Origin of the sequence: Buttiauxella agrestis, assembly GCF_900446255.1 — a bacterium.
GTDB lineage: Bacteria > Pseudomonadota > Gammaproteobacteria > Enterobacterales > Enterobacteriaceae > Buttiauxella > Buttiauxella agrestis.
Window position 1 is genome coordinate 115,343 of record NZ_UIGI01000002.1, and the last position, 57,671, is coordinate 173,013.

The window sequence follows — 57,671 nt, forward strand, 5'->3', positions numbered from 1 at the left end:
ACGTCACACCGGGATAGCTATCATCATCAATGCCTGACAAGGAAACGGTAAGAGTTGAAGGCGCCATGGAATACTTCAATCGTGAATTCATTTTCACTTCCGGGAATTTATATACCCACGATTTTACCGACGACTTACGGGTCCCTACGGTTTTCTCCTTGTTACCCGAAATCCAGGCGCTATATTCAAATGCCGCATAGCCCTGTTTATCAAGCATGTCTTCAGTCAGCGTAATAGTCAGTTTTTTACCAGATATTACCTGGCCGTCCGGTGTTTTCCATTCCTCTACCACAGCCGTGCCGCTGCCGAATTTCTCATTAGGGTTAACGTACACACCCTCTAAAGTTACTTTTTGGCCGACTTCAACTTTCTCGTTACCAGTCACTCTTACCGATATCCGTTTCGGTGTAGTCACACTCACTCTTGAGGAAGCATCTTTCCAGGAGTCTGCTTCGGCCAGCTCGTCAGCATCGTTGTAGCGCATTCGGGCATAAATCACTGACGGGATGGTCCCCGAGCCCTGGATGGTGTAGGTGGAACTGCCCTCTGTCCAGTTCTCATTATCTTCTGACCACATGATCTGAGCGGTTCCATCAGGAATGGCTTCTTCGTTATCAACAAGAGTCACTGGAATATCATTCCCTTCCAGCGTTGGTGTAACTTTAATACTGATCTTAGGTTCCTTATACGTCACTACGGTTAGCACATCCGTCAGGGACTCAATTTTTGAGAACTTATTCGTCAGCTTAGCCCGATACAGCCATTTACCCACCTCGGTCTTTTTAATGGTGACACTACGTTTACCTTCCATTTCACTGAGCGTTGTCCAGGTTTGACCATTATCAGCTGATGTTTGCCATTGTGTTGGCGCTAATGCATCTGAGTCAGCTGTGCTTTTGGTTTTAAACGAGACAATGGTGCTTAACGGAATTCGGCCGATGATCTGACTCTTAGACAGACCACCTTCAAGTGCTTCACCTTTGTAGACCCTGATACTGACGGTGCCACTCTCTCTCTTCATAACAAAATCATCGAATGGTGAACGGACCTGTGCCACGGCCACTAGACGTGTGTTACCTAAATCCATGCCTTCAATATCGATGTTCGTTGATACCTGACCAGCATCATCGACAGGCAGCGCTTTAGTTAGGGCTTTGCGTTCATAGGTGGTCTTGTAGCGGCCTGATACTGGATCAATCCCATAAATACTTTTCTGGGAGTATACCGTTACGTCCCAATCACCCATGATTTTGCGGTCGAATCTGCTTGCTCGAATGTCGTTGCTGTACCGGCCGACACTCACAACCAAAGGCATTTCAAGTCCAGTTGCCGTTTTCTTCTCATCAACTTTCATGGTGGCTTTGATGTTGAAGTCTGGCACGGTATAGACGTTCAAAGTGTCCAGGGTCGTTATCGATGGGTCCTTTGTATAGTTGGCTTCTATATTCAGCGTGTTCTTAGTCCAAAGCGCTGAAGCTGGCATTTTAATCCTCTGAACAAAAGTGGTCTGGTCATTGTTAGAGGATCGATTTTTATAGGTAGTTTTCACTGCATCACTACCATTCTGGGCAACAGAAATAGTAATGTCAGCAGGCACTACTTTGGCGAGAATGCGAGCAGCCTCTCCACCTGTTGTATAAACCAGGGCAGTGTTACTGTTGATACCTGCAATTGTTTTACTCTTTTTATAAGTAATAACAGGGTTGTAAGGTAACTGTGTTAACAGATTAAACCGGTTCCTGGCCGAAACTGCATGCGAGCCTTTGCCGTTGATCATGTGAACTTCATAGTCCAGAAGGTTTTCCCCTGAAATGTTGAAGAACCCACTCAACCCCGGAACTCGGCCTTTAAAGTAGAATTCCAATCCAGAGGGGACGTTATTCCATTGCGGATAACAGGCGATAACATTTGAGTTAATCCCGGTCCATTCAAGGTAGTCCTTAGCATTTTGCTCAGTCGTAAACAGGTTACATTTTTGCCCATCTGTTTGTGTAAGCAGGTCCGTATACTGGCGAACTCGGGAGTAGAGAGTTAACCCCTTCTCAAGAGTTTTTAGGGTGAATCCGGTAGGTTGGTAAAGGAATGACGTGGAGTAGCTGACGGCTTTTCCGTAAATATTTTCCGCCACCACAGTGATGTCATGATCTGCATTGAGTTTGAGGTCATCACCTTCAGGTAAATAGTAAATGCCTTTAATGTTTGTTGGTTTTAGGGTGACAACCTTATTGTCTATGGTCACAGATTTGATATCTGCAACACCAGCCTGACCCTGGAAAGCTGCGACTATGACTTCGTTGAGGAAATACACCGGTTCACGTTTGCCAAGCACCAGCCCGTCTTTAATCACCATCAAAGTCGGATTATCGGACAACATTAATTTTGATTCTGGCTCATCGTAAACTGAACTGTTTAGGCTTTTGTTCTCAAGCGTAAACTGGGCACTGTAGGAGCCATTAACGAGATCGGTAATATCAAAGATATACAAATAATCGCTACCAACTAACTGTGGGCCTGAAACGGGGCGCAGGGTCCTTTTTGTCGGCGTTGCCCATGACTGTTTAAAGTCGATCACCGTTCCGTCATCTAAAGTAACTTTCGTAACGGGCTTGAATACGCCATCCGGCGTCAATGTAAGGGTCATTTCTGTAGGTAGCCACCATTCACCTTCAGAACCAGCTTGCGGAGCCTTAACAGCAACGGCAACAGTTTTGGCACCAGTAAATACGTCCTGGCCTCCTACAGTGATTACTTTGGAGTCTTCGGTGAAATTCCAAAGAGTGTGGTCTACAACAGGCGGTCGATAATCCCAGTTCAACGTCAGATCATGAGTTTCCGGAGGAGAAAAGTAATTATTTTTCGAGTTGGCATTTACCGTGATTGCCCGAACACCCTGTGGCTCATCGTTATCACTTATTTTTACACTACCCACAGTGATCGTGCAGTTGTCAGCACCAACAGGCACTTCACAGGATGACCCGTTCCCGACAGAGATATACTGAAGATAGTTTCTTGCTTCGACAGTTACAGTAATGTCCCTGAGGGCTTCGTCCTTGATGTACGAATTAATAGAAAAGCCATCGAGCACCTGGCCGTTAATGGAGGATTTCATACCTGTTATAACGGGTTTTATCGGTGCAAGAGCCTGGACTTTATATTCGCCCGTTACCACCTCTACCTTTTGCCTTTCACTTCCTGAATAGTATGAGATCTTATAGGGGAGTTTTATTTCACCGACCTGAGACGGAATGCCGCTCGTAGTGAATCCGTTGGCAGCAAACCCAAACGAATTAGGTAGCCATTCGAAGAAGCAGACAAGATTGCCAACCGTGGAGGTGGCCCGGTCATCAACCGATATGTTACAGGCAGAGCCCTTCCCTGATGCTGTTATCGTGCTCGTATTAACAAAGGCCACAAGGTCCTGTTGGTCTTTGTTAAACGCCACCTCTGGCATATCTGCTTCTAGCTTCCCTGATATCATTATTGCCTCTGCATGAACTTTCGACAGAGGTGTAATTAATGAAAATAACAGAGCAAGCTTTACCCCGGATTTTCTCATGACGAATTCCTGTAGTTCAGCGCTGAATGCTGAATACTTTAACCTACGAGGATGAGATAAATTCTTGCTAAAGGGGTACAAAAAAGCCGCCCCCCTGACAGGAAAGCAGCGTTTAAACAGGATTTATTTGGCTTTAGATTCGGCTAGTCTTAAGGCCGTAATGATTGATTCGGTACTAACCAAAGGCATTTTCAGCGATACAAAGCCAAGGAGAAACAAACCGACCCGTACACAATCCATTTCCATGACAGGAATGTAATGAAGAAATTTTTCAATGGTATTTTTTTCTATCGGGACTATACCGAGTTTAAAAAGTAACCCACCTTTATTATTGGGTTCTACGCTAAGATTTTTATAAACGCTGTGACTGCGGTGACTTGTTTTTCGATTCTCAATTTTGAAGGTATTTTTTATTCTTAAGAAAACTGAAGCTAATGACATTACTTCCGTCATTGATAATTTCATAATGACACAGTTCTCAGTCGTCCATTCATATCCCCCACTACTACTGGAAGGGGCTACAAACAAATTTAAATAAAACTTATCAGACGGAGATGAATACTCGGAATTGTCAGAAGCTTTGGTATCTTCCTGGTTAATGACCAGTTCCAGAGCGCATGCAGTCCCAAAGACTTTTATGTTTTGTGAGCGCGTTCCGTTAACCACTAACTGGTCATTCATCATGATTTCTCGTTATATATCCAAATTCCGGAAAGTAATTCTCCAGTGAGATTATTTTGTAAATCTCCGATAAGGTAACCGTTTTCACTCTTAGCGATGATTAAACTATACACACCCGTTTCAATTTTCCTGGCTGACGTAACTTTCGGTACGGTGCATGGCTGATTTTGACTCAAACCATCAGCAGCTGCTAGAAAAGTTACTTTTGCTGGAACACCATTAAAACTGAGTTCGTTGTCAGAAATTATTTGGATATTAAGTGCCCCACCATCTTTTTCACATGATTTAAATGGCAATGCAGTATTAAATTTATTTGCTGTGAAACTCGTCAGGTCAGGCGATACCACCTGCGACCGTAAAAAGTAAAATGAACCTGCCGACAATAAAACCAGAGATACAACACCACATACTATCAATGACTTACGAATCATCCCCCACATCCTCATGAAGTAAGTGCAGAGCACTCAGTAACATTAAATGAAGCTGGTAAAGCATATTGTCCGGCGTAACTCCGCCAACAAAAGTAACGGTCCTGCGTATAGATGCACCAGCTGGTTCATAGAGAATGTAACCAACGCCAGAATCTCTGAGCAGACTGTCCTCTTCTTCGACCAGATCAGTATCAAGGGCCGGAACAATAACTTCTATCAGTATTGTATCAACAGGAGCCATATCCCAATCGTATTTAACTGATGAAAGTGGGGCTATAGAAATATGCAATTCATCAATATCAAAAAGCACTGGTCGTGCCCATTTCAATTCTTCAGGGGTGAACGAGTTGTCTTTATGAACTATTGGATAGTCTGATGCATTTAAAACCTCGATCAGCTCATTACGACGAAGACCGTGAATCAAGGAGTTGCGTGACAACATATGGATAACCTTTATTATAATATTATTCGCTTAATCAAACGGTTAGGTGATTAAACAAAAGTCTTAAACCTACCAAGCAAGGGAGAGCTGGTTATGATTTATTACTAATCTTAGCCAGATCTATCAACTCTAAAGCAAAATTGCGTCAACTGTGTATGGTACTAAAGTATGAGTTTTATAACTGCTTGGCTTCAATAGGTTTTCTACTCAGTTAATCCGAAATGTACAAAGGATACTCTGACATTTTACTATGAAATTCAATTAACTTACTTAACTAATAACTAAGGATTACTCTTAATTTTTCAAGTTTTCATTGATGATTTAGCTATCATTTAAATTAAAATGCCAGTTTTGTAAACTGGCATTTTTAGTAGGCGTCAGGCACCAAATGTTTTGATTCTGTTTTTTACCGACTGATTTCCACGATTTTTACTAGTAGTTGCTGGAATTTCCTGCAAGTTTTTATTGGTTAGACCAGATGGACTCGTTGCGTCTATTTTATCTGAAACTGCAAGATTAGCTTTTTTTTCCATCAGCGGCACTGATGAATGCTCTCCTCCCGTAGGTTCTAATAAATGTTTATCTGTTTTAGTTGTCAACGATTCTGAAAGAGTATCAGTTGTAATTTCAGATTTTGAGATTGGAACAGAATGAGTCGCTAATTCAACTTTGAGTGTTTGGATCAACTTCTCTACAGAACTATCAAAACGGGCTCCAATTTCTTTAACCAGATGGTCTGAATTTTGTGAAGCATGCGGATCATACGCATTACCCGGCCCGCTTAGCCCAGTGATGAAATCTCTTAATTGACTTAAGGTCAGTTGGTCTGCATGGGCATTAATCATGTGCATTAATCTTGGGTTAAGCGAGTTAATAATCAATCCCGCGATTAATGCATCTCGTATTAATTGGGTTTTCTCCCCACGGTGAGCCCCGTTAAGGGCCACCATTGTGTCATGCGCAAATTTACTTTGCTTCTCTGTAATCCAAAATGCATGAACCTGGGTTCTGAGGCCACCAGTTTCGCTGTTGGTGTCTTTTGACATGAATTATCCGCTACTAGTTAAAAAGCACTGATTCAGCGATTGAAGTAGCAAGTGCAAGCTGTGGATTATTAACCACCACTACCTTCGCATTTGGATAGTTCTCTTCAATTGCATCAGCAATCAAGAATGAACCGCCCCCCACAATAAAGATGTAATGTGGACGTTCTTCAATCTGCTTTACTGCTTTAACGACCATATCCTGCAATTTCTTAACCGCAGCATTCACAGCTTCGAATGTTTCAGTCCGCAGACTATCCGTAATTTTTAATGCATTAGCATCACTACGATTTCCGATTAGATGATCAATATATGCATCACTATCGTTGACGTTAACGGACTGGAGGTAACGTCTAATTTCATCATAAACGACAGAACAACCAATTCGGTCAAAACCCTTAACTTTTGAGATTTGTTCCAGCTGACCACTGATACTTGCGGCATCTAGTGTCGTACCACCAAGATCCAATACCAGGCTAACTTCGTATGATTCAATAGTAGATAGTTCCGAAGCCTGGGAAACCGCAGGTAATGATTCAGGGAATACGGAAATTCCTGCAACATTAAAAGATACTGTTTGACCATTTACATGGCGACCTACAGGTTTCAATAAGTTGTCTTTTTTACGCTGGATATTTTCAGTATTTAGCTCACCCATTGAATTATAGAACTGGCTTAACGGCAGTGTTACATGAAGGTGTACAGCTTGAGGTTCAATACCTGATGAGTGAAGCGCGTGATGGACATTCAGTCGGCTGATTTCATCATACTGATGTGCCACATCTGTTGTTTCCAAGGCTTCAGTCGCTTCTTTGTGATGAGAATAACGTTCATATTCGTCAACAAAGTAGTTGTATGGATTGGTGCCTGTATGGGCTACTCGGAAGTTTGGAACGAATGAATTAGCCGAAAGATGAGTCTTCAGCTCGCCACGCTCATCCAAGAAAACTACTTTTGCGGCTTTGCTACCATCATCAATAACAATTTTCAGCACGTTACTCCCATCCACACCAGTTTGGACTTCTTCCAGCTGTTTGTTTTGTACTTCTGACATATCTCTCATCCTCGGAATTGGTTATTAAGATCACCGCTATATTGAGATTGATGATAGGTTACCTGTTAGTAATACACAACAGATTTAACAACTAAATATTGTTTAAATACATGAAATTACAGAACCCGTCCTAAGTTATAACCCACAAAACTATAAACCCCGTACCCGTAAACTAACACAACCAATTCACACAGCACATTTGGTTCCTTAAACTAACATATGGTTCTGCAAGTCTCTGCCATTTGGTTCGCTCAACTAACACCATGTAATAAGCACTCCCAACTTTAGCAAAGTAGTGTTCAGAATTTCACGATGCTTAACATGCCGAATTTCGCTCCTAACCAACCGAATAACATGAATCCGTAAGTTATTATTGGACCTCAACTACTAGGGGTTTACATGGCTGCAAATGATGCTCAGATATTAGATCTGACCAACTACAGTGGACGTATTTTTTTTATTTCTGATGTATGCGGGAATTATTCGTTCCTGTGTCATCTCATTCACTCGGTCACTGATTTTGATGATGATGTTGTAATCATCGGTGCAGGCAACTTGTTTGATAATGGCCCTGAGGGATATCAGCTGTTAAGAGCAATTAATACAAAGAGGTTCGAAGGCAGGAAGGTTTCATTTTATTCAGTCACCGGATTCGGGGAATACAATTTAAAAAAATTACTTCCCCTCGATCCTGAATACCGCCAGTTCTATCCCGGGACTTCAGAATTAGAAAAATGGAGTGCCAATGGCGGCTCCTGGCACAAAGATATCAACCGTTATCATCTTGAAGATCAAATACGAGCATTAATGACGGAGCAGCTCCCTCTGATTTACTCAGTCGAGCTTCAGGGCGGAATTCGTATTGGGATCTGCTCTTCCGATTACGCACCTATCAGAGATAGTTTCCCGGACACTTTAAAGGCCCTGCATGGATTCAAGTCTTCAACAGTGAGTAGTTATATCGGGCAGATTATGTTTGGCAAGGAGCATGCATTAACCCCTACTCATATCAAAGGCGTCAATTTTCTAGTACTTGGGAGGAATTCTGTTAGTAGCATCCGAGCGGCACATGGTCTCCCGCTTAATGGCATGCCGGTTCTACTCGGCAACACTATCCACATTGGACCAGATCGAGAGTTATCCAAAGTGGTTAGACGTAGATGTCCTATCTCTATGCTCGAATTTATCAATGGCTCTAACCCAAGTTTCTTAGTCCATCAGGTCTGTTTAAATAAATCTGATGTATTGAGCATTCAATCAAACCATTTAGATATTCATTCACACGACAATTTTATTGGAGGAACCGAACCATGAGTACAAACAAAAAATTAGTAGCAGTCTTCCTCAGCTCAATGCTTTTATCGGTTTGTTCTTCGGCCAGGTCAGATTCTGATATCCCAGCACCAGAAAATGAATCCGTCCAAAACATAAAGATTAGCTATTCCGGTAGTGAACTGCTGGTAAACGGAATGAAGCGTCCCATATTGATTACTAGTGCGTCTAAGCGCAATTATTTTGAAATTACAAACCAATCTCAAACTAAATCGGCATATCTCGTCATACCTTACATCGAGTACAAGGTTCTTGCCAAAAACAAGATTTCTCTGGGTCACCCGTTAACCGTAAGTGCAGATGAGGCTGGTAAAGAAGTCATATGGTTAGAACCTAATACTTCACTCACTCTCAGCTTGATCAATGATTACGTTGAAACACCTATCCAGGCCATTGTTTCAATCAATGGTAAATCTAAAAGTGTCGTTTCCCTTTTTGGTCCGGATAAATCTGACAAATTCTCACTGGTATCTGTTAGTGATGAAAAGAATGAATTGACCGATTCTCAGTTAGGCATTGAGTCGCTCAAAATCCCTGTCGTTACTGATGATTCAAAATTAATTACAGTTACGGAAAAAAATCGTCAGCTCAGCAGTAACCAGGCCTACACAATCGCTACGAAACCCAAAACTCACAATGTGGAGTTTTCGGAGTTCGTATTCATTCCAAAGAGAAACAGGTTTATTGGCGGGACTGGTTATTGGACGAAGAACGCAACAGTTGCGAAAGGAGAAGCCCTTAAGTTTGTGACTATGCAGAAAACAAAATTAAGGACAAGCAAATGAAATGGCTGTTATCCCTTCCACTTCTCACTTTACTTAGCGGATGTGCTTCCATTGATTCAAAGATTTCCTCAGTACCTGGCGTTGGGTTTGATGTCGTGTTGTTAAGTCGTACTCAGGCCAATCCTACTGACAAAGTTACTTTTTCAATAGAAAGCTCAGGCACAGACCTTTGGCTAATTGTTCAAAATGGAACAAAAGAATTCATACAATTTAAAAATTTAAATCTGGCCGGAAGCCGATGTTCTTATGTCTCACGAGGAAAGACTGCGGTCGCACCTGAAAATGTTTCTACTTTCAAAATGCCGACTCTTGGATTACTTGGCCTGTGTTTTTCAAACGAAGACCAAATGAAGCTTATTACAATGCCTTTCGAATCTGTCTCCTCCAAACAGACCAGTACAGAGTACCTGCCGACTTACTTTAGCGTCGACTATTATTCACCGGCAAAAAATACGAAAGGCCAGGGCCACATTAGTTATCAACTGTTTCTGAATTTCAAAAGGACGGAACTGCAATGAAAAATATCTTCTTAGTAATGATTTTCTTCTGCGGATGGGCGCAAGCATATCAATATAAGATTTTAACTGTACCTGAAGGTGCAACTGTAAAGAACATCATGACGAATGAATTGATTGGCACGACTCCTGTTTCGGTAGAGGTTAACAATACAGAAGCAGGCTCAACATTCGGCCTCTCTTACTATCGGCATGAAAATGTTGCCATTAAGATATTCACTGTTATGCCGTCAGCCGAAAACGGCTATGCGATTAGTGGACCTGATGTAGCGACAATGTCTTTACCTGGTAAGGCACCACTCAACGTTAAGAACGATTCCAACTCTTCTTCAGTCTTTATTGACATGAGACCATTTATGTCGGAACCAGCAAAGGTTTCTCACTGAAGACTACGCTAACCCCTTCCCTCCCTTTTGTTCTAAACCGGGCAGGGAAGGGATGCCTGATTCTTCATACGACTTCTTATATATCTGAGGTATTAACCTGATGAGCAATCTCGTTTAACCCCCTTAATCGCCAGCACCTGAATATACGCTTCGTCGTTTAACCCCCTTAATCGCCAGCACCTGGGTATAAGCTTTGCCGTTTAACCCCCTTAATCGCCAGCACCAGGGTATAGGCTTTGCCGTTTAACCCCCTTAATCGTCAGCACCAGGGTATAGGCTTTGACGTTTAACCCCCTTAATCGCCAGAACCTGAGTATAGATTTCGCCGTTTAACACCCTTAATCGCCAGCACCAGGGTATAGGCTTTGCCGTTTAACCCCCTTAATCGCCAGCACCTGTGTATAGGCTTAGCCGTTTAACCCCCTTAATCGTCAGCACCAGGGTATAGGCTTTGCCGTTTAACCCCCTTAATCGCCACCACCAGGTTTCCTAAATAGCCAACGACGCCATGTTAACGACCTTTGACTACTCACCAATTGGTCGACAGATATGAAAATTATCGAAACTTTTGTCTGAAACTCTAATGATAATGACGAAAACGTCTCAAAAAATGAACTGGGATTGGCAATAATTGACACTTACAGATAGAATTGAACGTATAAACCGTGAATTGAGCGCATCATTGGTAGTTTGCACACTTATACGCTCAATTGATATTTCAATGATTAACAGAGTGGTTATAGAATGAATTTATTAGAAAAAATAGCTCTAGTCGGTCAACGCATGAAGAGCGAGCAGATCTCGCTTAAAGAGTCGCTGGCATTGTCTTCAAGAATTTCTGTTTCTGATGACAGTATTGATGGTGTAGACCGTCTTATTTATAACCACTGCCTCAACAAAAAAAGCCTTGCTGACTTTTTTAGAAAATCGCGTAATACGTTTGGCAAAATGATTGCTGATATGGAAGAGGCCAAGGTTATCGGTGCGCCTATTTTCCAAAACAAAAACCATCTATATACACGCTTTGATGTCCAAAACATTATGGACCACCTCGGTTATCCGGCTTACCGAGACAGCTATCATAGTCGCGTTATCATCACGCAGAACTATAAAGGTGGCACGGGAAAAAGCACGACATCAATCTCTATTGCTACAGCGGCTGCGTTAGACCTAAACCTTAATGCAAAGGTATTAGTTATAGAGTGGGACCCACAGGGTTCGATAGGTAGCAGTATGATCCGCAGTGTCCAAGAGGATGATGTATTCCTCACAGCTGTGGATGCCATTTTGGGGATCTATGAAGATAACTCCGATTACAAAAAGTATCTGGACCTCGGTTTCACCGAGGCAGAAATTATCAATAACATGCCTTTTTCTACCCACCTTCCGAATCTGGATGTCATAACAGCATTTCCTACTGACGCTCGATTTAAGGATAGATACTGGCAAATGGCTAAAGAAGACCGAACGGAACTTCTGCTTCGCTTCCGTAATGTAATTCTGCCTGTTCTGAAGACGAAATATGACCTCATCATTATCGACACGCCACCAGAAGATTCCCCACTAATCTGGGCAGCAGATGAGGGTGCTGACGGCATTCTCGTTGCTGTTTCCCCTCGTGAATATGATTATGCGTCGACAACCGACTTTATGATTACCCTGAGCGAACGTTTCAAGCAATCCCCAAACAAAGGAGAGAACATTAAATGGTTCAAAGTGCTGGCCGTTAACGTTGATGACAAAAGTCCATACGAACGGATAGTTCTGGATAAACTTGTTCGGACCGTACAAGATTTGTTCTTAACGACAAATATTAAAAATTCCGAAGCATTCAAAGCTGCTGCCTCAAAAGGGCGTACTGTTTTAGATATCAAGAAGTCTGAAGAGCTTTGCGCACCTAAACAACTGGATATCGCAGAGCAATCTGTTATGGCTGTCTATCAGCAATTTATTAACGAAATTAAAAGCTTTTCAGTTAAGGAAGGAGTTGAGAAATGAGTGACGGACAAGAAATTGGTAATGATAAGTCTCTCTATCTGAGCAGCCCGAAACGGACTGGTGTTGTACACCAGTCCGGTTTAGCAAATCTGAAGACTGCCACTCGAGTGAAGAAACTTTTCACCCTGCATAACAATCGGAAAGTGGAAGCGGAACATATCACTATCCCGGCAGCAGATGTTCAGACTCAAACCGCTGTTCACCCAATGAACCCTCGTAACCAGGAAGCACTGAGCGTTAATGCTGTTAGAGATATCCTCCTTCAAATTGAAGCTCGTGGGATTGATACAGAGGGTGTGGCAGTTAAGCGAGCTGGTAAATATTTGTTGATTGAGGGTAGCCGCAGGCGCTTTTGCTGTATCAAGGCCAGTAAGGATTTGCCACTTTGGGTCTTGCCGGATGAACTAACGCCCGAAGATATCCAATCGATCATTTCTGCTGCCCAAACCTCACGGCGCTTCTCGTATCGCGAGATTGGTTTCCAGTACATTCAAAAGATGAAAGAGATGAGTTTCACTAAAAATGAAGAACTGGCTATTTACCTCGGGACAAGCCATGTCTCTGTGTCTAAGCGAATTCAGGCAGCACAGATTTCTGAGTCATTGATAACGCTGTTCCCTGACTATGAGGCCATCCCTAATGCGTTTTATAACCAGCTTGCCCGCTTCCAGAAATATGTGGAGAGAAACTTATTTTCTCTGGATGATGTCGTTGAGCAGGTAAAATCTGAGACTAATGATTTACCAACTGATGATATTGCAGATACGCAGAAAAAGGTTCTCAAATCAATTATCAAGGCAGTGGAGCAGCTCGATGAAAATCGTCCCAAGAAAGGCTGGGAGACTCGCGAACTGGTGACATTCGATAATAAAGACAAGTATGCTCGAATCAGTAAAAGTGCATCTGGCCGAAAAGTAAAATTCGAATTTAACCGAATGAGTAATGACCTGATAAAAGAGATTGAAGCATTCATCGCTGATAAGTTAAAAAATGACTAATATTTAACTTCCTAAGACAAAAGCTGCACTTTAGCATGGTGCAGTTTTTCTACTCTTTACTTCCCCCTGACCCCCAAATCAATTATTAACGCATTCGTTTGCTACCTATCATTTAATTGCCATTGGTACACAAAACTAACTTATGTTAGTTCATTGAACCACCATCTCCACACATATTGAATAATTCAACCATGTGGAACGGTAAGCTAACAAGGCAAGGTTGATATAAGTAACAAGTGATTTTAAAGTTATATGTCGATGTTATTTAAACGCTACAAATAAACTTTCACACATTAAGCAATTGAATTTAATCAATATTATTTCGTCGCAACCACAAACCTACATATGGTTCTTAAAAATAACATGTACCATATAACCTACATTTTCAGACTGCACCGCAAGGTCGGCTCTGAGAACGCTCGTGGTTGAAAATGTCTCTGAGGAAATAATGAGGAACGATCAACAAACGGTGTACCGCAGTAAATAGCGAATTGCCTCTCCGAAAGGGTGGCAGTCAAATCTTATGTAATGACAAAAGTTACTTTTTAGCAAAAAGGCCCACGAAGGGCCTTTATTATTTAGGCTAATGGTCAGGCCACTTTTGCTCTTTCCCTTTGCTCTTGTTCGTAGAGAATTTCAATCGCCTCCCCGTAGCTACAATCTCGCTGAGCCTGTATATCCCAAAGACGGGTCCTGTCTTTGGAGTCCGTTGTAAAGCAGAGCTCCATTTTACGGTCTACGTACAGCCTGCAAATCTCCTGGAACCCTTCGAATCGTATGAGCATTTCAGAGAAAACCCCCTTAACAGTACGAATGTTCTTCATGCGCTCATATTCGCCGTCAGAAGTAGAGAAATATTGATTCTTTTTCATAGATTCAATTGATTCTTTCTCCTGCTTCATGATGATTTTCCAGGGGCTGTTAGCCGTAATTGCACGGCCAACGGAGGAGGTAAAATAATCCTCAAATGACTGGGTTACACAAATTCCAGCACAGTTCGTTTTCCTGAATCGCCGCCATGCAGCTTCCAGGAATGAAGTAAAGAACTGGTTATTCGCCTGATTACCACCGTTGGCATTGTCCGGACGAATGTACTCCCATGCTTCATCAAGTATGAAAAGTCTTCTGCGACCATCACGCTTGATAAACATGGCATGCTGTGCGGCCTGGATGATCGACATTAAAACTACGGTTTGCAGATGCGGTGTTCCTTTCAGCTCTTCCAGTTCTAACACAATAAAGCGGCTATCAAAGTTGATTGGTGGAAGCGTTTCGGAAAAACGGTATCCGTAAATTCCACCTTCGCACCATGCTCCCAACTGGACACCGATGTCCTTCATCCTGTCATCGGGAAATTCACGGCATCGACGTGCAAAACCGGTAATAGATCCAGTCCGCCCAGCTTTCCGTGATTCTCTGTACTCCTCAGCGATCAACTGAAGCATTACAGATTGCTGGAAATCATCAATTTTTCCAGATTCTGATGCCATGATTTTTAATTGGTTTAGGACCATTATGGTTTGAGCAACTTTATCCTTTTCATCTTCGTTTTCTGACTCCGAAGTTGAGTCACTTTCGAAAGTTGGGGCCTCTACTAAAGCTCTTTCATCAGCTGCAACGTCTGTCAAAAACGCAAACGGGTTGAGGGTAAAAGTAGGGGTGCGCCCAAAGTCGATAAATTGAGAGCTGGAGTATTGCTCGGAGATCCCCTGATATGAACGACCTACATCCACAACGAATATTTGCGCTCCATCGGGGTCAAAACTGGTGTACCTGTTTTCAGCCAACAACTGTTTAGCATCCCGGTAATGATGCATCTCATTAGCTCTGGGACCAGCACCCAGGTAATTGTTGATCAGATAGTTTATGAAGAAAGACTTCCCGGCCCCGGAAGTTGCACCAACAACCGTATTATAACTGGCTGAAGTTTTAAAAATATCAAGTCCCAGCTGCTGACCTTCACGCGTCACCATGTTTATAACAGGTTGATTGGTATTGCCTTTCCATGGTCCAAAGATTGGGCATAAGTGTGCTGCCCCGGTATTAGTCATTACTTCGTGCCGGTCAAGATCATGAACCGTTTTGGCATCATTACACATAGGTAAAGTGGACATTAAAGATGGGAAGACAATATAGGAGTCATCCGTAACATTGACGCGGCTTTCCAGATAAAACGATTTCATCTGATCAGCACCACTTTGAACGTCTTCGGCCGTATTACCCATGACAGTGAAGGTCAGGTATCCCTCCATTAATCTCGCCCCATCCTCCAGCTCACGGGTGACAGCCATATAGTCATTGTCCATATCTCTTAGTCGAGGACAGAAGGTTAAGACAATAGGTATACCGGCTTGTTTGTTCGTGACAGCTTTATATCGGACGTTTTCTTTAGCAAGCTTGAGAGGGTCTGAATAGACGGTTGTGAGTGTTATCATGAATGGATTGAACACCGTTTTTCGACCATGCATCCAATTCACTACTAATTCATACATGCTTCCAAAACTTACATATTCAGGGAAACGTCTAACAGATAGCTGTTTGAAATATCTGGCTTCAGTCTTATCGCGGTTTCCGGTCGTCGTTGAAAAGTAGTTTTGTCCTACCTCGTATTTCCGACCCGGTACGTCCACCTGTTCGTTCAGCCTTTTGAGTGTATTGACTCTCATATTGCCTTCTGACCAGCGAGCATGTTCTCCAGGGTTCAACACTTTATCCAGGCAGTAAAGCCAGTCTTCGGCCTGAGCTGCAAATGGGGTCAGCCCCATAGTTACTAATTTACTTTTCAATTCTGAATACAACACGTCAATATTGCGTTCTTCAGTATCGGTAGGGAAAGCTCCAGCTAAAGGAATGGTAAATGAAATCCAAACCTGAAAATCACGCAGCTTCAATTGGTCATAGTCTGGCTTAAGCGGCTCTCTGGTACTGCGGTCAAAATATTCGAGTTGATATGCGTTAAGGAGGTCAGACTTTTCCTTGTCCTCCTCAGGCATACGGCCGCCACGCACGGACGCCCATGCACTCAGTTGCATTATTAAATCGGGTAGGCCGGACAAGGTCACCTGGCAGACGGTATCTGTAGGAAAATCCATCTTATACATCTCGGCCAGAATATCTTTTTGATTCTCATACAGGCCAGGGGAGGGATTACAGATGAACATAAAACCAAGCTTGTTGCCATCTATCAGGAAATAGTTACTGCCCGGTAACTGGTCGAAAACCGGAATATAGTTACCCAGCTTATGACGAACAAGCTCTTCATTAAATTGTTTTATCGGTTGCATTTATGTCCCCTGTTACAGCTCACGAACGACACCATTGGCCGTTACTGCTTTGGTTGCTTTTTGCTGCAACTGCATATTTTCACGAGCAGAATCCTGAACTTCTAGCGGCACAATTCTTGCTGGATTTGTCGTGGCATTATTACCGGCGATCCAGGTTTGAGGGCGAACGTTGACGTATACATAGCCAGGAAGATTAAGGGCATTGTTATCGTCAGTGTACGGGGCAAATGTTATGCGCATGACTTTGCCCTGCTGAAGCACGGCAAGAGGCTCAGGGGCTACTACAGGTTGTTTGTAGCCCTGAGATCGATATTGCTGAACCTGATTCTGCGACAATGTAGGGTTAACCGGCTGGCCGTTGTAGACGGAATATAGATCCTTTGCTGGTTTTATATCGGAATTGGGATTGTAATACCGTGGGGCAGGTGTTGCCTGAACCGGGGTATTGATAAATGGATTTCCACTGGCTCGAGTCACAGAACCCTGGCTGACAGGCGTTCCACCAATTGGACGCGGTGAAATTGTATTCGATGACAACGCGACAGGCGTGATGGTAGTTGCTACAGGCTTATTAATCAGCGTCGGTGACTTAGGATACTGAACTTCGCCCGGAGGTGTCACCTGTGCCGGGTAGCGACTGTCAGCGACAGTCGATTCCCCCTTTCCCTCGGTTTGCTCTCCATTGGTATCAAATAAATCATCACGGTTATTGGTTAATTCCATTACTTCCCGAGGACCTTTACAGATAACCCCATTTTCAACACCGGGACATTCTGATTCAGAACTACCTATGCAACCAGTGAGATAGGTAGTTGACAAAACGATAAGGGCACTAAGTACTGTTCTTTTGGTATTCATTTTGTTACCTATTCAGTGGCAAATGGGTTTTTGAGTAACGGAGTAACACTTTGCTTAAGCCAGTAATCAAAATCCTTTGGAATTCCATTACCGGCAAGACCATCTTCACGCACAACTGATGGCACTCCCTGGAGGTTATATACTCCGGCCAACGCCATGGACGTTACCAATGGCTCGACAGAACATGATTCAGATTCTTTGACAGGTAGCCACCGCTTTTCGGTATCGGCTTTATTTCCGGTTAACCACTGGATAATATCGAAATCAGTAATTTTTCCCTTTTCGCGACTACACCAAAGTCTTTGTAGTTGTTTTTTTGGTTCGCCCGGGGAGGGGATTAGAACAATATCCACACGATATTTTTCACGGTCTGCAACAAATTTCTTTATAAGATCTTCACAACCATCGCAATCGAGTGTGATGAAAATTGCAGCCTGACGCTTAAGTTTTGGGTTACCGAGAGGAATTGACGCCACTTTATTTAATGGAAACGGAGAATCACTTAAACTAATAAAATATGATTTTCTTATTTCGTCTACTTTAAAAAGTTGAGTTCGTTTAACGACATCAACAAGACTTCCACCGGATAGTGTATATCGACCATTAGTGGTAACGGCCATAAGCTTTGAGTTTGCATCTTCAAAAAGATACAACCCCCCGGTTGGGAGATAAATTGCATCTTTTGGCTTATACGCCTGCATTTTTGACATTAAGCTCTGAAGGTCAGGGCTAATTCCGCCTTCCTTTGCTTTGGACATCAACGCACTCGCATCCGAATCAGTAAATACAGTAGATTCAGCATTTACAACCACAGAGCTCATTACGCTTAACACTGCTAGTAATGGAATAATTACTTTTCTCACTGAGTGGTAACCTCATTAAAGTTTTCATTGCTACCCAGCGATTTTAACTCATCCATCAATGCGTCCCCGTCGATATAGGTGACAATTTTCACACTTGAAGGAATTGAAAAAGTCAGTGCCGAATCAATGACCAAAAATCCATTCAAACGGTATAACGCCATCAATTTTCGGGTGTATATGCGGAATTCTGGTTCTAACTTTGCGATTTCTCTTTCATCACTATTTTTTAAATTATTCTGCCGTAAAAAATCATCTCTGATTTCTGAAACGTTCATCACAGCAATACGGGGGGTATCCGTACCAAATGTTGGCATTTTAAAAGTAGAAATATATTTATATCCGTAGATACCGACAATGGTTAAAAGGAGCGCACCGGCAGCAATCTTTAGCACTTTTTCCAGTTCAAATTCTAAAGTTACTTTTTTTACCGCCTTGCGGCCCCCACCAACAGGGGCCTCAACTTCTGGTAAAGTAATTTCTTTTTTATCGTCTTTGTCTGTCACGGGAGTCTTCCTTATCGTGCAACCAGATTTGTTGGAATTGTTGCTCCTGACTGGACAACAAAGGTGATAGGGCGGCCAGGGCTAATTTCAACTACAGGCCACTGTTGCTCTGCAATACTGGTGTAGTAATCAACTAATCTGTTCAAACCTCCACTCGCAGCTCCGCTTCCGGCCAAGGCCCCAAGCGCACCGAAATTCGGCGTTTGATACTGTGCTTGAGAATTAGGGTCGATGTTGAGCGAAGATACCTTGCTAGGGCTTAAACTTCCGGCCAAGGCTGACAATCCCCCTGCAAATGCAGAACCGGCTATTGCATTACCATTTCGGCTAATCAGATTGCCACGAATGCCATTTTTACCGTCGTTTTCGGAAACAGCGTAAGCTTCCAGCTTGACGTCAAACGCCTTACCTTTTGAGTTAACACAAGAGATTGATGTGGCCCGTATGTAGGCTCGTTGAGATGCCAGATCACCAACTGCGGAGCCCAAGAGGTTGCAATCTCGAAGGTCCATAGTGAAATTATTAGGCATCAACACATCTTTCTTGATTCGCATCGTGACTGGCATGGGCTCGGCCTTCGATGACATACTCGTAGGCGCTTCTAAGCCTGTGATGAGTACTCCGGTAATAATTGATGTCGCAGGTAAATACATTTCATCTTTTCTGGCTGCGTGACGAGCTTTGCTATCAACTGGTGTTGTCCCATCAGTTTTAACTGTCCTCATACCTGCCTTTTCAGCACCCGGGAAAACTTCTTTACCTTCTTTAATCTTTTGTTCTGAAATAGGCGTAACCTGAATCACTCCTCCAGAGGCATTTGTTTTAATGGATGATTGAGTAATTGTGCGCATAGGACTCATACGCTGTGGTGTAATTACACCACCTGCATCATAGCCATTATTAACAGCAGCATTGGTATTGAGTTGGTACGGCGTTGCAGCCGGAGTTGCCCCACTGTTACTTTGTGGAGGATTGCGGCTATCGAGGCTTCGATTTGGATTATTTCGGTTAGCCTGCATATCTATAAGCTGCTGCTTAAGCTGACCCAACTGTGAGTTCAGTTCGGCAACCTGAGTCCTTGTTTCCGACTGTATTTTTTCGGCCTTATCACGCTCAGCTTTAGCTTCATTCTGATCTTTTCGGTTCTGTTTAATCATCTCGTCATAAGTCAGCTGGCTTTGTTTAGAATCCAGCTTATTCATTTGAGACTCATCGAGTAATAGCCCCGTTTGCATATCTTTCTTTTGGGTATTGACTCGTTTCTTTTCAGCAGGGCTGAAAAGTGATTGGCTGATGAAAAATATCAAAACGGCAATAATGACAATCAGCGTACCATACCGAAAGGATTTATTCGTTTCCCATTGTTTTTTAATGTCCATTCTCTGCTCCGTTTTGAGGTGCCAGATATCGCTTAATTTTGATTTGCCGCTCACTATCTTTTAGTTGCGGTACAATGTAAGGCTGTCCTGCTTTCACCCAGGATTCATCATTAGAACTGTGTATAACCTGATCAATATCTTGCACATGCAACTGTTCTGAAGTTACTTTTTTTGAATTCGTTTTTTTCTCGGTTTGATCTAATGACGATTCGGCTTTGCTACTTACAAATTTGGATTCTAAAGAATCATCAGCAAATTTGATTACCGTCTTATTCTCCTCAGGTAGAGAAATCGAAATCACCGGCTCACTTGGAAGTATTTGTATCTCACTCCGCTCTATATAATTACTTATGTAATAACAGCGTGTAATTAAGAAAACACTAAAACCCACCAAGGAACATTTTATAAACTTTCCAAAAGTAACTTTTATATTCATTTGCTATTGATCAGACTTGGTCTCGTTGTTACACGGGCCTTACGCTCCTGGAAGAGCTTATCCCTGACGATATACAGTTCGGTTTCTTCACCCGGTTGTAGGAATGCTTTATCAAAAAGAGCACTAGCAATGACGCCTTCAGTCAGGCATTGCTGATCAGCTACAACCTGCCCATAAGGTTTATCATTCTTTACCAGCACGATATCAATCAACTCTCGGGACCCTACAAGACGTTGACCGAGTTTTGCATACATGTTGAATTTACAGGGTGCTTGTTCGCTTGCTGGAATGCGTGACAAACGCTCTGTCTGAAGACTGAAACCTGACGGAACTTCACCTAGAGCTACAGGCGTGAGCAAATCCATAATACGTTGTTTGTGATCATCCTGGCGCGGGTCAGAAGGGCTCATTTCTTCTTGTTGGGAACGCTCGAGCATTTCTTGATACTGCTGCGCATCAATAGATTTCTCTCTCTTCGCCTGCATTTGAGGACTCAGCGAAGTGTTTACTGAAATCATTGCCCCTGGCACATCCAGTGGGATTAGTGTCAGGTTATAAGTACTTTCTGGAACATTGTCTTCTGACAGCATAATTCCGATTGGCTTGGCAATATTGGTGGTGATGTATACATCTCCACCATCAACAAAAATACTGGCATCCTGCTCAGGCGTTGAAGTACTGACAGAAGCGTTCTTGAACGTAGTCGAAATTCTGTTTTGTAAGCCTTTGGATACCGGTAAAACTATATTTCCGCCTGGGGGAACGTTAACCTTTTGGACTTCCTGATAGCGGCTCTTAGCCTCTGTAAACAGGACATCAGTTTTAGACGGCGCTGCGGTTTGAGCTTTCTGAGGCGCTCCAGCTGCTCCATCAGTACGTCCACGGCCATATTCGTCAAAATTACCTGAGGCTATTTGTGCGTCATATCCCGGCAATGTAGGGTTCTTGTTCAGTGCGTCAGTGATTGCATTAACAGCAGGTGAAGATGAACTGGCACCAGACAGAGGGACTTGTGGAAGTGCTGTCGTTGGTTTGTTTGTAGTCGGTGATTCAGATGCCATTGCCGATTGTGCAACCTTTTGAACACTATCTGCTCCCACAGGTATTGCCACGGGGTTATTGACGGCAGCTGGCAATTGATAATCTTCAGCATAAACGCTGTGGACTATTCCCAGACTCAATAGCATTGCCATCGATTTAACTTTGAAATCCCTCAAGTTTTTCATTCTATTCCCCGGATGTGGTTGGCGGATTGTCCAGTTTTTCAAGTTGCTCTTTACCATTTATCGTTATTTTTTTGATATTTGGTGTACCGGCATACTGGTTTGCATAGGCAATTCGTGGCATACCCTGGCGTAAGCCTATAACCCACTCATAAGTCCATTTCGACGTCTCTTGCTTGTCAGAAACATTCGTTAACTTCGTAGTTTTAGTTCCCCAGACATAGACCATGTCATTTTTTTCGTCGAAATAAATATCAATCGGAGTAAAGGTCTGATCGACCCCCCTTGTTTGCATGATATTTATTTGGCTTTGTAATTCCGCAGCAATCCGACCTTGAAGCTCTGGAGAAAGTGATTTGATAATGTAATCCATGACGAATTGAATGTTTTTTGGGTTTATGTTCCCCAACATAGTGCTGTAAAAAAGGGCCCACTGAGTCTTGTAGGATTCAGAGGCTTTATTACCAATCACTCGAATTTCTTCGTTCATATTCGGAGGGATGACTACAGTTACTGGTTTATCCAGGAAAATTTCTTTCCCGACTAACCCAGCAATAATTACTAATGCCAGTATGTTGGCATTAATGATTTTTGTATTCCGGCTTATCAATTCACCATAAGCGATCCCAGCCGGTGAGCTTTTCGATGTCGGGCTCATGTGCGAGCGGGTATCCAAAAAGCGACCATTTCTCTTCTGAGTACTTTTCTGAAGGTTTTCAGTTTCGGGAGTATTATCGCTCGCCTCTTTTTTAAAGAGAATGGCTTTTATTTTTTCGTAAATATTCATATTCAACCTTATGGTGTATTCGTGATTTCAGGAATACAGGTCGCGAATAAATGGGTCACTAAAGTAGCGACTGCTAAATACCGTTTTTCCCGGCAGGAATCCCAGCCACCACGCTTTATGCCGCAGGTAACCACGAATCCCTAGTTCAGCAGCCTTTTTGTAGGCTACCCAGTAAATCGCTGCAATTACGGTTGCGATGGTAAAACAGTCAAAAATATTACCAAATGCACACAGTAAAAAACTAAGGCCCAATTGCTTGGCATCCCAGAACAAAATGAGCAAAGGCATGTTTATCCGATAGGGAAAACGGTAACTATGTTTTGGTACTGCATGCTCTGTCATGAATTACCTTAGGAGGGGGCTAGCCCCCTCGTTAGAATCGGGAGCTTTTAGAGCGGTACACCAGCATCCATAAATCCGCCGATGATTTTTTCACCGTTAGCAATGATCAGCATGATGAGGAACGAAACTGCGGCCAGACCTGGGTTTGGTTTCAGAACAGAAAAGTAACCGCATGAGAAGAGCATGCAAGCGGCGAGGATCTTACCTGGGGCTCCTGTCAAACCTTCGCTAAGGTATGACCAAATTTCACCAAGAGCACCATCATCAGAACCTGCATAGGCGAAACCACAAGTCAAAACAGTTAGAATGACTAACAGCGTGATGTTGAGTGCTTTGGTTTTATTTACGGTCTGCTTTTTATCAGTCGCAAAGTTTTTGTTTAACGTAAGTTCCATATCGACTCCGAAAGTTAGTGGGTTAACGAAAGCAGGGATATCGTACCTATCTTTTTTCTGGCTCAAGATCGGATAGACCCCGATTTTTTTCGCTTTAGTACGAGGGAAAGGATTGAGCTGAAAACTAACGATTTCGACGCATAATTTTTTAAAAAAGAACTTTAAAAAAACCTGATTAAATTTTGTTCCCTTTTAATAAGATCTCTCTTTTTAGATCTCAAAAGGATCTCTAAAAGATCTCAAACAGATCTCAACTGATCTCCATGCTGATTTGTTGTTTTAATTCATGGGATTAGGGTGTGTTTTGAACCGGGCGGACGGACACTTTGACCAAACTCACGGACACTGTGACCATGCAGACGGACGATTCGAAATGAGAACGGACACTTATACCAACGAAGCGGCTGGTTAAACCGGTATGACGGACACTTACTCCATAGTTATCCACAGGTTCTATATTTTTCAGTTACTTAGGTTGTTGATAAGGTGTTGGTATCCTTTTTCTTAGCTTTATGGAATTAACTCTCCTAAGAAACGACCATCCATTCTGTCTGATTGAGGCTAAATCTTTAGCTGCCAGAACGGACATAAAAACCATATAGACGGACATTTAAATGGTCGAACTGATCTACAGATGCATAAATGATTTGATTGTCTGGTCCTCTGGCCTATACATCTAACCAAACAGACGGACATTTAGGTTTGAAAGTACAGTTTTCACCAACTGGACGGACATTTATGAGAGGGGACGTAGTATCCCGCCGAGCTGACGGACATTTAACTGTTGTTAGTAGATTTCTAACCAAGATGACGGACACTTAAACCGAGCAGGCGGACAGTTAGCGTTGAAAAGTATTTATCTAGCCAAGTAGACGGACATTTATCATTCAACAGTATTTATCTAGCCGACTAGACGGACATTTATCATTGAACGGTATTCCCTAACCAGGTAGACGGACATTTATCTCTAAACGTACTTATCCAAACCAAGAGGACGGACACTTAAGTGATTGTCACCCTCGAAAACCTGGAAGTCGGACACTTTGGCTGCATGCTAATATCAGTTTCACATGGTAATGGTTACATGAACGGGCGAATTTGCGCTTAATGAAAGGGTCGGAAGTTACTTTTTCTGACTGGCTTACACTGTTAAATGCTTTTTAATGTGATCACGTTAACAAAGTTAATAACGTTATTCTTATGTGGAAAAAGTACTTTTTATCAATAAATAGCCTTCCTACTGGTACTTTTTAACTCATCCGCTTTGATTTCTGAAGTTGTTGTATTAACACTTTTCTAACTGCTGTCCGGACCACTCAACTAAAGTTAACCCCCCCTCAACCCGCTGCGCCTCTATTAAGTGTCCGTCTACTTGGCTAATGAGATAAGTGTCCGTCAGATTGGCAAGAAAGGGGTAGGTAGATAAATGTCCGTCGAACTGGCATTGTTGAAGGCTACTAAAAAGAGAGTAGGAAAGTGATGTGTGATGCCGAAGTGAACGAAATTTGGTTAGGTGTCCATCTACTGTTCATGATTTAGGCCACGGACTCTGATAGGGATGCAAAAGTTACTTTCCGAAAAAACATAATTGTTTGGATAGTGAATTTTCATCGCTCCAATATCGAAACATTTTAAGCAAAGTGTTTCATATTGTTTCAAAATGCTCGGGATGTTGATTCATCCCACTTGTTTTTGTGTACAATCAGGTACAACAAAACAAATGCAATACCAGCAGGTTTTAGATGGATATCTCAACAATAGTCGATTCATTCATAACAACTAGGTTTGGACATAAACAGGCTGATATCGACGAAGTCTTTTATGAGGCTTTGTTATCAAGCCTCGTGACCAAAGTACAAGCCAGGTTAAACAAAGAGATCTTTGCATCTTTCGCTAATGATCCTGAAATGCAAAAGGATTTAGTGGTCGCGATCCTGGAAAAGCTGCATAAAGGCAGTGAAGTAACAAAGCCTGTTGATGAACAAAGATCTGACGATGAAAAGGTCCCGGCCAATACAGCAAATCAAATCAATGATGGCCCAGTAGTAACCTCCGTTGCTTCGCCTTCGTCGTCTCCTGTCAAAGAGCCTGAATCAGTACCGGTATCCGCAGTTAAGGTAGAACCTGAAAATAATTCGAATGGTGTCATCACTGGTGTTCTGGAACCGGAAGACTTCAATGATGAACTGAGCGAGTTGATCCCTGATGACGGCATCATGGGAAAAAATAATAAATTTCCTAAAGAGGTGCAATCGCATCCCTTAGTCCTGCTAAGAATTCCATTATTTGTAGCTGGTCGGCACAATCACAAGTCAACTGACCTTACAGACCACGAGTCGGGTAAAGATATCATTAGCAGGTTTTCGGCCCAGGGATACGAAGGGTTCGACACAGTACATATAGAGGGTCCTACAATGAACTCTCTTCACTTTATTGTGTGGAATGCCATCGTCAGATGTTTTAGGGAAACAAGTAAAGCAGAGTTGGTCAAAGGTGAAGGAACGATTGTCATACCCTTTACCAAATTCATGGATTACTCCGGTGTTAGCGCTAAGAACAAGCGTATGAAGCAGCGGGAAAAAATCATTGAAGCGATGAGAGACATTAAAAAACAAGTCATCGTCATTCGGAACAAGAAATTACTTCAGGCTGAAAGATATGAACAGGACCCGGACGTTGAAGTTAGCGCTGAAGTAGAAGAAGAGGGGGGACTTAAGGAAGCTGTCTATGATTTGATAAGCAGCTACATTATTGATCAGGAGAAAGATACCGTACAGGTTTCTGTAAGCCGGACATTCTTTGTCATGTTTTCCACTTACCTTATTCCTATCGATCAGAATATTCTTCTGAAATATAAAAGTGAATTACTGCGAATTGTATTGTTATTTATTAATTCTCTTCCAGCAAGCGGAAATAGACATTTAACTCTCAAACGAATCATTGAACGTGCTAAACCGCAGAAAGAGACAATAAGAGCTCGTGACTACCATGAAGTGCTTGAGCTAATGTTAGAGCTGAAAAAAACAGAACGGGTATCTTTTGAGCTTATTGAAGCTGAAGACGTAGATAAAATTGTTTTCAAGAACTTTTCCCATACCTTACAACGAACACAGAATTCAGAAATTCAACAACCTTCCTTAGCTCGTCGCCCGAAAAGAACCAAATCTGAAACTGATTTACAGTTCCTCGTGCGTCTAAAGAAATGGTTAAATGGTATCTATCTAAAAATTCAAAAATACTCACAAGATTCAGGTGATCAGAAGTTAACCTTCATTCGCTTTAACCGCATCAAGAGTCTATGTGAAGATGCAGCTCTGACCGAAACTAAAGATGCTCGCGAATTTTTCCAAAAGATTTATGACCTTCGTAAATAGAATCTAATGAAACTACAGTAGGATTTTGTAGTTTCATTAATTTACTTTCTTTCCAGAATTGCTATTAGCATTTTCAACATTGTGTGTATGATCTCTTAAAAGGAGAACACTTATGCACAAAGAAATCATTTCTACAATTATTGAAATTCATCCCGATGAGCTTTTAATTGAGGCTGGGTTCAATCCTCGTGAGGCATTTATTGGCGACAAGTGTTATACACTGGAACCAGTAAAATCGACTATTGTTGCCATTAAACTTGCCTACAAAGAAGGGCGAAGCGTTGAGCTTATCAAGGTCGTTAAACACAACAATAAATATTTTGTCAGGCAAGGCCATTGCAGAACAATGGCGCTTAAGCAGGCCATGAAAGAGGGCGCTGACATTAAAAAATTCAAGGTGATGCTTATTACCGGATTATGTGATGGTGAAGAGTACCTTGAAAATATTGATGGTAATCAACGTAACGCCCTCAATCCTGTTAGCCAGGGCTTTGCACTGCAACGAGCTCTTACATTGGGTTATTCGGTCGAAGAGTTGGCCCAAAGATATCAGCGGTCAATCACCACCATCAGGAATACATTAAAGATTATGGAAATGCCTGAGCCGCTGCTCGTATTGCTTTCGTTTAATCGTATTAAGAAGACATTAGCAATTGAAATTATGCTGCGTTATGAAAACGATCACAATAAAGTCATGGAACACCTTCGTTCCGTATTTCCTGATATTGATAGCCTTGCCACGGCAGAAGTTTTAACTATCTCCGAAACAAAGCATTCAAATTCAGTAGTTTCAAGGCCAACAAAGTCAAATGAGAAAAGCATTACTACTCCAAATGATGATTTGGTTGCTGAAAATCAAGAGGCTGAGCCTGTAAAAGAGAAAGACGCAAAATTGACACGGAAATCACTCGGCATCCGAGTGCTGTCAAAAAAGAAAACAGAGCGTTTAAAAAGTAGCTTTTTAAAAATTACTAACGAAATTAAACAGGCCGAGCCTTGTGATGAAACAGTCGTCGAGTTACAAGTGGACAAAAAATTCGTCTCTCATTTCGAACATGTTTCCAAAGAGCATTGTTCAGAAAACGGTGATGGGCTTTGTCTTAAATTATCTGAGAATCAGCTCAGGCTTCTTGCTAATCTTTTAAGTAATGAACATGTAGCTTTATTCCTCACCAAAGAACAGGTTACAGAAGTCACTGAAATCCAGCAAATGCTTGCCAGCTAGTTTATTGGAGACACTATGAAACGTATTTTGTTTGGCACAACCCCGCTGACCTTGATTGACACAATTGGGCATCTTAATGATGCACAGAAGGTTCTTTTAGAAAGAAAAGCTCAAATTGATGATGGTGTCCGATTCGATCATGTCGATGGGGGGCATGATGCTTTTGTTGGAACTGTACTTAAGTCACTTGATGAAGTGAATGTTAAAATTAGCAAACTGGGGTAGTCGATGGCTGTATATCTTTTCACTAAGGATTATCACTTAATCCAGCCTGGAATCATCGTTAATTCCAGGCTGGATGGCTACTACTATGGTTTAATCTCACGTGAATGCGATAGCTGCAATGGCGCAGGCGCTGTAATGGAAGCGATCTGCTCACATTGCTCAGGTTCCGGAACGACTGGCCCTTTAGAAGAGCGCTTGTATGAATGGAATGAACTTGGCTTAGGGCACGATAAATCAGTATTTGATAGCAATCCGGATCAGGAATCCTGGAAAAAGCGACATTCAGATATCATTGATGCTCTCAGGAATGGTAAGCAAAACTCATTTTCTACGAGTCTGTTAAATCAGTTAGATTCTGGATTGTTTCTGTCAGAAAAGCAGTATGAGGTATTTTGCTCTCTGGCACCAAAGCCGCCTGCTAGTTCATCTAAAGAAGAGGTTGTTTTAGCTCTTACCCATAAATATATTAAGGGTGACAGGATTAAGATTACCATCGTATTTACTGATTGTGTATTTCGTGTTAATAAGACAACTAAAGCCACTTATTATATTTTCTCAGGAACAACAAGTGAGGGGCTTTTTGCTGCATACGGCCCTAATCAGCAGTCATTTTTGTTAGGTACTAAGTATGTCATTACCGGTCTGGTGAAATTCGTGGGTGAATTGAATAGTCAACCCTGTGCATATATTGCTATTGCATCTCAAACAACCTAGTTCAAGCAAAGGAGTGCTTTGGGCTCTGTCGAGCCGACCCACTCACGGCATTACATTGGCTTCGCCATCCCCTTCTTCCCTGGTATTTTGTTTTCCGGCATATCGATCCTCATCTGAAACATGGGTTAACTGAAATTTCTCAATAAAAAACAATGTTATTATTAAAAACACTGTTTTTATAAGATTCATTTCAGCACCTGATTCTGACTCAATAAATTTAAATCAATGCAAAGGGCGGGATAATGACCATCAGTACTTCTGACTTTAGTTTAGGGATCATTAGTTCAACATCACGGTTTGTTTCATCCAGTAAATTTAAAAGAAATGTCACAATCCCTGGTTCAGGGTTTAATCTGCGCTCGGGGGATGTGAAGGAATGCGAAAAGTTGCCCGGAAAGCTGACACTTTCTGGACCAGTTTGCCACCGCAAAAGTGGCTATGTTTTATTCTCATTACTAATCGCCATACACAATCAATGCAATCGGGCACCAGCTCCTTACGAACACACTGGCCCTGACGTTACCCTTAATGCTTCTTCATTACGGATTCGTTTAACTGTTAAAGATTGGGTGTGTATGGCTAGGAAAATTGCCCATGATATTTCACGTTCAGGCTTAATTAAGATTGGCAGTTATTGGACTATCAACAAGGCTGATATAGAAGAGTTATTGTCATGCCTAAGTGCTACAACCTGCACATATAAACCCTATTCTACCAAGAGTCATCAATTTCATTTTATTACGTCAATCGAAAGATGTGTGAGAACCGATACTTACTCATTAACTTTCCCCGCAACGATTCATTTACTGCTCGATATCTATGGTGGACTGGTTGAGCAGGAAGTCATCAGGTATCTGAATACCAAGCTCAAAGGCATGCCAGCTCTGTATGATTTTGTATCGACGTCCAACAAGACCAGTCACCTGATAACGGAAATCAGTTTAGCCACAGGGCTGACTAACAGGAGGATTGAAAAGTTACTTTCTCAACTCTCACATCAGGGTTTGGCTTCATATCTTATTGATGGGAGTGGGGAAGATAAACGGATAGAAGAATTGAGCCTGTATAGCTATTCGGAACCACGGCGTACTAACCTGGATGATTATTACATGGTGACAGATTCAGCTTGATTGATGCACGGTGTGCAGCAAATTCCCGGTCACATTGGGTATTGCAGGTAATGCAAATACCCGGGCGGGTTTGCCCTACTCGAGAACAGCCAGGATTTCAGAAACAGCCTGGCGACTTCCAGAACTGGCACCAACTGAACGGTACGCCGAAAGGCGATGGATCTTAAAGTTTCGTTCTTCGTATAAATTAACAGCAAATTCGGTATCGCTGTTTGATATCGCCACACGTGCGCCTCTCACATGGGCCGCAACGAGCAGATCAGCTAGTCTGGTATGGCTGACTTCTGAAAACTCTTTCCCGTCATATTTTGTGAAACTGTCTTTTTTAAGTTTGATGTATGGAGGGTCACAATAAATTTGATCATGACCGGTCGCGGCCACCAGCGTCTGTTCAAAATCAGCGGTGACTAACTCGATACCTGACAGTCGGAACGATAGATAGTCGAGTCTTGGAAAATTTGGCTCCAGGTGGTTTTTTTTATTCCAGGGGACATTGAATTCCTTATTCTGGTTGTAACGACACAGGCCGTTAAAGCACAGGCGGTTAATCGCATAGAACAATACGCTTTTGCGGGTCTTATCCTCAGTAGTCTGAAACTCTTCAACGAGCCGGTAATAACCAGGCTTATCAAATGTGATCTCGGAGAGCGCCGTTATTTGCGCGATAAACTCCTGCTTTTTCGTCTGAATGGTTTTATAGAAATTGATGAGGTCATCGTTACTGTCAGAAAGCAGGGCATGAGTTGCGAATACATTCAGGAAAACTGCGCCAGAGCCGATGAATGGTTCTACCCATCTTCTGGCTGGGTCCATGGGGAACACGCGTCTGATAAACGGCATCAGTTTAGTTTTGCCGCCAGCCCATTTAAGCATGGGTTGATGAAGTGGCAGTGGGGTTCCTTCTGGATAATTCATTGGTGCCAACGTTTCTTATTGAGTTGATGGCTATCAGCTTATAACAGGTCGATGAAATCCTAAGGGGGTTAGCTGCATGAAAATAATTGTGCAGTTCTGTCATTTGAGTGGGGAAGATGGAGGGCCTGCGCGTTGATTTTTTTCATTTTTGCGAAGCTGATCACGTGCTGTTTTTCTTAAATTTGGATTTTTAGCAAGGATTCTCCATTTGATTTGGTTTTTTTACGTGATGCACCTCACACATTCACCCTGTTTTTCATCAAAATCACCCCGAAAAGTAACTTTTTGAAAAAGAAACTCGCTTAAGTACGAAAAATTCGCTTCTTAGCGAAATTGAGTAATTTCCTGTTCGTGTACTATTCCGTTTTATTGAAACTAAGAAATGAAATAATCGGAGTCTTTATATGGAAACCTTAAAAACCGCGAACAATGCCAACGTTACCAGCAAGTTTTCAAACACTACTGGCTCCGGGAAAGTGATTTCTACTCTTAAGCAATTTCGTGATGTAAACCTTGGTCTGTGCCAGTCGGCTCCAGACTTTAATGCTTTCCTCATTGATCCAACAATAGTAGCCATCACGCCAGGCTTTAACACGCGTGAGATGGGCATGGGGGAAGAATACTACCTTCTCCCGGAAGTGGCTGAGCACATCCACAATATCAAAATGGCCTATATCAATGGTGATTATGTAGAACCCATAAAAGTCGTTATTGTGGATGGAGTTGTCACCGTTCGTCAGGGGCATTGCCGGTTACACGCAGCGCGGGAAGCGGTATCGGAAGGGCATCAGATCACATTCCTCTGCAATCAACTCAAGATGGATGAAGTTGATGCTGAGATGCAGACTCTCAATGGCAATAAGGGAATGGCCTTATCTCCCGTGGCGATTGGTGCCTCATACCTTCGCCTCATTAATACGCTGGGTGGAATGACGCTGGAATCGCTTGCCATTCGTGAGAATCGTCAGGTTTCTTCCATCAGACAAATGATGCGCTTACCGGGTCTGCCTGTTGAATTAAAAAAATACATTCACTCAGGTGTTGTTTCTTACTTCTTCGTTCTCGAGTTAGTAGATAGCCTGGGAGAGTCCAAAGCAATTGATCACATCCGTACGCAGTTAGAGGTGCTTCAGGCTTCCGCTGACAGGGGGATTAAGGTTCCTCGCAGTAGTAACGGTGCTCTTCGTGTACGACCATCAACAATTAAATCACCACGAGTTCCACCTACGCTGGCGACACAGGCTGTTGAGAGTATCAAAATGCTAAATGAACAGTTTTTCCCACAGCTAAAGGATGTTGATTTTACAACGTTGGATTCAGACAAAGAAATCACCATAAACATCAGTCTTAAGACCCTTAACATGTTCCAGACTGTTCGGGATACGATTAGTGATGTCGCAGCTAAACAACTGCGTAAAGAAGAGCGTAAACGACTAAAGGTCCAGGATGAAAGTGAACCGGAAAGCGATGACCAGCAAGAGCATGATCAGACAGCTGCCTGACGAGAAAGTCTCAATCACATCCATGTAGCCATTATAAAAAAAGTCAGTTCCAGTACTTATTCGGGTCCCCTTGGGGGCCCATTTTTTTTGCTGCGCCAGAGGCTATTAACAAATTTTCGACCTGGGTTATCCTGGATTCAATGATATTTGAACCTACAGGTAAGCCTGATGACAAGTAACGCCATTATTCCACTGAACACCGATCAATCCTGCCGCCACTTAATGCCTGCCGTCAAAAGCGAGCAAGACTCTCTGCCAGAAATGAGAGAGGAGATGGGTATCATCCAGCGTCTGGTTGCTGAGTTTAGCAAGGAGCGTGAGGAGCTACAGTCTGTGGCGGAATTATTCCGCAGGCAGTCTGTACGGAAGTTTTACAGCTTGTTATCGGGTTATGACCACTCGATCACCGAAAAGAGTGAACTGTGCGCCGAGTACTCGCTCCGTTCGGAATACTGGAAACGCGTCATGGCGTTGACTGATGTTCTGTCTGTTATGACATCAGAAAAACGCCAAGCATGGAATGAGCAATTTTGTTTCGACCGTTATTCCATGCGTGACGGTTCAAAACAGGTTATTCCTGATTTTACCGCAGAGGCAGTCATCCCAACCGTTATGGGTCTTCTCAATGACCGCAATCAATTTATGCGAGAGCGTGTTTACGGGGTGTTTACGAGCCTGAGTCGCTCACATAAGACGAATAAAGCCTTTGGATTCAGCACAAGGATGATCATTACGGGTGTGTGCGAAATGGTCAAAAGATTTAATGGACCGAGCCAGCCTGATTTTAAATCAAGGAATATCGAACCCCTGAGTGAACTCCGGGTGGTTTGTGCATTTTTCCGGCAAAGCAAGGTTTGTGATGTCCTTGATACGGCGAGGCTCGTAGAAAGATGTGTTCATCAATACGGTTTCAGGCAATGGATTGATATTGATGGCTATGCGGTCCGCTTTCGGGTTTACAAGAACGGCTCCATGCATATTGAGATAAATCAAACACTGGCCGAGCAGATGAATAATATTCTTTCGGCATTCGTTCCCCTGGCATTGCCAGCAGAGCGTCACAAGGAAAAACTCAAGCAAGCACGTGAGTTCCCGTTAAAGAAAAACGTGCTGGATTTCGACAGCAGGATGCAACTTGGTGAGATGAAGTTTTCTTACTCCGAACGTGAAAAGTGTTGGGCAGCATTTCGTTCAGGCGGATATTTATCCCTGGATAAAGGGACTGACACTATTCTTCATGATGTTTTCCGTACAATCGGGGCCAGGGTCGAGAACTATTACGTTTACATGGATTATTGCCCGGATGAAATCTTGCGTTATTTATCGCAGGTCGGAGCGATGCCTGATCAGGTTGCTCATCAGTTATATCAGTCATCACGGAAAATCAGCGATTACGTTGCCGGTTTACTCTCCATGGGGGAGGGCGATACATTACTTGAGCCGAGTGCAGGCCAGGGTGCCTTATTACAGTCATTTTCAAAAACCGACTCCATTCACTGTATTGAGGTTGATCAACTGAATGCGCAGATCCTGAAGGCCAAAGGGTTTGATGTTGAAGAGGCTGATTTTCTGGCATGGTCGAAGGCTAATCCTGGAAAGAAATTCAGTCACATTGCTATTAATCCACCGTTTTCGGAAAACCGGGCTCGGCTTCATTTGCTGGCTGCGGCAACGCACCTTGCCCCTGGCGGGTGTATGGCTGCGGTCTTACCCTTATCGTTCAGGCATGAAGATGCGTTGCTGGGCGACGAGTTCAGCTGGGATCTGGTACATGAATTTAAGAATGAGTTTGAAGATACATCCATTACTGTCTGTGTAGTTTACATCCAACGAATCACCTGAGACTGGAATATGACAAATCAACCGTTGCAACCGTCAGACGCAAATGATGAAGAACCAACATTCGCCATCGACAAATTTGAAATTGGTCTCGCTAAAAAGAAGCCGGTGGCTGATGTTAATTTTATCAATGACTCCGTTCACCAGGATGACGAGGGGAATACATCCGCTGACGATTATTAAAAGTCCGGTGCCAGGCTGTTTCATACAGCCTGTTCACCATTCAGTGCCTCTCCTGCGAAAATTCATTTAAAAAAGTATTTATCTTCTAATTTGTGTTCGGCGTGAGCATCCATCCGGAAAGTTACTTTTTTGCCCCGGAATTCTGGAAGGTAGCTCTGGAAATAGCATCCCTTAAGCGCACGGTTCGTCAGTGTGCGAAATGTACAATAGGGCAAATTCCAGAGGAAACCCCTATGCGTCTAAATTTGACTGGTTACCTAGTTGCCGCAGCTGTCAGCTCGCTTTCAATACCGGCACACGCATTAGTCTTTAACTATTCGTTTATGAATACGAATAATGTGGCTTCGAGCATTAAACCATCCGGCACGAATCTGCTTAATCCTGCCGGGGCAATAACGCTGAATCTGATCTCTGGTCTTGACCGCTATGAGCGTATAAAGGTCATTCGTGACCGCGACCAGAGCGTCATGTATTCCGGGGTTACCAGTATCGTCGGGGTATCTGATCGCGTGGTTGCAACCGATGGGACGGAGTATTACGGAAAGAGTGTTGCTCTGCCTGCTCTGGGGGAAGGTGCATTTACCATCGTAAATGAAACACTGGATCTCCGACAAACCATCGTCAGCACCACGACATACCATATCACCGTCGATATCACGGCTCCCCGCTATACCACTATCTATCCCAGCCAGAACGCGGGTTATGACATGGTCCTGTCCGGACCGCTCTGGGAGCTGGGGCGGGGCGGGAGTGGGCAGTTCTCCATTTTTGCTGATGGTCTGGAAGATGCAAACGGGATAAGCAAGATCCGGCTGGTCATTAAACGCAGCGATGGTACGGTAGTTTCTGACAATAACCTGAGCTATGACGTTGCCGCTAAAAGAGCTTTCTACCCCTGGATAAAGGATATGGGCACTCAAACGGGTATGCCTACCAGTGATTTGAATGAGGAGTTCACATTCAATTTTATCGTGACGGACAATGCCGGAAATATCCTCAACATTCCCCCTCAGCGGTTTAAATATGACGACCAGATGGGGGAGTACACCCCTTTTGCCGTTCATGACTCACGAGTGAGCACCAGTGTTGTGCCAGGCATTGCCTCGGGCTATGTCGCATTTCAGCGTGGACTGACCGTGCTGGAAAATCCGTATCTGTTTGTGATCCGTATTCCTAAAGCAAACTGGCAACCCTACCGAAACGGCGGTATCAGCATTCTGAATAACTATGGTGGTGCGAAAGTACTTTCTGAAGATGCTACCTATGTCTATGTGGAAGCAAAATTGCCGCAGGGAAGTCTTGATAGTAACTATTACCGCCCTGTGAATACCTATCAGTGGTCAGGTGGAGATCTTGCTCAATACGCCAGTTGGCTTGTCTGGGACCCTGCATCACTGAAAAGCCCTGCATGGGGAAATCCTGCAATTGAAAGGCTCAACGCTGACGGCACCTGGTTTAACAGCGTGAACTGGCGCCATATTCTGGCCTCGGAAATGCCGGTTAACCTGACGCACATCCGCTTCAATGTGCAGGCCCGACCGTATGACCAGAAAATAGCAGGAGGGGCTTCCTGTGATATTCCGGCAGGCTCCACGACATGTACCGTTGCGGTATCCCAGGCAATTGTAAAAGGCACTACGGGATACATGCACAGTGGCTATGAGGTGCGCTCAACGACTGAGTCCACATTCTTCCAGCCTATCTGGGAAAACATCGCCTGGCATACACTGGGTCCTTCAGTCACCGGCTTTGACTACAATGCGGCCAACAGCATTTTACAGGTCTATGTGAACCAACCCGGTGACGGGTCCTATTTCGATCATGTGAATCTGGCCCGGGTCTGGCTAACGGATAAATCCCGGAACAATGCTGAAATTAGCGTGACAGCAAAACAAACGGGGCGTAACACGGCGTCCGGGAACTACACGTATGAATTTGACATGAAGAAGGTTCCTGAAGGGACGTATGATGTTCAGATCAACGCTAAGGATTCATTCGAGAACTCAGGTAGCCTGGCATACAAGCAGGTGACGGTTGATAACACGCCGCCGCTGGTCAACTTCAGCTATGAAAACAAACCCATTTCCAGCTCTGTGACAGTGTATGGACTGGAGAACATTCGCATACAACTCTCTGACGCATTAACAAAGCCGACTCTCGCTCGCATGACGTTGCGTGGGGGGCCCGTCTCGGATGCGGTAGAGCTTTCATGGGTCAGCCTTGGCAACAATCTCTACGCCCCTAATTATCCCAAAATATTCCCGTCTCTGAATGAAGGCGAAACGTATACCATGACGGTGACGGCGAAAGACGAGATGAATAACGTCAAAGAAAGCAGTGTCGAATTTAGCTACCTCCCGAATAACCTGGTGCGTCTTGAGAACCTGAAAACCATGGCAGTCAGTGCTGCACTGAAAACCTCAGATGACACGCCCCTGGCCGTGCTATATGCCAGCCAACTTCGTAAACAGGATGGCGCTATCGCAACCGGTCTACAGGATGCAGTACTGACGGTACGTAAAGACGCGGCATTTGGGGTCACCGTTAATGGCGTCAGCGCAGCGCCAGGGGAGAGTAAAAATCTTCAGTTGGATCTCGGCCTGGGTGACAGCCGTAGCTTCCCGATATTTCCGGCCATATCTGGCGTTACCGGTGTTTCTGAGTTCATGATCAATATTGAAGAGCTTCGATAAACAATACAGGCACAGCGCTAACAAAAGAGCCTGAGCCTGGTTTTTGTACAGACAGCCGCTATGCATCTTCCTGCTACTTATCCCAACTACCGACACAGAGTTATGCACCGTTTTTGTGGATAAGTTTTATACCTGGCCTCCAGAATATGGCAGGGTCAGTTAACGCAATAAAAGTGATATTGTTATTAACACGATGTTTTTCCAGATATCAGATTAAGGATAATTATGAACTTCAAAGTCTCCGCTGTGGTTCTGTGTTTAGTCATGACTGCACCGGCCATGGCTAACACGTCAGATCAGCAAACCCGTGTCATGGATTACTGCCAGCAAACAAGCCTGCCACTTCTGGTGGCCGCAAGCATGTTCGTGACAAAGCATGCAAGCAATGTTGCGCCTGCTGATGCCAGGCCTGAGATCCAAAAATATGTTTCTGATTCTGTTGAGTACAAAAAGGCCAGCTCAACGGTCAAATCAGCAATGGATAAGGTCGTCACGGAACTCGCCAACACAGGCGCTATGCAAGCCCACCAGCAGGCCATGATGAGCCAAGGCGAGAAATACTTAGGGGTGCATGCCATTTCATGGGGGATGAAAACGGTCGGGCCATTTACTGCGTGGTGTAACTACAATCACTTTGAGCGTTGATTTAGAATTCACGGCTTATTCATGCCTGACATGATTAGGCCGTTTTTTTTGTCATTCGCAGCGAATCTCGCCAATAAAAAGTAACTTTCCTGTTCCCTATCTCTAATAAACAGTCTTCTGATTATAGCCCTTTAGCGAAATATTCCGCCCTCACGTTTCGTTAAAATAGCAATATTGATTACGGGGGAAATTAGATAATGAAACTGTCGGAATTTATAATTTCAGCGCTAGGCTTAAGTTTATATTTATCATCTCCGGCTTCGGCCCAGCTCTACAATTATTCATACAACGACACGGGTGGGAAGCTCGTTACCGCAAAACCGGACACCGCATTTCTAAACCCTTCAGGGGTTATCACCTTAAACCTCATCTCCGGGCTGGACAGGAAAGAACGCGTTACCGTTACCCGTGATAGTGATAAAACCTCGATGTTTGAAGGCACCACCAGCCTGGTTACCGTAGCCGACCGGATCACGTCCATAGACGGTGCCGAGTATTACGGCAAATCGCTGGTACTTCCTACCCTTGGGGAAGGGGCCTTTACGCTGAAGTCTGACACCCTGGATAACAAAGGGAACCTGGTCTCCTCATCCACATACCCATTCAGTATCGACATTACCGCGCCTTCTATTCCCGATCCGATAGTCTGGATTCGTGCCGGGTTCATGAATGGCAGTATTGATGTGTTCGGGAATACCACCGCGACACAGGCTTTGTCAGTTTCCAGGCTTTCAGATGCCGGTTCCGGGCTGAGTAAAGCGGAATGGTTTGCTATTGATGACGCAGGGACTCGCAGGGCTGTACCAACTGATCTGAATCCACTGACAGGAGAAGCTCTCGCTCCGGCTGCTATCGCCGCAGGTGTCGCGGTTGCGCCCAAAGACCAGAGCTATTACACCGTGGGGTTCCGGATCTATGATAAGGCTGGCAACTATCGGGATGTGACGCACCGCTCTGCCATCGACCGCACGGTCCCGGCATTTATGCAGTATCAGGTACAGAATGCGGCCACAGGCGTCTGGCAGGATTACGTTCCGGGAATGACCATTTATGCCAATCCCTTGCAGTTCCGTTTCAAAATGCGAAAACAGGATGCTGCTGATTTCAACGGGACTGATTTTGGTTGGTACGGGCAGGGGAAAAGCTCTGATGCTGACTTTGCCTACATCAACGTCACGCTAAGCTACCCGGAAACTTACAACTATTCCGAGATATTTACCAAAGCGGGTCTCAGGCATCATTTGTCCTTTAACACCCTCAGATTTACGCTGGGGCCCGGTGTCAGCGAAGCTCCCCGCTATGTGAAAGGCATTTTTCACCTCAAAAATGCAAATACATGGTCTGACGGAGATACGGTCCTCATGACATCACCTGACTGTATAGACAGTGGGGTAGTCACCACTGAAGTCAGGTCATATACCCAGCTGGTCAATATCGATAACGTGGGCAGTTGCACCATTGCACCTAATCAAACCAGCTGTACTCTCACTACGAACTTCTGCAAGTTGACCGACCGTGGATACGATCCCCGACAAATCATTATCACCGGAACGGATACGTATGCCGGGCTCGGGGGAAGAGGCTCTTATCTTTACTCATACTGGGACTACAATCCGCCCGTTATCAATTCAGTCACCGTAAAACCGGAAGAGAAGCAAATCGTTATGCGGGTGACGGACGCGGATACCGTCAATGACTGGCGCAGTTATATGTGGGTGACGAACAGTTTCGCCCTCACACTGACTGATGGCTCAGGTAAAGCCCAGGTGCTGTCACCGGCCAGCGTGACCTCACTCAATTTCCAGCTCAAAGAAGTCGTGTTCTCTTAGGCAGTCTTTCTTCCGGGCAGTACACCGCCAGTGCCAGTGCAACGGATACTTACGGCAACCAGGCCACCACGAATCTCCCGGGCACCATCAAGCATGATGTGGCACCGCCCATTGTCAGCGTAATGTTTAAGGGCCAGCCAGCTGACGGACAACTTGTCAGAGGGCTTGAGAATCTGGAAATTCATCTCACCGATGATATGACACAACCCTCAATAACAAGCGTCAGCCTGGAGGGGGGGCCGACCAGTGATAAAGTTAAAGTAGGATGGTATGATAAAGGTAATAATATCAATGGGTTGCAATATCCGCGCATTTTCCCATCTACGGACGACGACGACTCTTATACGCTGACGGTGGTCGCCTCCGATGAGGCCGGTAACGTGACGACTAAAGCCAGTCGTTTCCGGTATGTCCCTGACAACCTCATCGAATTTAATAACATCAAAACTCTCGCGGTGAACACATCACTGAAGGCCACCGATAACACGCCCCTGGCGTTCGTCCAGACGAACAGCATCCGCAAAAAGAATGGTGAGCTGGTCACTGGCCCTCAGACGGGGACGTTGTCAGTGCGAAAGGATGCGGCATTCGGGATCACCCTTAACGGGATTACCGTGGTTGCCGGGGAAACGAAAGATATCACCATCAACTTCGGTACAGGAGACGGCATCCTCATACCTGTATTCCCGGCAGAGAAAGGGAAAAGGGGGATAAGTGATTTTATTCTGGAATTACCGCAGATAGATTAACCCGTAAAATGACCGGCTCCTTAACCGGGGCCGGTAACCCCCCTCAGAAATATCACCCACCTGGGTATTCGCATATTACTTGACTACCTGTTCGCAAATTACTAGGTTGTTTCCCACAGAATACCGGGACAGAGCAACCAAAATTGACGGGCAGCGATGAACGAGGAGTGGAAGTTGCATTGTGCTGAGTAATAGGATGATGAACAATCTTGCTACCATGCTTCAAATTCAATATAACCATACTTATGTTGAATATTTTTGTAAGGGGAAAGGTTTGTTGGCCGATAAGACGTATGTCTCCTTCTAAAAGAATTGAATCAAGGGACGCGATGAGTGTATAAAAATCGTTAAAAAAAGGAGTAATTATGCTTAAGCACGAAATTGCCTGTGTGGGTGATCTTTTAAAAATCGTCAATGAAGTCGCGAAACAAAATAATGACCGTCAATCATATTTCAGAGGTCAATCAGATGCTAGTTGGGGGATAGCATCTTCTCTTTGTCGGTTATTAAATGATAATGCCATCAAACCTCATCCAGTTGAAGGTATGCCTCCTAATTTCGCTTCAAAAATTTCATATTCCAGGCTGGCTTCTGAATTATTTGATAGTTTCAAAGATAAATTCGTACTGTATTCTGAGGTTAATATAATAAAAGGATACGAGTTGAATGATATCGACCTGCATGTTATGGCCCAGCATTATCAATTACCAACGCGCGTAGTCGACCTCACCAAAAACCCATTAATCTCACTATACTTTGCCACCGAAGAAAACAAACCAGATACCGATGTTGCTGTCTTTATTCTGAAAGATGGGTATTCCGAAACCTCAAGCAACGTTTTTCTATCAAAATTGGATCATGCTCGAAAAAAATATCATGATTTTTATCAGTTAATTAGACCGCACATGCGTGCCGGGAATGATGAGTCCTTTGCCGAAGCTGTTAAATTATTTAAAGCGTACAAGCATGATTTATTCAATTTAAATGAAGAATTATTTCTGTGCAAAGGTGAGGTCCATCCAGATCACGCAGCTTTACTCTATGCTTTAGATGTACTTAGTGCTGGTGAAATTGAAGAAACGCTACGCGTAATTGCTGATGAAGATGGCTTTAATTTTAGCCAGCCCCATAGTTCAATCAGTATTCACAATTCTCGGTTACAAGTTATTAGCCCTCTACCAATTAACCAGAGAATTAAAAATCAGCAAGGACTGCTGTTATTTTCCAATATCATCAATAGACCTATTTTTGAAGCGTCGCACTTTACTGACAATAATGTCATTTCCGACACTGACTTTGATTCACAAAATTTCACAAACGAGAATTGTTTAAAAGTTATTATTAAATATAAATATGTATCCGCTATTAGAAAAGAATTGGAACGTTATGGCATTACTCGAGACTTCATTTACCCTGAGTTACCGAACTACACTGCATATATGAAAGAGAAGATTCTCAGGAATTATGTTTAACTAACAATTAAAAATGTACTTCCTTGAAAGGGAAATTTTAATTGATGAATCAAATATCAACTCTGTTTTCCGGGGTTGATATTTTAGACAGGTCATAAAACTGCCATGTAAATAACTAGATGTAGCGTTTCTATAGGAGCGTACTCTCCTGCCAAAGAACGGCTGTTCAGCCTCGTTCGCTCTTGCGCCCTGGTCCCTCGGGGGAACAATGATAATTTTGCTGGATAAGCTCAGGTAATTTGCTCACGGTGATCAAGTAAAATGCTAACGGGTAGTCAAGTCAGATGCAATTTCGTACCATCAGCTCAACCCGCCTGAAAAGTAACTTTCTGGACTGAAACTATGGACGTCTATCTCTTTTACCGGTGATGCCTATCTTCACATTGGCGGGGCGGATTATCGGTCCTCAGCTGAAAAAAAACGCACTGCGCCTCAGTTAAAATATACGCATGGAATACGAGGGACTTGCATATTTACACATGACCGGTGTGGCAGATATGCATATCAGTTATTCCAAAATGCGCCGTTTACTAGCCGTGCCTGAGGAGGCAGACAGGATGAATCAATTAAGCTCATCATTTCGTGAATTGTTAAATTTGCTGTTCACCAACATTACCCGAATATCGATACCAACAATACTCGGGCAACTCGTCAAAGTATTGTGCGTCTGTTTTGTTATCTGGTTTTCCCTTTCACATTATCGTGAGCCAGTTAATGAACTGGCGAGAACGTCACTGACGCTGCTGACATTCTCAGGAACGATAATTTGCATGTATTATTCATTTTCGAAGATATTCAGTGAGGACCTTCTTCGCGGAGCGTGGGCGGCACTGTGTGGTCTGGCTGTACTGGTTGCCATCAAGTCATTCGTCGGTAACACAATCGACGAATTGATTCGTCATCCGGAAATTCTGGCGGCCATGTCTGCGGTTTGTGTCGCGAGCTTCATTATTCAAAGAGTCTGCGCAAATATCTCAAAGGGATTTGAAACCTCTAAAGAGGTTGCCTATGGGATTCCGGCGACCCGCATTGTTAAGCATCCTACCAGGCAGGATCGTGTTGTTACAGCTGCACATGAAGCGGGGCATGCCCTGGTTTGTGCCGCACTGAACCCGTATCCAATAAATATCCAGGTCGAAGCAAAGTATTTCCGGGACGAAACTAATTCACTGGGCAGTGTCTCTATGGAATGGGAACATTTGCTGGTCGACAAGACGTTTGCAGAATGGGATATGCTGCGTTTCTTAGCCGGGTCAGTAGGCGAGAGAAGCTTTACAGGTCGTGAATCACTGGGGGCTGCGGGAGACACATTCCAATGGCGTACCATTGCTACGGCATATCTCTCCTGTATGAGCCGGGGGATATTCTTCCAGAATCCCGAAAACAGGCTGGAGCTTGAACATAACGAACATATGCTAATGGACTTGTATTCAGAACAAATCGCATTGCTTGAAACGTTTTTTGAAATCAACGCTCAGGTTCACCGTAATTTAACAGAAAACTTGCTTGAGAAGCGCCTGATGACCGGGCGTGAGCTGTATGTCTATTTTGACGAGGTTCAATTCCCCGAATCGTTTCCTCGCTGTACCATGCCTTAAATAAACGCCTGATAATGGGACCCGGTGCAGTATTTTTCCTGCTGTATCGGGTCAAGTAAAGGCACAGGGATAAGTGCAAGAATCAGTGATTAGCGTAAATAAAAGTAAGTGGAGACACGATGAAAACAATTAAACTTCTGGGTATGGCTTTGTTTATAGCATTGCCACTGCATGCTGTTGCCGCTCCCGTTGATAAAGACATCATTAAAGATATGGCCTCACTTCGTCAGCAGTCCTGCCCGGGTGATGCCACGAATGTTCAATCGCTTGAAAAGAATATTGAAAGCGATGCTTTGTATGAGATTCTTTGGGAACTTAAGTACGGGGTTAGCAAAGTTCTCAATACCGGGCTGTATCCAAAAGCAATCCGAATTGCGCCGAAATATGCTGACTGCCAGAATTCAAATGCATGGGCTGAGGCCATTAAAGCGCATTTGTACGCTGATCAGGCGTAGGGTTAGTAACGAACATCGACTGCCCTCCCACTGGCATGCCTCATCACTGAGACAGCGGTGGGAAAAGTAACTTTTGGGCAGTATGCGTGATTTTGTTAAATGCGATATCCCCTCACATCAGAGGGGATAATCTACGAGGCGGGGAAAGAGTTGTTAACAGTCAGGAGGACCGGATATTACCCCTCACAGAATCTGTCTTTCCATTCCTCGTAACTCAGGTTACTGCCATTATATTCCTTCCACTTTCTCCAGTAATTGACTCTTGCGGCTTCCAGTTCCATCTTCTGATTGTTCATCTGAGCTTTACTATCGGCCTTTTTTTTCTGGATATAGCGAAGGCGTTGAAATCCTCTGGCCCCCAGTCGATATCTCAGGGCTGGCGCGATATCGGATGTTAATGCGACGGCCGCCATTAAACCAATCAAAAGACCAATGACGCTGGAAAACGCCCTGAACATGCTTTGGACGTAAGGTAATCCGGTAATATTCAGGTAGTCATTCTTGTCAGCGTCTGTGGGGAAGGAGGGCCGGATGCTGTACAGGAAGTCATAAATTGTACCGCCTGCCCAGTAAGAAAAGCAGAGTATACAAATTACAATTGATACGGTGGCACAAACAGACAATGCATAGATTCTGGGATTGTAATTATGTTTGTTCATTTCTTCATCCTCTCGCCGGGTAAAGTATTAAACTCAATGTCGCTGGTCCAGCCATTATATCAAAGGTAATTCCCATCCTGAGTCGCTGAGAACGTGGAATTGCGTACTGAAGCAGAATGTGTGGTTGTCTACGTAACCCTCCTGGCCTTATGCCTAACTGCATATGACCTGGATACCGATTTGCCGTTCAACTGGTGACCGTTTGATAATCACTTGACCATCGCCAAAAAATTGCGCCTGGCACTCTATATCAGTCGAGGTTTGCTCAGAACGACTCCAGTGTGTCAAAAACGGAAGTTATCCATAGTAAATAATTGGCTATGCGGGAGCTAAACACAAAACCTGGAAACTATTACTTTTAAAATCTGACATTATTGATTAGATTACTTACTCAAAGAACCTGAGCATTTTGCATATATTAATGTGTTGGAGCTTTTATTAAGGATGGATATGATAAATAAAATAATAGCTATTTTTAAAGGTAAATTTCTAAATGCGAAGAGTGCAACTTATGAAGAGTTATTTGAAGTTGCGAAAACCTTTACGAAGGGCAAAAGTTATTCTTTAGACTCACCAACCAAAAGTAGTAGTAGCGAGACAAGCGTTTCTACATTGCTTAAAGAGCTTTCAGATCTTTTGGGTAAATATCAATCCAATTACAACCACCCCGATTATACACCTGTCTATTTATTTGGTGGGGACTGTGCGAATATTCATATTAACATTCTTAATTATATACAAAAATATTATAGTGATATTTCCGCTAATATAACAATTGGTGGGGTTTTATTGTCAGGTCAGCAAGGGTTCCAGTTTAGTCAGGATAAATGTAACGAATGGCTTGAGAATGGTAGCCCAGAAATATTTAGTTGCCATGCATGGATAACGATTGATAATGATTATATTTTGGATTGCACCATTGGTACATATATCAATACACGAATAGATCCTGCTAAAGATGATAATATATCACAAAACGCATACGGTGGATTAACCTTTGGTAAAGTAGATAATCTTCAGCATATTGCTATTAGCAACCTAAAGGGTAAAAGACCTCCAGAAGATATTAAAATAGAGTACAATCCCGTCATTCTGGGGGAGGAGGCATTCGAAGTGATAGTTCCAAAGAGTACTTAATCCCCACATAGTCGCTCACTGGTTCACTGAGACATAAATACTTGAACTCTGTTGTTACGCTCAGGTTTAACCAAATAATGTGATGCTTGTCGTTAGGCCGGGAATGCGTAAGGCGGGGTTGCCTTTATCAATCTGGAGAAAGCATGCCTGAATTCAATTTATCGCGATTAGCCCCTGAGGAACAGGAGAAAGTCTCTGTGGATCTCGCTGCCGCAGGTGTGGCCTACAAAGAACGGCTGAATATGCCGGTTGTGCCGGAACTGGTCGCCAGGGAACAACCCGCACATCTTCGTGAATATTTTATGGAACGGCTTCTTGCCCACCGCCAGACCAGCCAGACTCTTCCACGGTCAGGCGATCCTCGTTACACAGAAATGGCGGACGCGAATAATAAAGGGAAAGGCGGTAACTGAAGGGTGATGATAGCCGCCATTGTCTGGCGGCTTTGTAGTGAATGTCTACTGAAGCTCTGCAATCTCAATCATGAACTGACTTTCCCCGGACCTCCCGGATTCGGTCGGAAATATTGGTATCAGCATCTCGTTTCCCTGGCCCATGTCGATGTCGACCGGCACAGACTCTCCCGGGGCCGCTGAAACGCCATTAAACGTAATACCAAACTTGGCATCTTTTCGCACCGTCAGCATGGCCTGCTGAACGCCTCGCGCAATTTCCCCGTTAGTTTTACGCAACACACTGGTCTGAAGGTACGCAAGTGGTACAGGGATGAACCATTGTACCCGGAGGTTGGAAGCTCAGATGTCGTATAGCTGGGGTAGAAAAGGGGGGTTTCAGGGGGCGGGCTTAAAGGTTGATAACGCGCTCCTTAGCGTAAAGTTATAAGAAAACATAGTGTTACCATGAGGGACATGCAGCCGGGAGAGATATCCAATGAATGTCAGTCGTGCGATTAAGATGGTTTTTCTGATACAGATCCTGATGGTTGCAGGATGTGCAACTCATCAGATCACTGTAGTTGACAGCTCAGGCCCAGGATTCTTAATGGGTGTATTGGATGGATGGATTGCACCATTTGCCTTTATCGGCCATCTGTTCGACAACGCCATTGCGGTTTATGCCATACCAAATGTAGGTACGTGGTATGACTTTGGCTTTTTGCTGGGTGTCGGAGCGTTATCTTCCTGGTGCTGTTTTTTACTTTCGCTATTTTCAGACTGAAATAATACCTCCGACTGTAGTTTACCGCCTGAGGACGTTTAACGAATGGCGATCAGGTCATGGGAAAATTTAAAGCCAACACCGGCTGCGTCTTCGTGACGAGAGACATGCGAGATGCCATCTTTCTGAAGGCAGTCAAAATGATGCTGTGCGATACGGGTAGAGTAGTTCTCACCCCATACCGAATCGTTGCGATCTTCGAAACGCGATGCCTTATAATTATTTTTCAAAAAACGGTAAAGCTGTTCAAACGTTACTGCGGTTGTTGAAGGGGGTAATGTCGTCATCATTTCTCTCCTGTTTTATAGATCTGGTCGATATATCCCAGTTCTGCTAGTCGTCTGAGTGCGCTGTAAAGATAGTCACGCTCCGCTCTTATATTCGCACTAAAGGGCTTCCGGCTTATCCATTCTCCGTTCCCGGGCCAGCCCGTCACCGGGCGCACTTTATTTCCATCGGCGTACAGTAGCCCCCATCCGGGCGGGAGGTCGTTCGGTGTAATAATATCCGGCTCGCACAAATAAAAGCGCCAGTCTCCCATTCCCATTTCAGGATGAATGCGAAAGTTCTTTTTGCGGTCAGCCAGAAAGTCGGCTCGTGAGCACTTCACTTCAATCAGACACGAGACGCCATTTCTGAACCCAAGAGCGTCAGGCAATTCTCCTGAAACTGACCAGGCCCGTAACCTGTCGTCAAAAGTGACTTTGAACCCTTTTCCACGCAGATAGCGGGTTGCCAGTAAACACAGCGAGCTGTGCTGTTCGTTGTTCTGTTTGATTGTTTCGGGAACCGAAGTGGACTCCGGAACTTTCCTGATTAAAACTGCCATATTTGCCCTTTAGATAAATACTTTCTGCTCTGTGCTATTTGTGGCCGAACAGCCAGTAAACCTCGGCATACCACGATGAGACGCTGGACATGACAAACAACCCCGCAGACAGCAACGCCAAGATTAATACTTTTCGGCTACCAGATGAGCCATCAGCCATCACCCTGGCGGTACGCACAGAACATGCAGACGCAGCAAAGGACAATAAGCTGGAAATGGTAAACATAGTCCTCACTTAAACGGTAGATGTACCGGTATCAATGGGTGTAATAGGGTAATGAATATTTTCATATTCATTCAGAATTTCGACCAGGTGCTCCAGTTTAGCGTTTTCCTCAGTTCCTTTTTCTGGGTTGGCAATTAACAATGCTTCCAGGAGGTTCAACATTTCAAAATGTTCACGTTGGTTGGTCGGCATTTCCATATAAGATCCACGCAATCAGTTATCAGGTGAGCATTATACCGTGGTGAAAGGCGTTGAAATTTTGCTAAGGGCTGACAAAATTAATCATTTCCACACTCGGTAAATAAATCACTTCGACTTAATTTAGCTTTAGTGTGCTTTTTTTAAAAAGGGAGGGGGGAAACCCCCTCCCACTTTAGCGACTCTCTGCTATTACTGGAAATACTTCATAATGGCATCAAGCAGTTGCAGCAAGACAACTATAAGCTGTGCAACCTTTATAAGAAGGTCAATTAAGCTCATACGCTCTCCTTAATAACAAGGAGATGCCGAATAAAATTACCTTTACGTTGCCTGTCTCTTATTCGGTGTTTCTGAAAGGTTTCCATCCCCTTGTGGATTAAGGCACTGCCAGCACCACCTGAACAGCCAGGACTTAAAACTATTAAATTAGTGAGGGAGGACTCTCAGGAACAAGTTTATTATATAACAGAGAGTTGAATATGTAATAGGGTTGGCAGGAATAATATTAAAAAATATATAACCTAAGAATTAGACTTAATTTATAGGAATAGCTGCACAATATTATCAAGGTTTATTGTTTTAAGTTATATATTTCCGCTCCATTGCAGGAGGGAGAGAAAAGTTACTTTTGACCGCTCACAGCCGGTTCCTGAAACTTCTGGATGATACTAAAGTTTCCTTATCAATCGGCATCAGGATACGCTGGTTTATATAAGGTCAATTTTTATCAAATGGGTTGATCAAACCGAATTTGGCCGTTATATTTGTTTTGAAAGGTTTCCATCCCACCAACTCAGTCAACCACCAACTGGCTGAAGCGGAAAAAAAACCCCGATGATTCGGGGTTTTTTTATGCACCTAAGTTACCAACATTGCCCCACCATCCCTTTTTCCGGTTGCCGGTTTTATGTTTTTGAGGGGAAACTTTCGTGGAACGGTTAGCCAGGCATTACGACTTCTACCAGCACGGTATTCACGTTCGTTCCACTCTGCCGAAAAGTTCCTTCTTCCAGATCCAGAATACGCCCTCCAAGTGCGGCCACACGCGCACGAAAAGCTGTTGTCATATTATCCGAGCGGAATTTTGTGCCAGCAGACATTACCGCAGACAACCGTCCTTTTGGGGCAAGCAGATCAAGGGCATGGTTAACATGGCGTACATCCTGACGTTTGCAGAAAGGGGGGTTCATTAAAATGGCATCGTACTTTACTTCAGGAGCGTAGCTGAGGAAGTCAGAACGCAGGAGAGTCACGTTCTCAGGCATAGCCGCCAGATCAGAAAGTGGTTGCTCACGGATTTCCACTCCGGTTACTGTCGCTTCAGGCGCACATGCCAGGACAGCACGAATAATCCGTCCATCTCCATATTCTGGTTCAAGCACCCGATCAGCGTTAACCGGTGAAACGAATTTCATCATCCTTGCGATAAGAGCAGCCGGTGTAGGGAAGAAGTTAAACTCGTCATGGGGTACAACGACCGTCCCGGTAGCCATGATTTCGTCAATACGGTCAGCGGCATCAGTTGTGAAGATATGAGCTTTTTCCTTGCGTTTCCAGATGCCACCAGCCGCCTTCAGCACTTTATCAGTTCGCATATAAAGCGACCTTTCCAGTTGGCCGTTCAGGAAAAGTTGGTTGCCCTCTACACGAGCCGCTCCAAGAACGTAAAGAACATCGTTTGTAATCTGCATGGATATCTCCTGAATACACTATTTGTCCAGACTTAAGCGTCCGTTGGAAGTTACGTAAATTTCGCCAGTTATTCAGGCGGGTTGATGTGACACATCGGCCACAACATATGAGTCAAAGGGCATTCCGGCAGCTTCAATGAGCATCACCGGGTCGTTACGAAATTCAGCGACTTTCGCTTCCAGAGCGGCAAGTAATTCCATTCCGGTTAATCCAATCCCGGTCGGGTCTGCGGATTCAAGCGAAAAGGTAATATCAAAAGCATGATTGAAACGTGTCATATGTTTTCTCTTCGTTCGGCTGGCGTTTAGCGTTCACATGCGGTCAGCAATAAGGCTTCATGACCGTAACTGAAAAGATCTACTGGGGATTGGCGATATTGCATATGCGGCGAGTCTGGTGATAAGACGAGGCCACCGTGGGCGGCGTGGATATGCAGAAGCGTATCGCCACCGGTATCAATGTGAAGAGCCGGGACACCATTGTTGATCTCGATGAGAAGACCTAGAGCGGTTTCCCCGTCCCGGCTCAGTTCGATAGCTGGCTGGTTGCCTGATGTGAATGTGAACGTGTATCCCGGACATTCTTCTTGTGTGTGCAGCCAGTCATGCAGCTGTAAGATGAAGGGTTCAGCCACCAGCAGTGACTGAAACTGGCGGCGCATTGCAATACAGGCGTCATTATCAGGAATACTGGATACGGCTTCAGGCTCCAGCTCTTCAACGTCATCAATCCACCCTTCAGGATCAAACCATGCCCACACGTTCCGGGTAAGAGAAGGAAGCGAGGCATCAGGTGACACACTTAACAGAGGGGTGCTTGCTTCGTGCTTCAGATAGTTTTCAGTCGTTTCTGGTTCGCCTACGCCGTTAATTCTTCCTCCGCAATAATTTGCGACAACCATGGCGATATCATCCATGAATGCTTGGTGATTACGGGCGCAGTCTAATTCACCGATCAGCTCGGGTTTTACGAGCAGGCAAGTAACCATTTCTGCCAATTCTGCCGGGGTAATTTGCTTAGGCATTTTATTTGATTCCTGGTGTTGTTCAGATAATTAAACGTTACCACCATCATTAAAAATGCTAATAGGGTCTGGGGAAATATCTGGAATTAATTTTATCGGCAGGGAAGGTGCTGTTTCTAAGTGCGGCATGGAAGAATAAAACAAAAGTACGGCGCTTATGTTTATGCTGGAAAAAGATAAATGCGCCGTTTTGCTTAAACTGTTATATCTGGCGGCAATCAGAGGGTAATTTTGCGATTGTTTTTGGCCTAAGCTTCATTTCCTCCTCAAATCCATTTCTCATGAATGTGACCAGGCTGCTTGTTTGCAAATAACCTGGTCGTCGCCAACAAATCTATCTACTGCGTATCAGGCACATTTAATTAGTAATTATCTACTGTCGATGACAAACGGTTACGAACTCCGTGGTGATTGAAATGACGCATCCTGCCTGCGAACGTAAATACCCACACTGGATTCTAGCGAGCCGAAACTCGGTGTTTTTTTACACCCTTAACCGACAATTTCACACACTCCCGCCTGGTATTATAGATACCTTCATCCGGGGGAGAAAAAATATGAAACGCAGGGCTACGTTTTTTGCATCGTTACTGGCCTGTTCCTTAGCTGCTCACGCAGAGATCGCAGAGTTACGATTTACCGACACACTGAATCAACCCAAAATAGTACAGCCTTCAGTCCGATGGATTAATCCGACGACAGGTTTTGAGGTGGATGTTATTTCTGGACTTGACCGCTATATACAGTTGTCACTCCTTAACAGTAGTGGTGCGAGCCTGTGGAGCCTTAAAAGCAGCAAAGTCACGGTCGATGACCGCATGACATCCAGCAGCGGAAATGACTACTACGGTAAGCGGTTATCTGTTCCTGCATTCGGAGAGGACAGCTATACCTTGCGGGAAGTGGTCACTGATCTTCAGAACAAAGAAGTCTCCCGCCGCGATTACGGACTCTCCATCGACAGAACGCCCCCGAAAGCCGGAGCAATCGGATATTCCCGTAATGGCTGGCAGTTTGGCAGTGAAGCTATCTTTACGAGCCTCCCTCCGGGTATGCAATACATCTCCGTTCAGGCCATTGTGTTTTCCGGGCTAATCGACAGCGCCTCAGGACTGGATCGCGCAGAGTATTTCCTTGTTGATTCAGGCGGCACGGAACGTAAGAGGGCGGCTGAAATTAACCTCATCGACAATTCGGTCACCGTCCAGATTAATACGGCCAGTGATCCGGCACTGGCTCCCGTTTCCCAGGCCGAGTACCGGATGGGCGTGTATCTTTACGACAAAGCGGGAAACCGTGGGGTGATCAGCAGGCAAAGCACAATCGACCGGGTGAATCCGCCGTCCATTATTCAGGTGCTTAACACCACCAATAACACCTGGGAAAACTACTCTCCGGGAATGACGGTTTATACCAATCCGATTTCTGTCCGGGTGCTCCGCAACAAAAGTAACTTTACAGCCATCAATGGCACCCCTTATGGGTGGGCGGATAGCAACTACCAAAGCTCAGACACCACCTATAACATCTAAAGTTTCAATTACATCTACCCAAACGCTGGCGACACGTACCATGAATTCCAGACTCAGGCTGGCGGTGTTCGTCGTGTCCACCATAATGATTTATCCTTCACACCGGCTCCGACCATGGAGCAAGCCCCGAAAATTATCAGCAAAGAAATTTATCGCAGTGATACCGGCCAGTGGCTGGCGGATGCCCAAAACTTCAGAACTGCGCTATTTACCCAGATTCGAGTGAATGCCGAACCCCGCACCTATGAGCAGCGCATATCGGCAAATTCAAACCGGGCATGGTATTGCCTGATCCCGGTAGGCGGCACCAGCTGCACCATGAACGTGAATTATTCCTACACCACTGACAGAGGTCTGGAATTCATCCATATCATCTCCGGGAAAAATGGTAACGCTATTTACGATAATCTGGCCGGGGCATTCACAGCAAACTGGGATACGAATCCACCGGTCATCAACACCGCGAAAATTAATCGTAGTAGCAAGAACGTGACAATGACGGTCACTGATAATGACCGCGTCAACGGCTGGCAGATAGGGGCATGGGATACGCGGGAATTTGGTGTGACATTAAAGAATGCCGCAGGAAACATTATCCAGCAACCCGCCCAGAGCTGGACGGAAAGTGACTATAAAACTAAAAACGCCGTCATCTCTTATGCTGGCCTCCCGGACGGCAGATATAACGTGCAGTCAGTTTATGCAAAGGATCTGGTCGGCAATATCGGCACTCTCTCCCTAAACGAGGATTTGCTTATCGACTCCACGGCTCCTTCAATCACCTACCGTTACGAGAATGCCGATCCTGATGGAAAGCTGGTGAAAGGGCTGGAAAACCTCAGGATTAACATTACAGACCCCTCAGGAGATGCAACGCTTGAATCCCTTGTGTTAAGCGGTGGTCCAAACAGTGAACTGGTTACGCTGGCGTTTACCAGTCAGGGGAATGGGTCATATACGCCTGAATATCCAAGGATTTATCCTGTAGAAACCTCCGAGGATGGGTTTTACACGATTGAAGCGTCTGCGGTGGATGCTTCAGGTAATCGCTCATCCAAAAAACTTAACTTCCTCTATCAACCCGCGAACATGATTACCCTGGATCGTATGCGTACCCTGGCGACTGCGGTGGCGCTGAAAACCTCCGACAATCAGCCGCTGGCATACATCCGTACCAGTATTCTTCGTCGTCAGGATGGATCTGTCATCACCGGAGAACTGAGCGGCACACTGACGGTTCGTAAGGATGCTAAATTCCCGCTGACGCTGGCTGGCGTGACGGTCGCTCCCGGCCAGACGCGTGTTATTGTTTTTGACATGGGGCAGGGAGAAGAGCGTATCTATCCGGTCACGCCTGGCATTCCAGGTGTAACTGGTTCGTCTCAGTTTGCATTGGAATTCCCACAACTGTAGGGCTGGCAGGTGCCGCGATGCGGCACCCTAGCCATAGGCGGACTAACCCCAGACTGACGCATTGCTTACTCACCGAATGGGCGCCGACATCCGCGACCATCTGCAATTTAAAAAACACATCCATTCTGCCTGGGCAAACCAGCGACAACCGGCTCTTACGACAAAGCCTGCATTCGTAAAGAAAATATGAAAGGCTCAATAACTCCTGCTAATTTCACTGCAATCACTTTATGGGTCACGCTAAATTAAAGTTCAGCGCAATATTAAAATTTCAGGATATTAAAACTCTGGCCTCATGCTTAATTAATTTATTTGCAGGGTGCCATTAAAAATAAATGAAGAAATATTCCGTAACCCTATTAGCTTTTTTTAATGTCATGACATGATCCTCATATAAACAAACTTGAGGTGACATATGAGCAATCAAAAATGGTACGACTGTAATGGACAGGAAATTTCAGCATCTCGTATTGAAAATGTTGATTTTACCCTTGGCATTGCTGATTACGATCATCGTGTTACCTGCAAGGTTTGTTGTGGTAAAGGAGTACGTAATCATTTCTACCGCAGTAATTGCCATAACTGCCATGGGACTGGTTATAGCCTGATTACTAAGCGCACTGCATATCAGCTGTTTGCGTTGAAAAGAATTAAACCTGTTATTGGCCGTGACATTGAATTTAAGACCCGTATGGCCGCAGGGAACGCCCAGGCCGACAAATACAATATCTGGTACATGTCACATCAAAATGTGGTGGATGCCATTAACAGCAGTACTCGTGAGAATAACTTTCTGATGAGTCTTAAATCAATTCTGGAAAAAAAGTTCACGCTTAGTGAGAAACAAATTTTAGCAGCAGCAAAAATCCTTGGTGTTAACGCTGGCGGAAATTCGGTTCGTTAACCCAACAGAAGGCTGTAAAGGAGACTGTTATGATCCATTCATTCAAAGATGCCCGACTCGAAAATCTGTTCCGTCAGGGAAAACATCAGGCCGGATTACCAACGGAAATCACTGAATCCATTATCAGTCGTCTGGCTGTTATTCATTCGGCTACCACGGTAAAGGATTTGACCTCCAACAGCCTTCGCTACGAAAAGTTACCCATGACCAGAAATAAGTATTCCTCTGTGCGGGTAAATTCCAAATACCGCCTTTTCTTTACCTGGAACGATGGCGCACATGACGTGCATCTTTCAGCCCATAACTATAAATCACTGCTTAATTAACGAGGCTTAAATGAAACTGTTTCGATTATTTTCAAACGAGGTATCCGGCATCCCAGCCTTTTTTATCCAGGCGAACGACAAAAATCAGGCAGAGCGAATTCGACAGCACCTGGCCCCATTTTTGCGTGATGATATCCAGCCTCTGGCGGTCGGTGAAAGTGTTGTGATCCCTACGCTGAGCCATGCCCTCGTTAGCCTGGCACCGTGGCGTGGAAATGATAACAGCGGTACGCAGTCATTCAGAATGGACGTAAACGGTCTGCAACTGGTAACGGCGGTCAGCGATAACCAGACACAGGATGTCGCGGATTTTTGCCGAAACTTTAATGTCGGGCTTAACATTCCAGAATCTGCCAGCCAGCAGAGCGAAAGTGTGAGTCAGTTGGTGAAATTAAAACAAGTCGATGGCATTCATTTTTATTCTGTGTGGTTTACGCCAGTTGAGGGTGAAGATGAATATCAGTTGTTTATCGAGGCCAGGGTAACTGACATGCGAACGCTGGCTGCATCCTTGTTTAGCCGTGTTTTTCGTTGCCCATCTGATTACCGTGTGGACGAAAAGGCTCTTTGCCATATGTCACTGCCGGTGATCAATATCATGCGCTACAAAACCGATGCGGTTGACTATGTTTATGAGCTGGTATTTATCTTTAAAGGCATTTCGTTAACGTCCCCCGTGGGCGCATATAATTTCCGCAACGTCCTGATGTTATGCGAGAACTTTGGTGTGCAACCGGCTTTCAACTTTGACACTAATTCCGTACCCTTTATTCGCCGCGAACTTATGATCTTGAAAGAAGTCACGGTATATACCCGCTGTGGTTCACCTGATGATGTACGCTCCTTTGCTGACGATAAAGAAAAACAACTGATTGACCGACTGATGACACAGGTACAACTGGCCGCAGAACTGACACCTGCACGGCATGGACGACAATTTAACGGAATTCTGGTCGATGCGTCCCCCTCAGGCTCCACAACAGGTTTTATTTTTTATTCTGAGCCTGACTTTCCGCAAGGCCAGTTTGTGAGAACGGGCGAAGTGGTGTCCTGGGGTACAACCTTCAACGGCATTCGTTACATCGAAACTATTGATGGTTACCGTTTTATTATCACCTTTTACCACGAAAACTGGATGCACAGCTTACGGGAGTTTATCCGGGTTAATGAAAGTTACTTTTCGCTGTATCGCTGGTCTTAATTGGGTTTGCAATCGGAAATAAAAGACTGGTCTGTTGCGTCAGAAAAGTAACTTTGCAGGAGTGACTGGCGATAAAATAATTCATCCCTTAATCGCCACTCTCCACCTTTAAAAAACATCAAATAATTCTCAGGAGTCTATTAGCTTTTTTAGGAGGCGGTTTATCATATTGTTAATTACAGAGAGGGCATTATGAATAAACTTAGTTTTCAAACCTCAGAGGTCAATGCAGTTAATATGATTAATGCGCTTGGCTATTCTCTTAAAGATGTCGAGTCCTACTGGCAAGGCGTTAATCAGGATAAAGTGCCTGTTCGTTGGTTTTTCCGTGTAACACAGCCCGGTCGCTATTGTGAATTCCAGTTTACGCATGAGACCGCAGGTGATGAAAATGTGTTGAATATTTTCATACTGCAATTTGAAAATCCTGTTGATGATTATTTGTCACGTGGTCAGGTAAATGATGTGCCCGTTTGTTTGACCAAATTCACGTATCTTGAAGAGTTTAAGTTTGAAGGTGATATTTATCAGTCATTCCAGACCGGCATTGCTGAAATCAGTAACCAGGCTCAGTAAAGAATAACCACGCGCCAAACTTTCAATGGCGACCGTATTTATCCGGAGACCAGCTCCGGTGAGAGGATTTCATGGAATACAAAAAACTTCAGGTTGCAGGGTGTGATTTATTTAATCTCCTCGCCCAAATGAATTACACCGAGTCTGATATTTGTGGTGTAAAGCTTCTGAGAACGGGAAAAAATAAGCGGACTGATATTGAAATTCTGGCCTCTCAGATTACGCGTGAAGTGGTTATTGCATTATCCCTGATGAATGTTCCGTCACTTAACGAAGACCGCTATGTGATTGTTGTTCAGCGCCAGGAAGGGCTGATCCGCAATAAAGCGGCCTCTAAAGATAACCGTACGCTGTTTCATGAAACTCACATTCAGCGTGACTTCATCCCGGTATCGAAGGCCACCACTGCTGAGATGAAAATGGTCAACAAACGGTTAAAGGACATGGCGTCACAACGCATGCGTGTTGGTGGGGTGTTCGGTTACGACTTTGTGAGTTGATTTATTCCTGCCCTGGCCTGTGTCAGGGCTTCAATAAATTTACTCTGAAAACTAAGACGGGAGATATCGATGCATCATTTTATGGTTGTTCTGAAGATCCAGACTGGGGAATACATCAAATCAACTCAGTCGTTGATTGCTGCGGATGATGAAGCATCGGCAGTGCGCATCGCCATTGAAGGTGAAGCTCATGGCGACCTGGACTGGGACGACAACGGCGCTTATGATCTCGGCGGAGAGTTTCATTACAGCATGAAGCGCGTAAAGCGTGTTCTTCCAGAGCATCTCGATATTTTACATGCCTATATTGACTGACTCACCATCGTCATTACCCCTGTTCGGGTTACTCCGGACAGGCGCCAGAATTTCAGGGAATTCCATGACCACATTAACGGCTGAATTAATCGCTCAGATTTACGAAGACGCAGAGGGT

At 44.2% G+C, this 57,671-nt stretch carries 58 protein-coding genes and 1 pseudogene (2 of these 59 running past the window's edge); 33 read left to right on the forward strand and 26 right to left on the reverse strand.

The window, feature by feature from the left end:
* The 6 genes from DY231_RS24150 to parM all read right to left on the reverse strand — a co-directional run.
* Window positions 1-3,556: the 5' portion of a hypothetical protein gene (locus DY231_RS24150; RefSeq protein WP_115632032.1), read on the reverse strand. 716 nt of this gene lie to the left of the window's left edge; only the first 3,556 of its 4,272 coding nucleotides appear in the window; its start codon is at window positions 3,554-3,556; its stop codon lies off the left edge, out of view.
* Between the two features lie 123 nt (window positions 3,557-3,679).
* Window positions 3,680-4,240, reverse strand: coding sequence for a plasmid transfer protein (locus DY231_RS24155; protein ID WP_115632033.1), 561 nt, complete (start codon window positions 4,238-4,240; stop codon window positions 3,680-3,682).
* Complete coding sequence (locus DY231_RS24160; RefSeq protein WP_115632034.1) at window positions 4,237-4,668, reverse strand: hypothetical protein; 432 nt, start codon at window positions 4,666-4,668, stop codon at window positions 4,237-4,239. Before DY231_RS24160 ends, DY231_RS24155 begins: the two co-directional genes overlap by 4 nt.
* Window positions 4,658-5,110 carry a transfer repressor gene (locus tag DY231_RS24165; RefSeq protein WP_115632035.1) on the reverse strand — a complete coding sequence of 151 codons (453 nt, stop codon included), beginning with the start codon at window positions 5,108-5,110 and terminating at the stop codon, window positions 4,658-4,660. Before DY231_RS24165 ends, DY231_RS24160 begins: the two co-directional genes overlap by 11 nt.
* Window positions 5,111-5,487: 377 nt before the next feature.
* A complete protein-coding gene (locus tag DY231_RS24170) occupies window positions 5,488-6,156 on the reverse strand; it encodes a hypothetical protein (protein WP_115632036.1) in 669 nt (222 codons plus the stop codon).
* Window positions 6,157-6,169: 13 nt separating this feature from the next.
* A complete protein-coding gene (gene parM, locus DY231_RS24175; protein ID WP_115632037.1) occupies window positions 6,170-7,207 on the reverse strand; it encodes a plasmid segregation protein ParM domain-containing protein in 1,038 nt (345 codons plus the stop codon).
* A 399-nt stretch (window positions 7,208-7,606) separates the two neighbouring features.
* On the opposite strand from parM, the gene DY231_RS24180 reads away from it, so the two are divergent.
* The 6 genes from DY231_RS24180 to DY231_RS24205 all read left to right on the forward strand — a co-directional run bounded on the left by DY231_RS24180 (window position 7,607) and on the right by DY231_RS24205 (window position 13,221).
* A complete protein-coding gene (locus tag DY231_RS24180) occupies window positions 7,607-8,521 on the forward strand; it encodes a metallophosphoesterase family protein (protein WP_115632038.1) in 915 nt (304 codons plus the stop codon).
* Window positions 8,518-9,324, forward strand: a complete 807-nt coding sequence (locus DY231_RS24185; RefSeq protein WP_115632039.1) for a hypothetical protein — start codon at window positions 8,518-8,520, stop codon at window positions 9,322-9,324. The genes DY231_RS24180 and DY231_RS24185 overlap by 4 nt, the downstream gene beginning before the upstream one ends.
* Window positions 9,321-9,842 carry a hypothetical protein gene (locus tag DY231_RS24190; RefSeq protein WP_115632040.1) on the forward strand — a complete coding sequence of 174 codons (522 nt, stop codon included), beginning with the start codon at window positions 9,321-9,323 and terminating at the stop codon, window positions 9,840-9,842. The genes DY231_RS24185 and DY231_RS24190 overlap by 4 nt, the downstream gene beginning before the upstream one ends.
* Window positions 9,839-10,225 carry a hypothetical protein gene (locus DY231_RS24195; RefSeq protein WP_115632041.1) on the forward strand — a complete coding sequence of 129 codons (387 nt, stop codon included), beginning with the start codon at window positions 9,839-9,841 and terminating at the stop codon, window positions 10,223-10,225. The genes DY231_RS24190 and DY231_RS24195 overlap by 4 nt, the downstream gene beginning before the upstream one ends.
* A gap of 744 nt (window positions 10,226-10,969) precedes the next feature.
* Entirely contained in the window at window positions 10,970-12,223 is a 1,254-nt protein-coding gene (locus DY231_RS24200) for a ParA family protein (protein ID WP_115632042.1), read from the forward strand.
* Complete coding sequence (locus tag DY231_RS24205) at window positions 12,220-13,221, forward strand: ParB family protein (RefSeq protein WP_115632043.1); 1,002 nt, start codon at window positions 12,220-12,222, stop codon at window positions 13,219-13,221. Before DY231_RS24200 ends, DY231_RS24205 begins: the two co-directional genes overlap by 4 nt.
* Before the next feature lie 590 nt (window positions 13,222-13,811).
* Here the strand turns inward: DY231_RS24205 and DY231_RS24210 are convergent.
* The 10 genes from DY231_RS24210 to DY231_RS24255 all read right to left on the reverse strand — a co-directional run bounded on the left by DY231_RS24210 (window position 13,812) and on the right by DY231_RS24255 (window position 23,291).
* On the reverse strand, window positions 13,812-16,505 hold the full coding sequence (locus tag DY231_RS24210) for a TraC family protein (protein WP_115632044.1): 2,694 nt from the start codon (window positions 16,503-16,505) through the stop codon (window positions 13,812-13,814).
* A gap of 12 nt (window positions 16,506-16,517) precedes the next feature.
* Window positions 16,518-17,228 (reverse strand): TraV family lipoprotein, encoded by a 711-nt coding sequence (locus DY231_RS24215; RefSeq protein ID WP_347876567.1) that lies wholly within the window; start codon window positions 17,226-17,228, stop codon window positions 16,518-16,520.
* Window positions 17,229-17,371: 143 nt separating this feature from the next.
* Complete coding sequence (locus tag DY231_RS24220) at window positions 17,372-18,121, reverse strand: thioredoxin domain-containing protein (RefSeq protein WP_208326170.1); 750 nt, start codon at window positions 18,119-18,121, stop codon at window positions 17,372-17,374.
* A gap of 101 nt (window positions 18,122-18,222) precedes the next feature.
* Window positions 18,223-18,729: a hypothetical protein gene (locus tag DY231_RS24225; protein ID WP_115632047.1), complete on the reverse strand. Its 507-nt coding sequence runs from the start codon at window positions 18,727-18,729 to the stop codon at window positions 18,223-18,225.
* Between the two features lie 11 nt (window positions 18,730-18,740).
* Window positions 18,741-20,108, reverse strand: a complete 1,368-nt coding sequence (locus DY231_RS24230; protein ID WP_115632048.1) for a TrbI/VirB10 family protein — start codon at window positions 20,106-20,108, stop codon at window positions 18,741-18,743.
* Complete coding sequence (gene htdO / locus DY231_RS24235; RefSeq protein WP_115632049.1) at window positions 20,098-20,544, reverse strand: plasmid transfer protein HtdO; 447 nt, start codon at window positions 20,542-20,544, stop codon at window positions 20,098-20,100. Before htdO ends, DY231_RS24230 begins: the two co-directional genes overlap by 11 nt.
* Entirely contained in the window at window positions 20,541-21,770 is a 1,230-nt protein-coding gene (locus DY231_RS24240) for a TraK domain-containing protein (RefSeq protein ID WP_115632050.1), read from the reverse strand. The genes htdO and DY231_RS24240 overlap by 4 nt, the downstream gene beginning before the upstream one ends.
* Before the next feature lies 1 nt (window position 21,771).
* On the reverse strand, window positions 21,772-22,554 hold the full coding sequence (locus DY231_RS24245) for a TraE/TraK family type IV conjugative transfer system protein (protein WP_115632051.1): 783 nt from the start codon (window positions 22,552-22,554) through the stop codon (window positions 21,772-21,774).
* 27 nt (window positions 22,555-22,581) lie between these two features.
* A complete protein-coding gene (locus tag DY231_RS24250; RefSeq protein ID WP_115632052.1) occupies window positions 22,582-22,896 on the reverse strand; it encodes a type IV conjugative transfer system protein TraL in 315 nt (104 codons plus the stop codon).
* 47 nt (window positions 22,897-22,943) lie between these two features.
* The gene (locus DY231_RS24255) at window positions 22,944-23,291 is read right to left on the reverse strand and encodes a pili assembly chaperone (RefSeq protein ID WP_115632053.1); all 348 of its coding nucleotides are present in this window, start codon (window positions 23,289-23,291) and stop codon (window positions 22,944-22,946) included.
* Between the two features lie 1,742 nt (window positions 23,292-25,033).
* Here DY231_RS24255 and DY231_RS24260 point away from each other — a divergent pair.
* The 4 genes from DY231_RS24260 to DY231_RS24275 all read left to right on the forward strand — a co-directional run bounded on the left by DY231_RS24260 (window position 25,034) and on the right by DY231_RS24275 (window position 28,829).
* The gene (locus DY231_RS24260; RefSeq protein ID WP_115632054.1) at window positions 25,034-26,665 is read left to right on the forward strand and encodes a hypothetical protein; all 1,632 of its coding nucleotides are present in this window, start codon (window positions 25,034-25,036) and stop codon (window positions 26,663-26,665) included.
* A gap of 112 nt (window positions 26,666-26,777) precedes the next feature.
* Complete coding sequence (locus tag DY231_RS24265; protein WP_115632055.1) at window positions 26,778-27,890, forward strand: ParB/RepB/Spo0J family partition protein; 1,113 nt, start codon at window positions 26,778-26,780, stop codon at window positions 27,888-27,890.
* Window positions 27,891-27,905: 15 nt separating this feature from the next.
* Window positions 27,906-28,115: a hypothetical protein gene (locus tag DY231_RS24270; protein ID WP_115632056.1), complete on the forward strand. Its 210-nt coding sequence runs from the start codon at window positions 27,906-27,908 to the stop codon at window positions 28,113-28,115.
* A gap of 3 nt (window positions 28,116-28,118) precedes the next feature.
* The gene (locus DY231_RS24275) at window positions 28,119-28,829 is read left to right on the forward strand and encodes a DnaJ-like cysteine-rich domain-containing protein (protein ID WP_115632057.1); all 711 of its coding nucleotides are present in this window, start codon (window positions 28,119-28,121) and stop codon (window positions 28,827-28,829) included.
* Between the two features lie 42 nt (window positions 28,830-28,871).
* Here DY231_RS24275 and DY231_RS25260 read toward each other — a convergent pair whose 3' ends face one another.
* Window positions 28,872-29,018 carry a hypothetical protein gene (locus DY231_RS25260; protein ID WP_172588751.1) on the reverse strand — a complete coding sequence of 49 codons (147 nt, stop codon included), beginning with the start codon at window positions 29,016-29,018 and terminating at the stop codon, window positions 28,872-28,874.
* Between the two features lie 53 nt (window positions 29,019-29,071).
* On the opposite strand from DY231_RS25260, the gene DY231_RS25170 reads away from it, so the two are divergent.
* On the forward strand, window positions 29,072-29,959 hold the full coding sequence (locus tag DY231_RS25170) for a hypothetical protein (RefSeq protein ID WP_147295670.1): 888 nt from the start codon (window positions 29,072-29,074) through the stop codon (window positions 29,957-29,959).
* A 75-nt stretch (window positions 29,960-30,034) separates the two neighbouring features.
* Here the strand turns inward: DY231_RS25170 and DY231_RS24285 are convergent, their stop codons facing one another.
* A complete protein-coding gene (locus tag DY231_RS24285; protein ID WP_115632059.1) occupies window positions 30,035-30,874 on the reverse strand; it encodes a DNA adenine methylase in 840 nt (279 codons plus the stop codon).
* A 404-nt stretch (window positions 30,875-31,278) separates the two neighbouring features.
* On the opposite strand from DY231_RS24285, the gene DY231_RS24290 reads away from it, so the two are divergent.
* The 10 genes and pseudogenes from DY231_RS24290 (at window position 31,279) to DY231_RS24325 (ending at window position 43,839) form a co-directional block, all read left to right on the forward strand.
* Window positions 31,279-32,376, forward strand: coding sequence for a DNA-binding protein (locus DY231_RS24290; protein ID WP_115632060.1), 1,098 nt, complete (start codon window positions 31,279-31,281; stop codon window positions 32,374-32,376).
* 168 nt (window positions 32,377-32,544) lie between these two features.
* Window positions 32,545-34,218 (forward strand): DUF4942 domain-containing protein, encoded by a 1,674-nt coding sequence (locus DY231_RS24295; RefSeq protein WP_115632061.1) that lies wholly within the window; start codon window positions 32,545-32,547, stop codon window positions 34,216-34,218.
* Between the two features lie 9 nt (window positions 34,219-34,227).
* On the forward strand, window positions 34,228-34,398 hold the full coding sequence (locus tag DY231_RS25265) for a hypothetical protein (protein WP_166672009.1): 171 nt from the start codon (window positions 34,228-34,230) through the stop codon (window positions 34,396-34,398).
* A 233-nt stretch (window positions 34,399-34,631) separates the two neighbouring features.
* On the forward strand, window positions 34,632-37,091 hold the full coding sequence (locus DY231_RS24300; RefSeq protein ID WP_115632062.1) for an Ig-like domain-containing protein: 2,460 nt from the start codon (window positions 34,632-34,634) through the stop codon (window positions 37,089-37,091).
* 225 nt (window positions 37,092-37,316) lie between these two features.
* On the forward strand, window positions 37,317-37,736 hold the full coding sequence (locus tag DY231_RS24305) for a hypothetical protein (RefSeq protein ID WP_115632063.1): 420 nt from the start codon (window positions 37,317-37,319) through the stop codon (window positions 37,734-37,736).
* A gap of 197 nt (window positions 37,737-37,933) precedes the next feature.
* Complete coding sequence (locus DY231_RS24310; protein WP_256682730.1) at window positions 37,934-39,565, forward strand: DUF4165 domain-containing protein; 1,632 nt, start codon at window positions 37,934-37,936, stop codon at window positions 39,563-39,565.
* 59 nt (window positions 39,566-39,624) lie between these two features.
* Window positions 39,625-40,314: pseudogene (locus DY231_RS25475) on the forward strand (Ig-like domain-containing protein); the annotation flags it as partial.
* 365 nt (window positions 40,315-40,679) lie between these two features.
* Window positions 40,680-41,786 (forward strand): FRG domain-containing protein, encoded by a 1,107-nt coding sequence (locus tag DY231_RS24315; RefSeq protein WP_115632064.1) that lies wholly within the window; start codon window positions 40,680-40,682, stop codon window positions 41,784-41,786.
* 557 nt (window positions 41,787-42,343) lie between these two features.
* Window positions 42,344-43,384, forward strand: coding sequence for a hypothetical protein (locus tag DY231_RS24320; protein ID WP_147295671.1), 1,041 nt, complete (start codon window positions 42,344-42,346; stop codon window positions 43,382-43,384).
* A gap of 119 nt (window positions 43,385-43,503) precedes the next feature.
* Window positions 43,504-43,839: a hypothetical protein gene (locus DY231_RS24325; protein ID WP_115632066.1), complete on the forward strand. Its 336-nt coding sequence runs from the start codon at window positions 43,504-43,506 to the stop codon at window positions 43,837-43,839.
* Window positions 43,840-44,015: 176 nt separating this feature from the next.
* On the opposite strand, the gene DY231_RS24330 is transcribed toward DY231_RS24325, so the two are convergent.
* Entirely contained in the window at window positions 44,016-44,498 is a 483-nt protein-coding gene (locus tag DY231_RS24330; protein WP_115632067.1) for a hypothetical protein, read from the reverse strand.
* A 450-nt stretch (window positions 44,499-44,948) separates the two neighbouring features.
* Between DY231_RS24330 and DY231_RS24335 the strand changes: the two genes are divergently transcribed.
* The 3 genes from DY231_RS24335 to DY231_RS24350 all read left to right on the forward strand — a co-directional run bounded on the left by DY231_RS24335 (window position 44,949) and on the right by DY231_RS24350 (window position 46,814).
* Window positions 44,949-45,635, forward strand: a complete 687-nt coding sequence (locus DY231_RS24335; RefSeq protein ID WP_115632068.1) for a hypothetical protein — start codon at window positions 44,949-44,951, stop codon at window positions 45,633-45,635.
* Window positions 45,636-45,778: 143 nt separating this feature from the next.
* Window positions 45,779-46,048, forward strand: coding sequence for a DNA polymerase III subunit theta (locus tag DY231_RS24340; protein WP_115632069.1), 270 nt, complete (start codon window positions 45,779-45,781; stop codon window positions 46,046-46,048).
* A gap of 478 nt (window positions 46,049-46,526) precedes the next feature.
* The gene (locus DY231_RS24350) at window positions 46,527-46,814 is read left to right on the forward strand and encodes a hypothetical protein (protein ID WP_115632070.1); all 288 of its coding nucleotides are present in this window, start codon (window positions 46,527-46,529) and stop codon (window positions 46,812-46,814) included.
* A gap of 38 nt (window positions 46,815-46,852) precedes the next feature.
* Here DY231_RS24350 and DY231_RS24355 read toward each other — a convergent pair whose 3' ends face one another.
* The 7 genes from DY231_RS24355 to DY231_RS24385 form a co-directional block, all read right to left on the reverse strand.
* On the reverse strand, window positions 46,853-47,104 hold the full coding sequence (locus DY231_RS24355; RefSeq protein ID WP_172588752.1) for a hypothetical protein: 252 nt from the start codon (window positions 47,102-47,104) through the stop codon (window positions 46,853-46,855).
* Window positions 47,101-47,643 (reverse strand): hypothetical protein, encoded by a 543-nt coding sequence (locus DY231_RS24360; protein ID WP_256682731.1) that lies wholly within the window; start codon window positions 47,641-47,643, stop codon window positions 47,101-47,103. The genes DY231_RS24355 and DY231_RS24360 overlap by 4 nt, the downstream gene beginning before the upstream one ends.
* A 235-nt stretch (window positions 47,644-47,878) precedes the next feature.
* Window positions 47,879-48,067: a hypothetical protein gene (locus DY231_RS24365; RefSeq protein ID WP_115632072.1), complete on the reverse strand. Its 189-nt coding sequence runs from the start codon at window positions 48,065-48,067 to the stop codon at window positions 47,879-47,881.
* Between the two features lie 192 nt (window positions 48,068-48,259).
* Window positions 48,260-48,349: a type I toxin-antitoxin system toxin TisB gene (locus DY231_RS24370; protein WP_115632073.1), complete on the reverse strand. Its 90-nt coding sequence runs from the start codon at window positions 48,347-48,349 to the stop codon at window positions 48,260-48,262.
* 659 nt (window positions 48,350-49,008) lie between these two features.
* Complete coding sequence (locus tag DY231_RS24375) at window positions 49,009-49,761, reverse strand: methyltransferase (RefSeq protein WP_115632074.1); 753 nt, start codon at window positions 49,759-49,761, stop codon at window positions 49,009-49,011.
* 72 nt (window positions 49,762-49,833) lie between these two features.
* Window positions 49,834-50,040: a hypothetical protein gene (locus DY231_RS24380; RefSeq protein WP_115632075.1), complete on the reverse strand. Its 207-nt coding sequence runs from the start codon at window positions 50,038-50,040 to the stop codon at window positions 49,834-49,836.
* 26 nt (window positions 50,041-50,066) lie between these two features.
* Complete coding sequence (locus DY231_RS24385) at window positions 50,067-50,786, reverse strand: hypothetical protein (RefSeq protein ID WP_115632076.1); 720 nt, start codon at window positions 50,784-50,786, stop codon at window positions 50,067-50,069.
* Window positions 50,787-51,343: 557 nt separating this feature from the next.
* Between DY231_RS24385 and DY231_RS25480 the strand changes: the two genes are divergently transcribed.
* The 9 genes from DY231_RS25480 to DY231_RS24425 all read left to right on the forward strand — a co-directional run.
* Window positions 51,344-52,318: an Ig-like domain repeat protein gene (locus DY231_RS25480; protein ID WP_256682732.1), complete on the forward strand. Its 975-nt coding sequence runs from the start codon at window positions 51,344-51,346 to the stop codon at window positions 52,316-52,318.
* 114 nt (window positions 52,319-52,432) lie between these two features.
* Window positions 52,433-53,731: an Ig-like domain-containing protein gene (locus DY231_RS25485; protein WP_256682733.1), complete on the forward strand. Its 1,299-nt coding sequence runs from the start codon at window positions 52,433-52,435 to the stop codon at window positions 53,729-53,731.
* A 415-nt stretch (window positions 53,732-54,146) separates the two neighbouring features.
* Window positions 54,147-54,635 (forward strand): hypothetical protein, encoded by a 489-nt coding sequence (locus DY231_RS24395; protein WP_115632077.1) that lies wholly within the window; start codon window positions 54,147-54,149, stop codon window positions 54,633-54,635.
* Window positions 54,636-54,664: 29 nt separating this feature from the next.
* Window positions 54,665-54,961, forward strand: coding sequence for a type II toxin-antitoxin system RelE/ParE family toxin (locus tag DY231_RS24400; RefSeq protein ID WP_115632078.1), 297 nt, complete (start codon window positions 54,665-54,667; stop codon window positions 54,959-54,961).
* A 10-nt stretch (window positions 54,962-54,971) separates the two neighbouring features.
* The gene (locus DY231_RS24405) at window positions 54,972-56,162 is read left to right on the forward strand and encodes a flavin reductase (RefSeq protein WP_115632079.1); all 1,191 of its coding nucleotides are present in this window, start codon (window positions 54,972-54,974) and stop codon (window positions 56,160-56,162) included.
* Between the two features lie 192 nt (window positions 56,163-56,354).
* Complete coding sequence (locus DY231_RS24410) at window positions 56,355-56,738, forward strand: hypothetical protein (RefSeq protein WP_115632080.1); 384 nt, start codon at window positions 56,355-56,357, stop codon at window positions 56,736-56,738.
* Window positions 56,739-56,809: 71 nt separating this feature from the next.
* Window positions 56,810-57,238, forward strand: coding sequence for a hypothetical protein (locus DY231_RS24415; protein ID WP_115632081.1), 429 nt, complete (start codon window positions 56,810-56,812; stop codon window positions 57,236-57,238).
* 69 nt (window positions 57,239-57,307) lie between these two features.
* On the forward strand, window positions 57,308-57,553 hold the full coding sequence (locus DY231_RS24420; RefSeq protein WP_115632082.1) for a hypothetical protein: 246 nt from the start codon (window positions 57,308-57,310) through the stop codon (window positions 57,551-57,553).
* A 64-nt stretch (window positions 57,554-57,617) separates the two neighbouring features.
* On the forward strand, window positions 57,618-57,671 hold the start of the coding sequence (locus DY231_RS24425; RefSeq protein ID WP_115632083.1) for a DNA methyltransferase. 1,197 nt of this gene lie beyond the right edge of the window; 54 of the gene's 1,251 nt are visible here — the first part of the coding sequence; its start codon is at window positions 57,618-57,620; the stop codon falls past the right edge of the window.

Excerpts from the sequence above, each read along its gene's own strand:
- DY231_RS24155 (WP_115632033.1), bottom strand. The coding sequence starts at position 4,240 with ATGATGAATGACCAGTTAGTGGTTAACGGAACGCGCTCACAAAACATA.
- DY231_RS24160 (WP_115632034.1), bottom strand. The coding sequence starts at position 4,668 with ATGATTCGTAAGTCATTGATAGTATGTGGTGTTGTATCTCTGGTTTTA.
- DY231_RS24165 (WP_115632035.1), bottom strand. The coding sequence starts at position 5,110 with ATGTTGTCACGCAACTCCTTGATTCACGGTCTTCGTCGTAATGAGCTG.
- DY231_RS24170 (WP_115632036.1), bottom strand. The coding sequence starts at position 6,156 with ATGTCAAAAGACACCAACAGCGAAACTGGTGGCCTCAGAACCCAGGTT.
- parM (WP_115632037.1), bottom strand. The coding sequence starts at position 7,207 with ATGTCAGAAGTACAAAACAAACAGCTGGAAGAAGTCCAAACTGGTGTG.
- DY231_RS24180 (WP_115632038.1), top strand. The coding sequence starts at position 7,607 with ATGGCTGCAAATGATGCTCAGATATTAGATCTGACCAACTACAGTGGA.
- DY231_RS24185 (WP_115632039.1), top strand. The coding sequence starts at position 8,518 with ATGAGTACAAACAAAAAATTAGTAGCAGTCTTCCTCAGCTCAATGCTT.
- DY231_RS24190 (WP_115632040.1), top strand. The coding sequence starts at position 9,321 with ATGAAATGGCTGTTATCCCTTCCACTTCTCACTTTACTTAGCGGATGT.
- DY231_RS24195 (WP_115632041.1), top strand. The coding sequence starts at position 9,839 with ATGAAAAATATCTTCTTAGTAATGATTTTCTTCTGCGGATGGGCGCAA.
- DY231_RS24200 (WP_115632042.1), top strand. The coding sequence starts at position 10,970 with ATGAATTTATTAGAAAAAATAGCTCTAGTCGGTCAACGCATGAAGAGC.
- DY231_RS24205 (WP_115632043.1), top strand. The coding sequence starts at position 12,220 with ATGAGTGACGGACAAGAAATTGGTAATGATAAGTCTCTCTATCTGAGC.
- DY231_RS24210 (WP_115632044.1), bottom strand. The coding sequence starts at position 16,505 with ATGCAACCGATAAAACAATTTAATGAAGAGCTTGTTCGTCATAAGCTG.
- DY231_RS24215 (WP_347876567.1), bottom strand. The coding sequence starts at position 17,228 with ATGGAATTAACCAATAACCGTGATGATTTATTTGATACCAATGGAGAG.
- DY231_RS24220 (WP_208326170.1), bottom strand. The coding sequence starts at position 18,121 with ATGTCCAAAGCAAAGGAAGGCGGAATTAGCCCTGACCTTCAGAGCTTA.
- DY231_RS24230 (WP_115632048.1), bottom strand. The coding sequence starts at position 20,108 with ATGGACATTAAAAAACAATGGGAAACGAATAAATCCTTTCGGTATGGT.
- htdO (WP_115632049.1), bottom strand. The coding sequence starts at position 20,544 with ATGAATATAAAAGTTACTTTTGGAAAGTTTATAAAATGTTCCTTGGTG.
- DY231_RS24240 (WP_115632050.1), bottom strand. The coding sequence starts at position 21,770 with ATGAAAAACTTGAGGGATTTCAAAGTTAAATCGATGGCAATGCTATTG.
- DY231_RS24245 (WP_115632051.1), bottom strand. The coding sequence starts at position 22,554 with ATGAATATTTACGAAAAAATAAAAGCCATTCTCTTTAAAAAAGAGGCG.
- DY231_RS24250 (WP_115632052.1), bottom strand. The coding sequence starts at position 22,896 with ATGACAGAGCATGCAGTACCAAAACATAGTTACCGTTTTCCCTATCGG.
- DY231_RS24255 (WP_115632053.1), bottom strand. The coding sequence starts at position 23,291 with ATGGAACTTACGTTAAACAAAAACTTTGCGACTGATAAAAAGCAGACC.
- DY231_RS24260 (WP_115632054.1), top strand. The coding sequence starts at position 25,034 with ATGGATATCTCAACAATAGTCGATTCATTCATAACAACTAGGTTTGGA.
- DY231_RS24265 (WP_115632055.1), top strand. The coding sequence starts at position 26,778 with ATGCACAAAGAAATCATTTCTACAATTATTGAAATTCATCCCGATGAG.
- DY231_RS24270 (WP_115632056.1), top strand. The coding sequence starts at position 27,906 with ATGAAACGTATTTTGTTTGGCACAACCCCGCTGACCTTGATTGACACA.
- DY231_RS24275 (WP_115632057.1), top strand. The coding sequence starts at position 28,119 with ATGGCTGTATATCTTTTCACTAAGGATTATCACTTAATCCAGCCTGGA.
- DY231_RS25260 (WP_172588751.1), bottom strand. The coding sequence starts at position 29,018 with ATGAATCTTATAAAAACAGTGTTTTTAATAATAACATTGTTTTTTATT.
- DY231_RS25170 (WP_147295670.1), top strand. The coding sequence starts at position 29,072 with ATGACCATCAGTACTTCTGACTTTAGTTTAGGGATCATTAGTTCAACA.
- DY231_RS24285 (WP_115632059.1), bottom strand. The coding sequence starts at position 30,874 with ATGAATTATCCAGAAGGAACCCCACTGCCACTTCATCAACCCATGCTT.
- DY231_RS24290 (WP_115632060.1), top strand. The coding sequence starts at position 31,279 with ATGGAAACCTTAAAAACCGCGAACAATGCCAACGTTACCAGCAAGTTT.
- DY231_RS24295 (WP_115632061.1), top strand. The coding sequence starts at position 32,545 with ATGACAAGTAACGCCATTATTCCACTGAACACCGATCAATCCTGCCGC.
- DY231_RS25265 (WP_166672009.1), top strand. The coding sequence starts at position 34,228 with ATGACAAATCAACCGTTGCAACCGTCAGACGCAAATGATGAAGAACCA.
- DY231_RS24300 (WP_115632062.1), top strand. The coding sequence starts at position 34,632 with ATGCGTCTAAATTTGACTGGTTACCTAGTTGCCGCAGCTGTCAGCTCG.
- DY231_RS24305 (WP_115632063.1), top strand. The coding sequence starts at position 37,317 with ATGAACTTCAAAGTCTCCGCTGTGGTTCTGTGTTTAGTCATGACTGCA.
- DY231_RS24310 (WP_256682730.1), top strand. The coding sequence starts at position 37,934 with ATGAAACTGTCGGAATTTATAATTTCAGCGCTAGGCTTAAGTTTATAT.
- DY231_RS24315 (WP_115632064.1), top strand. The coding sequence starts at position 40,680 with ATGCTTAAGCACGAAATTGCCTGTGTGGGTGATCTTTTAAAAATCGTC.
- DY231_RS24320 (WP_147295671.1), top strand. The coding sequence starts at position 42,344 with ATGAATCAATTAAGCTCATCATTTCGTGAATTGTTAAATTTGCTGTTC.
- DY231_RS24325 (WP_115632066.1), top strand. The coding sequence starts at position 43,504 with ATGAAAACAATTAAACTTCTGGGTATGGCTTTGTTTATAGCATTGCCA.
- DY231_RS24330 (WP_115632067.1), bottom strand. The coding sequence starts at position 44,498 with ATGAACAAACATAATTACAATCCCAGAATCTATGCATTGTCTGTTTGT.
- DY231_RS24335 (WP_115632068.1), top strand. The coding sequence starts at position 44,949 with ATGATAAATAAAATAATAGCTATTTTTAAAGGTAAATTTCTAAATGCG.
- DY231_RS24340 (WP_115632069.1), top strand. The coding sequence starts at position 45,779 with ATGCCTGAATTCAATTTATCGCGATTAGCCCCTGAGGAACAGGAGAAA.
- DY231_RS24350 (WP_115632070.1), top strand. The coding sequence starts at position 46,527 with ATGAATGTCAGTCGTGCGATTAAGATGGTTTTTCTGATACAGATCCTG.
- DY231_RS24355 (WP_172588752.1), bottom strand. The coding sequence starts at position 47,104 with ATGATGACGACATTACCCCCTTCAACAACCGCAGTAACGTTTGAACAG.
- DY231_RS24360 (WP_256682731.1), bottom strand. The coding sequence starts at position 47,643 with ATGGCAGTTTTAATCAGGAAAGTTCCGGAGTCCACTTCGGTTCCCGAA.
- DY231_RS24365 (WP_115632072.1), bottom strand. The coding sequence starts at position 48,067 with ATGGAAATGCCGACCAACCAACGTGAACATTTTGAAATGTTGAACCTC.
- DY231_RS24370 (WP_115632073.1), bottom strand. The coding sequence starts at position 48,349 with ATGAGCTTAATTGACCTTCTTATAAAGGTTGCACAGCTTATAGTTGTC.
- DY231_RS24375 (WP_115632074.1), bottom strand. The coding sequence starts at position 49,761 with ATGCAGATTACAAACGATGTTCTTTACGTTCTTGGAGCGGCTCGTGTA.
- DY231_RS24380 (WP_115632075.1), bottom strand. The coding sequence starts at position 50,040 with ATGACACGTTTCAATCATGCTTTTGATATTACCTTTTCGCTTGAATCC.
- DY231_RS24385 (WP_115632076.1), bottom strand. The coding sequence starts at position 50,786 with ATGCCTAAGCAAATTACCCCGGCAGAATTGGCAGAAATGGTTACTTGC.
- DY231_RS25480 (WP_256682732.1), top strand. The coding sequence starts at position 51,344 with ATGAAACGCAGGGCTACGTTTTTTGCATCGTTACTGGCCTGTTCCTTA.
- DY231_RS25485 (WP_256682733.1), top strand. The coding sequence starts at position 52,433 with ATGGAGCAAGCCCCGAAAATTATCAGCAAAGAAATTTATCGCAGTGAT.
- DY231_RS24395 (WP_115632077.1), top strand. The coding sequence starts at position 54,147 with ATGAGCAATCAAAAATGGTACGACTGTAATGGACAGGAAATTTCAGCA.
- DY231_RS24400 (WP_115632078.1), top strand. The coding sequence starts at position 54,665 with ATGATCCATTCATTCAAAGATGCCCGACTCGAAAATCTGTTCCGTCAG.
- DY231_RS24405 (WP_115632079.1), top strand. The coding sequence starts at position 54,972 with ATGAAACTGTTTCGATTATTTTCAAACGAGGTATCCGGCATCCCAGCC.
- DY231_RS24410 (WP_115632080.1), top strand. The coding sequence starts at position 56,355 with ATGAATAAACTTAGTTTTCAAACCTCAGAGGTCAATGCAGTTAATATG.
- DY231_RS24415 (WP_115632081.1), top strand. The coding sequence starts at position 56,810 with ATGGAATACAAAAAACTTCAGGTTGCAGGGTGTGATTTATTTAATCTC.
- DY231_RS24420 (WP_115632082.1), top strand. The coding sequence starts at position 57,308 with ATGCATCATTTTATGGTTGTTCTGAAGATCCAGACTGGGGAATACATC.